This window comes from Blastococcus sp. CT_GayMR19 (assembly GCF_004570385.1).
In the GTDB taxonomy this organism is placed as follows: Bacteria; Actinomycetota; Actinomycetes; order Mycobacteriales; family Geodermatophilaceae; genus Blastococcus_B.
This window is the reverse complement of record NZ_SPQL01000014.1, coordinates 1-55,476: the sequence shown is the minus strand read 5'-3', so window position 1 is coordinate 55,476 and position 55,476 is coordinate 1. Positions and strand designations below refer to the sequence as shown.

Below are 55,476 nucleotides of genomic sequence, written 5' to 3'. Positions count from 1 at the left end.
GGAGTCCACCACGGCCGGGCGCATGCCGGCCGAGGATACGGACCGGACCCGGGCCGCCGGAAGCGGCCGGTCGGGCCCCGGTGGAACGCTCACTGCCTCCCGTCGGCCGGCGGCCAGGTCTTGGCGACCATCGTCAGGACGTCGTACGTCGCGACCGGGCTGCCTTCGGTGTTCACCACGACGGCGTCCCAGCGGACCTCGCCGTGCTCGGCGCCGCCCCGCGGGCTGATCTGCTTGCAGGTTAGCGTGACCGTCAGCTCCTCCCCCGGCTTGACCGGCGTCAGGAACCGCAGGTTGTCCACGCCGTAGTTCGCCAGCACCGGGCCCGGGTCCGGGTCGACGAACAGCCCGGCCGCCCACGAGACGATCAGGTAGCCGTGCGCCACCCGCCCGCCGAAGAGCGGGTTGGCCGCGGCGGCCGCCTCGTCCATGTGGGCGTAGAACGTGTCGCCGGTGAACTCGGCGAAGTGCTCGATGTCCTCGAGCGTCACGGCCCGCGGCCCCGCGGTCACCGAGTCGCCGATCCGCAGCACGGCCAGCGACTTGCGGAAGGGGTGCACGCCGTCGTCGTTGCGCCTCGCGCCGGTCACCCAGCGCCCGCCGATCGCGGTCAGCATGTCCGGCGACGCCTGGACGGCGGTGCGCTGCATGTGGTGCAGCACGCCGCGGATCCCGCCGAGCTCCTCTCCCCCACCGGCGCGACCGGGCCCGCCGTGCACGAGCACCGGCAGCGGCGACCCGTGGCCGGTGTTCTCCCTCGCGTCGTCCCGGTCGAGCACCAGGATGCGGCCGTGCTGATGCGCCGCACCGAGCACGAACTCGCGGGCCACGCCCTCGTCGTGGGTGACGATCGAGCCGACCAGGCTGCCCTGCCCGCGCGCGGCCAGCTCGACGGCGTGCGCGACGCCGTCGTACGGGAGAAGCGTGCTGACCGGGCCGAACGCCTCGACGTCGTGCGGCTCGGCGGCCGCGAGGTCGTCGCAGCGCAGCAGCATCGGCGGCAGGAAGGCACCGCGGTCCTTGTCGGCGCCGACCACCTCGAAGTCGTCCGGGTCGCCCGCGACGAGCTCCGCGACGCCGCGCAGCGCCTTGACCGCGCGCAGCACCTCCTGCCGCTGGTCGACGCTGGCCAGCGCGCCCATCGTCACGCCGTCCGCCCCCGGGGCGCCGATAACGACCTCGGCGAGCTTCGCCCGGGTGGCCTCGACCACGTCGTCCATCAGCTCGCGCGGCACGAGGGCACGGCGGATGGCCGTGCACTTCTGCCCGGCCTTGACGGTCATCTCGGTGACGAGTTGCTTCACGAACAGCTCGAACTCGGGGGTGTCCGGCGTGGCGTCGGGTCCGAGGACCGAGCAGTTGAGCGAGTCGGCCTCGGCGTTGAACCGCACCGAGTTGGCGACCACCGACGGGGTGCTCCGCAGCTTCCGGGCGGTGTGCGCCGAGCCGGTGAAGAACACCAGGTCCTGACCGGTCAGCTGATCGAGCACCCCGGCGGCGCTGCCGGACAGCAGCTGCACCGTGCCCTCGGGCAGCAGGCCGCTCTCGACGATCCTCCGGACGACCGCCTCGGTGAGGTAGGCCGTCTGGCTGGCCGGCTTGACGATCGTCGGGACGCCGGCCAGGAAGGCCGGGGCCAGCTTCTCGAGGAAGCCCCACACGGGGAAGTTGAAGGCGTTGATCTGCACGGCCACCCCGCGCATCGGCGTCCACAGGTGCTGGCCGGCGAACGTGCCGCGCTTGCCGAGCGGCTCGACCGCGCCGTCGAGGACGACGGTGTCGTCGGGCAGCTCGCGGCGCGCCTTGCTCGCGTAGGAGAGCACGGTGCCGAAGCCGCCGTCGATGTCCACCGCGCTGTCCCGGTCGGTGGCGCCGGTGCGGTGCGACAGCGTGTAGAGCTCGTCCTTGTCGGCCATCAGCCGGAGCCCGAGCTGCTTGAGCAGGCCGGCCCGCTGGTGGAAGGTCAGCTCCCGCAGCGCCGGCCCACCGACGGTTCGCGCGTGGTCGAGCATCGCCGGGACGTCGAGCCCCGTGCTGCTGACCCGGACCACGGTCTCGCCGGTCACGGCGTCGGCGATGCGCGCGCCGTCGTCCGTGGCGGCGAACCACCGGCCGGCGACGTAGCTCTCGAGCATGGGTGCGGTCATCGAAGGCTCCTTCCGCGCTTTCGGTACCGAAAGCGCGGGACTCGGGTCGAGCTTTCGGTACCGAAAGCTCGCGGGTGTCAGGCAGGGGTGGCGCGGAGGCCGGAGAAGGTGACGGTCACGAGGGCGTCGGCCAGGTCGTCGGCGCTCAGGCCGCGCTCGGGGCGGTACCACTCGGTCAGCGAGTTGACGGTGCCGAACAGCAGCCGGCTGGTGACCGCGGGATCGACGTCGGGGCGGACGTCCCCCTCGACCTCGGCGGCACGGACCAGCTCCGTCACGAGGCGGTCGAACGTCCGGCGCCGCTGCAGCGCGTCGCGCTCGACGTCGGAGTTGCCCCGCACCCGCAGCAGCAGGGTGACGAAGGGCAGCTCGTCGATGAGGACCCGCACCGACCCCCGCACCACGTGCTCGAGCCGGTCGATGGCCGGGCCGGTGGTGGCACCCGGCTCCTCCGTGACCGCGAACAGGGCGTCGAGCGCCCGGTCGAGCGCGAGCCGGAGCAGCTCGACCTTGCTGGAGACGTGGTGGTAGATGGCCGACTTGGTGATGCCGAGGCGGGCGGCCAGCTCGTCCATGCTGGTCGCCTCGTAGCCGCGCTCGATGAACGCCTCGACGGCGATGTCGAGCAGCGAGTCCAGCGAGTGGCCGGGCCGCCCGCGGCGCGGCGGCGCGGCCGGGGGCAAGGTCACGAGCGCTTCCGCAAGTCATGCAGGCGCTGCAGCTTGCCCACCGAGCGGGCAAGCGTCTCCGGGTCGACGACGACCACGTCGACACTGGTCCCGACCGTGTCCTTGACCGCCTTCTGCACCTCGCGCGCCGCGCCGTCCCGGCGGTCCGACGGACAGTCCGGCCGGGCCTCGATCTGGACGGTGAGGTGGTCCATCCGGCCGCGGGTGGTCAGCTCCAGCGCGAAGTGCGGCGAGAGTCCCGGCGTGCGGAGCACGATCTCCTCGATCTGCGTCGGGAAGACGTTCACCCCGCGCAGGATGATCATGTCGTCGGTGCGGCCGGTGACCTTCTCCATCCGTCGCATCCCGGGGCGCGCGGTGCCGGGGAGCAGCCGGGTCAGGTCGCGGGTCCGGTACCGGATGACCGGCATGGCCTCCTTGGTCAGCGACGTGAAGACCAGCTCGCCCTTCTCCCCCTCGGGCAGCACCTCGCCGCTGACCGGGTCGATGATCTCCGGGTAGAAGTGGTCCTCCCAGACGTGCAGGCCGTCCTTGGTCTCCACGCACTCCTGGGCGACGCCGGGACCCATCACCTCGGACAGCCCGTAGATGTCGATCGCCTCGATGTCGAGGCGCTCCTCCATCTCCTGGCGCATCTGCTCGGTCCACGGCTCGGCGCCGAAGATGCCGATCTCGAGCGAGGTGGAGCGCGGGTCGATGCCCTGCTTCTCCATCTCGTCGATCACGGTGAGCATGTAGCTCGGCGTGACCATGATGATCCGCGGCGCGAAGTCGGTGATCAGCTGGACCTGGCGCGGCGTCATGCCGCCGGAGATCGGGATGACGGTGCAGCCGAGCTTCTCCGCCCCGTAGTGGGCGCCGAGGCCGCCGGTGAACAGGCCGTACCCGTAGGCGTTGTGCAGCTTGTCGCCGGCCCGGCCGCCGGCCGCCCGGATGGAGCGGGCCATGACGCCGGCCCAGGTGTCGATGTCCCGCTCGGTGTAGCCGACGACGGTCGGCCGGCCGGTCGTGCCGGACGAGGCGTGGATGCGCCGGACCTGGTCCTGCGGGACCGCGAACATCCCGAACGGGTAGTTGTCCCGCAGGTCCAGCTTGCTCGTGGTCGGGAACTTGGCGAGGTCGGCCAGCTCGCGGCAGTCGTCGGGGTGCACCCCGGCGGCGTCGAAGGCGGCCCGGTAGTGCGGGACGTTGTCGTAGGCGTGCCGCAACGACCACTGCAGACGCTCGAGCTGCACGCCGCGCAGCTCGTCGGCGCCCATCCGCTCCGCCGGATCGAGCAGCGACGGGTCGGCGGCCGCCCCCAGTCGCCGGGTCGTCTCACTGGCAGCTGCAGTCATGGTCCATCGCCCTTCGGAGGTCCGCGCGTCGCCCGGGGCCGGCGTCGAGACCGCGAGGCGCCCAATAACCGACCGGATGGTCAGTAACCAACTCCCCGGCGCCGGATCTGTCAAGTGGCACCGCTCGGATCCGGGGTTGTGGAGCGGCCGGAACTGGTGCACACTCATTACCGACCGATCGGTCAGTTATTGACCGCCATGTGCCGCCGACCCGAGGGAACGACATGTCCTCGTCCACGCTCGACCGTCCGACCCCTCCCGACGAGGCGGCCCTGCAGGCCCTGTTCGACGCGACCATCGCCGCCGGACACCGGATCGAGCCGCGCGACTGGATGCCCGAGGGGTACCGGAAGACGCTGGTCCGGCAGATCGCCCAGCACGCGCACTCCGAGATCATCGGCATGCAGCCGGAGGGCGACTGGCTGCTCGCCGCCCCCAGCCTGCGCCGCAAGGCGATCCTGCTCGCCAAGGTCCAGGACGAGGCCGGCCACGGCATGTACCTGTACTCCGCGGCGGAGACCCTCGGTGCCGACCGGGCCGACCTCACCGACAAGCTGATCGAGGGCAAGCAGAAGTACAGCTCGATCTTCAACTACCCGACGCTCACCTACGCCGACGTCGGCGTCATCGGCTGGCTGGTGGACGGCGCCGCGATCTGCAACCAGGTGCCGCTGTGCCGCAGCTCCTACGGCCCGTACGCCCGGGCGATGATCCGGGTCTGCAAGGAGGAGTCCTTCCACCAGAGGCAGGGCTACGAGCTGCTGCTCACGATGATGAGCGGCACCCCCGAGCAGCGGGCGATGGTGCAGGACGCCGTCGACCGGTGGTGGTGGCCGTCGCTGATGATGTTCGGTCCGCCGGACGACGACAGCCCCAACAGCGCCCAGTCGATGGCGTGGGGCATCAAGCGGCACAGCAACGACGAGCTGCGCCAGCGCTACGTCGACATGTCGGTGCCGCAGGCCGAGGCCCTCGGCGTCACGTTCCCCGACCCGGAGCTCTCCTACGACGCCGAGACGGGCCACTACCGGTTCGGCGCCATCGACTGGGAGGAGTTCAAGCAGGTGATCAGCGGCCACGGCCCGGCCAACGCCGAGCGGATCGCCCGCCGCCGCGCCGCCCGCGATGACAACGCCTGGGTGCTCGAGGCGGCGACCGCCTACGCAGCGAAGCAGGAGGCGGCGGCATGAGCATGACTTCCGAGGGTGGGCACGGCGCCGTCCCCACCGGGCCGGAGGTGCCGGTCGAGCCGAAGGCGGCGACCGCGCGCCGGGACTGGCCGCTCTACGAGTGCTTCGTCCGCGGCAAGCGCGGCCTGAACCACGTGCACGTCGGGTCGCTGCACGCGCCGGACGACGAGATGGCCGTCCACGCCGCCCGCGATCTCTTCACCCGTCGCAACGAGGGCGTGAGCATCTGGGTGGTGAAGGCCGCCGACATCACCGCGTCCAGCCCCGACGAGAAGGACCCGATGTTCGCCCCCAGCGGCGACAAGGTCTACCGGCACCCCACGTTCTACGAGATCCCGGAGAACGTGCCGCACATGTGAGCGGCACCCCGAGACCACACCCCACCAGTGGAAGGCACGGCATGGCGCACGAGGAAACCGTCTACGAGGCGCTCGACCACGCCCACGGCGGCGAGGGCCACTGGGCCTTCGGCACCGGCTTCGACGAGCCGCTGGCCGGCGTGGACACCACCGTTCCCGACGGCGTCGACCCGGCGGAGCTCGGCGAGTACTGCCTCATGCTCGGCGACGACGCGCTCGTCCTCGCGCAGCGGCTGACCGAGTGGATCACCGCCTCACCGGAGCTGGAGGAGGAGGTGGCGGTCGCCAACGTCGCGCTCGACCTGCTCGGCCAGGCGCGGCTGCTGCTGGCCCGCGCCGGCTCGGTCGGCGTGCTGGGGCGGTCCCGGGAGCTGGCCACCGGGTCGATCCCCGACGAGGACGCCCTGGCCTACTTCCGCGACGCCGACGAGTTCCGCAACACCGCCCTGGTGGCGGCGCCCAACGGCGACTTCGCGCAGACGATCGTCCGCCTGCTGGTCGCCGCCACCGTCCGGCTGGCCGTCTTCGCGCGGCTGCGCGAGTCCCGCGACCCGGTGCTCGCCGCGATCGCCGCCAAGGGCGTGCACGAGCTGGCCTACCACCGCGACCACGCCGCCCGGTGGCTGCTCCGCCTCGGCGACGGCACCGCGGAGTCCCACCGGCGTGCACAGGACGGGGTCGACGCCGTGTGGCCGCTGCTGGCCGACGTCTTCTCCGCCACGGACCTCGAGCGGCGGCTGACCGCGGCCGGCGTCGCCGTCGACCCGTCGTCCACCCGCGAGGAGGTGCGGTCGGTGCTGACCGAGGTGCTCGAGCGGGCCACCCTGCGGTTGCCGGAGTGGCCGGCCGAGGCTCCCCCGCGCGGCCGCCTCGGCGAGCACGGCCCGGAGGTCGCCGAGCTGCTCGGCGCGCTGCAGGGCCTGGCCCGTCAGCACCCGGCGGCCACCTGGTGACCGCCATGACGCAGACCGCTCAGGGCCACGAGCACGCGGGTGGCCCCTCGGAGGCCTGGGAGGTGGCCGCCCGGGTCACCGACCCCGAGCTGCCGATGGTGACCCTCGCCGACCTCGGCGTGCTGCGGGCGGTGCGAATCGACGCCGACGGCACCGTGGTCGTCGAGATCACGCCGACCTACACCGGGTGCCCGGCCATGGGCGTCATGCGGGCGGACCTCGTGCACGCCCTGCACCGGGCCGGCTTCGGCGACGTCGAGGTCCGCACCGTGCTCTCGCCCGCCTGGAGCACCGACTGGATCAGCGACGAAGGCCGCCGCACGCTGGCAGCCGGCGGCATCGCGCCGCCCGGCAAGGCGCCGGTCCGCACCGACGGCCCGATCCCCCTGCAGCTCGGCCCCACCCGCCGGACGGCGTCCTGCCCGCTCTGCGGCTCGGCCGACACCGAGGAGCTCTCGGAGTTCGGCGCCACCGCCTGCAAGGCCCTGCGCCGCTGCCTCAGCTGCCGCGAGCCCTTCGAGCACGTCAAGGAGATCTGATGACGACGACGACCGACGCCCCCGTGAGCGCCCGCCGCCGCCCGCAGTTCCATCCCCTGACCGTCGCGAAGGTCGAGAAGCTGACCGACGACGCCGTCGCGGTCACCTTCGACATCCCCGCCGAGCTGGCCGAGGACTACCGGTTCAAGCCGGGCCAGGCGCTCACCCTCCGCCGGGTCGACGGCGACCGCGACGAGCGCCGGTCGTACTCGATCTGCGCGCCGATGGGCGCGCAGCCGCGGGTCGGCGTCCGAGAGGTGCCCGGCGGCTTCTTCTCCTCCTACCTGGTGCACCAGGTGCAGCCGGGCGACACGATCGAGGTGCTGCCGCCGTCGGGCACGTTCACCGCCGACCTGTCCGTGCCCGGTGACCACGTCTTCGTCGTCGCCGGGTCGGGCATCACGCCGGTGCTGTCGCTGGCCGGCTCGGTGCTGCGGGACGGGATCTCGACCGTCACGGTCTTCTACGGCAACCGGCGCACCAACACGGTGATGTTCGCCGACGAGCTGGCCGACCTGAAGGACCGCTACGGCACCCGGCTGCAGCTGGTGCACGTGCTCTCCCGGGAGCCGCGCGACGCCGAGCTGACCAGCGGCCGGCTCGACGAGGCCCGGCTGCGCGCGCTCGTCGAGAACCTGGTGGACGCCCCGAACGTCGACCACTGGTGGCTGTGCGGTCCGCACGGGATGGTCGACGACGCCCGCGCGCTGCTCGCCGAGCTCGGCGTCCCGCAGGAGAAGGTGCACCAGGAGCTCTTCTACGTCGACGAGATCCCCCCGGAGCCGGTGCGCGGGGACGAGGAGACGGTCACCGGGCCGAGCAGCCAGGTGACGGTCATCCTTGACGGGCGCACGACGACCCTGGCCCTCCCCCGCGACGAGTCCGTCCTCGACTCGGCCCAGAAGGTGCGCGGCGACCTGCCCTTCGCCTGCAAGGGCGGGGTGTGCGGCACCTGCCGGGCACGGGTCACCGACGGCGAGGTGGTCATGCGGCGCAACTACGCGCTGGAGGCCAAGGAGGTCGAGGCGGGCTACGTGCTGACCTGCCAGACGCTGCCGGTCACCGACGCGGTCACCGTCGACTTCGACGCCTGATGACGGCGCAGGGCAGGGCCTGACCGTGCGGCCCGTCCCGCTGGGCGAGTCGGCGGTGCTCGACGTCGTCGTGACGCCGGAGCTCACGGTGCACTTCGAGGAGCTCGGCCCGGTGCACCCGGTGTACGCGACCTACAACATGGCCAAGCACTTCGAGGAGGCCGGCCGCAAGCTCCTGCTCCGCCATCTCGGGCCGGACGAGGAGGGCCTGGGCCGGTCGGTGGCGGTGGAGCACCTGGCGCCGAGCTGGGTCGGTGACCGGCTGCGGATCGCAGCCCGCTGCGTCGCGGTGGACGGGAACCGCCTCACCTGCGAGTGCACGGCGACCGACGGCGACGGCCGCGAGGTCGGGCGGGGTTCCACGGTGCAGGTCGTCCTGGCCCGCGACGTCCTCGGCCGCGCCCTCGACCCCACCGCGCGCCGCCGGAAGGGCTGAGCCCCGAGAGCGGCACCGAGCGCCCGCGTCCGGCGCCGGGAGCGCGCGCCACCGGGAGCGCCGCCGAGCGGCCGCTTCCGGTACCGGAAGCGGCGCGGGAACGGCGCGCATCCGGTACCGGCAGCGTGTCCGTCAGAAGTTGCCGCGCTTCTCCTGCTCGCGCTCGATCGCTTCGAAGAGCGCCTTGAAGTTGCCGATGCCGAACCCGAGCGAGCCGTGCCGCTCGATCAGCTCGAAGAAGACGGTCGGCCGGTCGCCCAGCGGCTTGGTGAAGATCTGCAGCAGGTAGCCGTCCTCGTCGCGGTCGACCAGGATGCCGCGCTTCTGCAGCTCCTCGATCGGCGCCCGCACCTCGCCGATCCGCGCCCGCAGCTCCGGGTCCTCGTAGTAGGAGGCCGGCGTGGTGAGGAACTCGATGCCCTCGGCGCGCAGCGCGTCGACGGTGGTGAGGATGTCGTTGGTGGCCAGCGCGACGTGCTGGGCACCGGGGCCGCCGTAGAACTCGAGGTACTCGTCGATCTGCGACTTCTTCTTGCCGGCGGCCGGCTCGTTGAGCGGGAACTTCACCCGGTGGTTGCCGTTGGCGACGACCTTGCTCATCAGCGCCGAGTAGTCGGTGGCGATGTCCTCGCCGACGAACTCGGCCATGTTCGTGAAGCCCATGACCCGGTTGTAGAACTCGACCCACTGGTCCATGGCGCCGAGCTCGACGTTGCCGACGACGTGGTCGATCGCCTGGAAGAGGCGCTTCGGGGCGCCGTCGCGCTTGACGTAGGACGACGTCCGTGCGACGTACCCGGGCAGGTAGGGGCCGGTGTAGCGGGACCGGTCGACCAGCGTGTGCCGGGTCTCCCCGTAGGTGGCGATGGCGCCGATCCGGACGGTGCCGTACTCGTCGGTGATGTCGTGCGGCTGCTCCAGCACGGTCGCCCCCTGGGCGGCGGCGTGGGCGATGCACCGGTCGACGTCGGGCACCGAGAGAGCGATGTCGACGATGCCGTCGCCGTGGGCGCGGTGATGGTCGGCGAGCGGACTGGCCGGGTCGTAGGCGCCCGTGATGACGAAGCGTGCGGCACCCGACGTGAGGACGAACGCGTGGTGGTCCCGGTTGCCGGTCTCCGGACCCGAGTAGGCGACGAGCTCCATGCCGAACGCCGACTGGAAGAAGTGGGCCGTCTGCGTCGCGTTGCCCACGATCCAGACCAGGGAGTCCCAGCCGGACACCGGGAACGGGTCGGCGGTGGCGTCGTACTCCACGAGCCCGACGAGCTCCTTGAGCTGGTCGAGGTTCAGGTCGGCGAGGCGCTCCTCGTCGTTCAAGGTCTGCTCGAAGCTCATGCTCGTTCCCTCTTCCTACGGGGTGACGTCCGGCGCTTTTGGCACCACTGCACACCGCGGCCGGGCGACTGCGCAAGCAGCACCTGAGCTGCTCGCCTGTCTGCTCGATCGAGCTAGCTCGCTGGTGCGTTTGCTGTGCGGAGCGCATAGTTGCGCGACCCGGCTGTGCGCAGCAGCCGTCGGTGAGGGGAGGCAGATGATGACGAGCCGGCCGCGACTGGACGCCCTCGACGTGGCCCTCCTGACCGCCCTGCGCGAGCACCCGCGCGCCGGCGCGCTCGAGCTGTCGCGGATCACCGGCGTCGCACGGGCCACGGTGTCCGCCCGCCTGCAGCGTCTGGAGGACGGCGGCGTGGTCACCGGCTACGGGCCGGACATCGACGTGGCCGCGGCCGGCTTCGGCGTCCAGGCCTTCGTGACCCTGGAGATCGCGCAGGGCGCCATCGACGCCGTGCAGCGGGACCTGGAGACCATCCCCGGCCTGCTCGAGGCCCACGCGACCACCGGCAGCGGCGACGTGCTGTGCCGTGTCGCGGCCAGCTCGCACGAGGCGCTGCAGCAGGTCCTCGTCGAGCTCAACCGGTCCTCGGCGGTCGTCCGGTCCACCAGTGTCGTCGCCCTGTCGCAGCTCGTCCCGTGGCGCACCCTGCCGCTGCTGGAGTCGGAGGCCGCACCCGGCGCCGGGCGCTCGGCCATGGGCGCGCGCGGCGACTGATCCCTCCGGGACCACCGGCACCGAACGTCATTGACGGGGCCGGGCCGACCGGTCCACGGTGACCCCACCGCGGCGCTGAGGGTGGGGGACGCCATGGCTGTGGACTCGGACGATCCGGATGCCGGCCGGCCGGCGGGGTTCCGCCCGTGGGAGCCGCCGTCCGTACCGCCGGAACTGCTGGCCGATCCCACGCGGCTGAGCTACGTCGTCGTGGACGAGATCGTCGGCGACACGGTGACGCTCGCCGTCTCGCCGTGGCCGGCGTCGGATCCCCGCGGGCGGGTCCGCTTCGACCTCGGGGCCGGGGTCCGGCATCTGCTGGTGCACCGCCGGGAGCTGCACGAACGGCTCTACGAGGGGTGGCTGCGGCGCGGCCCCCGGGTGGGCGACGCGTTCGCCACCGTGCTCGGCGAGCCGGTCTCGGCCCGCCTGGCCGGGACCGGCGAGGTCGTCCTGGACGACGACCTGCGGCTGGTGGACGCCGTTCCGGGCCCGGTCGCCGACGTCTGCGCCGAGGCCCGCACCGTCGCGAAGATGGCCTACTTCGCGGCGATGGGCGGCGTCCAGGAGCACTCCCAGGCCGAGCGGCTCGGCCAGGTCCCGGATGACAAGGGAGTCCCGGCGCCGCAGGTCGGCACCGTCCGGCGGGAGCCCTGGAAGGGGCCCGTCCTGCCGGCGGCCGGCGGCGCTCCCCCGGCGGGCCGGCACCGCTGGTCCGTGCCGAAGGACCGCTGGCCCGCCCGTGCCGGCACCGATCTGCTCACCGCCATCGAGCAGGAACCCACCGCGCTCGTGTACTTCCTGCTCAACATCGGCGACGGCGACTCCCAGCTCCTCCTGCTCCCGAAGAGACACCCCGGCGAGGACCGTCGCCGGGCGCTCGTGGTCGACGCCGGCTCGACGAGGAAGCTGCGCCGCCTCATGGCGGGGCTGGGGAGCCGCGGCGTCCTCCCGCCGCCGGAGGGCCCCGGCCAGGTCTGCGCCCTGGTGGTCGCCACGCATCCGCACGACGACCACATCGAGGGCCTGGCGGAGATCATCCGGACCTACGGCGGCGCCGGGATCGGCGACTTCTGGGAGCCCGGCTACTACGCGACGACCCGCTCGTTCGCCGAGCTCATGGCCGCCGTCGAGGACGCCCGGATCCCGCACTGCGAGCCCACCGCCGGGATGGTCCGGTACGTGGGCGGCATCAAGATCACCGTCCTGGCGCCCAGCGTGCGACTCCGCACGGCGTACGACACCTACGGCGTGGACTGCAACGACGCGTCGATCGTGCTCAAGATCGACTTCCCGGCCGTCCGGATCTCCACCGCCATGGTGGACGGGCACAGGAAGCGCCGGGACCTCAAACTCGGCGACCCGTGGTCGATCATCCTCGGCGCCGACGCGCAGACCCGGTCCTGGTCGCACGTCACGTCGGACTTCATGCCCCTGCACCGGGGTCACGACGCCGAGGTGTACCGCGCCAACCGCCGGGCACACGGGCGCGACGACCTGGCCGCGCACATCCTCAAGGTCTCCCATCACGCGTCCAAGCACGGCATCAACATCGAGCTGATCGAGCGGGTGCACCCGACGGTCAGCCTGATCTCCTCGGTGGGCGGGGGCGGCCGGTACGGCTTTCCGCACGGGCTGGCGACGCAGGCGATCGCCGAGGCGCTGGCGCCGTCGACCCGCTCCGGGACGAGGCAGCCGGAGGACGCCGACCTCGGCATCCACTACACCGGCGGGCTCACCGACGACGGGCGTCCGCTCGGGTCGATCGCGCTCCTGGTGCCGGCGAAGGTGCGGAGCAAGCTGCGGATGTGGCGCTTCGGTGACGGTCCACGCGACGACGTCGACCTCGCGGCCGCCCGCCCCCTGGAACCGATCTACAGCCGCCCCCGGTCGAAGCGGGCGCCCGCGGGGGCCGGCACGTGACCACGCCGATGCCGGACCTGCTGGTCCGGGACGAGCCGGCGGAACGCCCACGCGACCGGGCGGGCGTCGCGCTGTGCCTGTCCGGCGGGGGCTACCGCGCCATGGTGTTCCACGCCGGTGTGCTGGCGCAGCTCAACGAGCTCTGCTACCTGCCACGGCTCGGCTTCGTGTCGTCGGTGTCCGGCGGGTCCCTCGCCGCGGGCGTGCTCGCGCTGGCCTGGCGGCGGCTGCGCTTCGATCCCACCGGCCGGGCGGAGAACTTCGACGAACTGGTCCTCCGGCCGCTCCGGGAGATGGCCGGTCGCGACGTCGACCGGACCTGTGTGATCACCGGTCTGCTGACCCCCCGGCAGACGATCGCCGACGCCGTGGTGGACGCCTACCGCGCGCACCTGTTCGGCGACGCCACCCTGCAGGACCTGCCCGACACCCCGCGCTTCGTCTTCTGCGCCACCAACCTGCAGACGACGTCGCTGGTGCGCTTCTCCAAGCGCCACGTCGCCGACTACCGGCTGGGGGTGGCCCGCAACGTCGCCGTTCCGCTGGCGGTCGCGGTCGGCGCGTCGTCGGCGTTCCCGCCCTTCCTGTCGCCCGCGAGACTGCGCGTCCCCGCCGAGGCCTGGGACCGGGAGGTGCCGCAGGCACTGGCCGAGGGCGTCCGCGACCCGCTGGTGCTCACCGACGGCGGGGTGTACGACAACCTCGGGCTCGAGCCGGTGATCAAGCGCAGTGCGCAGATCCTGGTGAGCAACGGTGGCGGCTACGTCGGCCACCCCGCGCGCATCCCGGGGGACTGGCTCCGCCACCTGCAGCGGGTCACCGGCGTCATCGACCACCAGGTGCGCAGCCTGCGCCAGCGCATGCTCGTCGAGGGCTACCGGCGCGGCGACTACACCGGCGCCTACTGGAGCATCCGGTCGGCGGTCGCGCACTACGAACTGCCCGATCCGCTGCCCTTCCCGGAGGCCCGGGCCCGGGAGCTCGCCGGGATCCCGACCCGGCTGGCCCGCATGGACGCCGCCGACCTCGACGACCTCGTCCGGTGGGGCAGCGTCATCTGCGACACGGCGATGCGGCGGTGGGTCCTGTCCGGGGCCGGTGCCTGACCTTCGGGACGGCCCGTCGGAGCCCCGCCGTAACGTTCGGGGTATGAGTCACGCCCACCCCGAACTGCGCACCCCTCCCCCGCTGGCCCCGGGCGGTCTGCGCGTGATCGCCCTGGGAGGGCTGGGCGAGATCGGTCGCAACATGACCGTGTTCGAGCACGCCGGCAAGCTGCTCGTCGTCGACTGCGGCGTGCTGTTCCCCGAGGAGCACCAGCCGGGGATCGACGTCATCCTCCCGGACTTCACCTCGATCCGGGACCGGCTCGACGACGTCGTCGCCATCGTGCTGACCCACGGCCACGAGGACCACATCGGCGGCGTGCCCTACCTGCTGCGCGAGCGCCGGGACATCCCGCTGGTGGGCTCGAAGCTCACGCTGGCCTTTCTCGACGCGAAGCTCAAGGAACACAAGATCAAGCCGGTGACCCGCGAGGTCAGCGAGGGTGACGAGCTCTCGTTCGGGCCGTTCGACTGCGAGTTCCTGGCGGTCAACCACTCCATCCCCGACGCGCTGGCCGTCGCCATCCGCACGGCCGCGGGCCTCGTGCTGCACACCGGCGACTTCAAGATGGACCAGTTCCCCCTTGACAACCGCATCACCGACCTGCGCGGCTTCGCCCGCCTCGGCGAGGAGGGCGTGGACCTCTTCCTCACCGACTCGACCAACGCGGAGGTGCCCGGGTTCACGCTGTCCGAGGGCGACCTGGTCCCGGCCATCGAGACGGCGTTCCGCAAGGCGCCCCGGCGGGTCATCGTCTCGAGCTTCGCCAGCCACGTGCACCGCATCCAACAGGTGCTCGACGCCGCGCACGCCCACGGCCGCAAGGTCGCCTTCGTCGGCCGCTCGATGGTTCGCAACATGGGCATCGCCCGCGACCTGGGCTACCTCAACGTGCCCAAGGGCCTCGTCGTGGACATGAAGGTGCTGGAGAAGCTGCCCGCCAACCAGGTGTGCCTGATCTGCACCGGCTCCCAGGGCGAGCCGATGGCGGCGCTGTCCCGCATGGCCAACCGCGACCACGTCATCCGCATCACCGAGGGCGACACCGTCCTGCTGGCCAGCTCGCTCATCCCCGGCAACGAGAACGCCATCTACCGGGTCATCAACGAGCTCACCCGCTGGGGCGCCAACGTCGTGCACAAGGGCAACGCCAAGGTGCACGTGTCGGGGCACGCCAGCGCCGGCGAGCTCGTCTACTGCTACAACATCGTCCGCCCGCGCAACGTGATGCCGGTGCACGGCGAGTGGCGTCACCTGCGGGCGAACGGCGACCTTGCGATCCGTACCGGCGTCCATCCGAAGGGTGTCGTGATCGCCGAGGACGGCGTCGCCGTCGACCTGGTCGACGGGCGGGTGTCGATCACCGGGAAGGTGCCGGCCGGCAACGTCTACGTCGACGGCATGACCGTCGGCGGCGCCACCGAGGCCTCGCTCAAGGACCGGCGGACGCTGGCCGAGGAGGGCGTGATCACCGTGGTGGCGATCGTCGACGCCGACACGGGCCGGCTGGTCGAGCCCCCGGACTTCCTCGCCCGCGGCTTCGTGCACGACGACGCCACCTTCAAGGACGTCGTCCCACTGATCGAGCAGGCCCTGGCGAGGGCAGCCGAGGAGGGCGTGGGCAGCGCCATCCAGCTGGAGCAGCTCATCTCCCGCGCCGTCGGGAACTGGGCGCACCGGGCCCACCGGCGCAGCCCGATGATCATCCCGGTGGTCGTCGACGCCTGACGAGGCCGTCCCCCGCGCCGCCTGGTGCCAGGTGGCGCGGGTAGGAAGGTGGTCATGGCCGACGACATCGACGTCCCGCTGACCCAGCTCGCCGCCGAGGAGGAGGAGCTGCAGTTCGCCTCCTTCACCAACGACGACGCCTGGGGCCTGGGGTGCGCCCTGGTGGCCGCGGCCCGCCGCGACCGGGCCCCCGTGGCCATCGACATCTCCCGCAACGGCCATCAGCTGTTCCATGCGGCGCTGCCGGGGGCCGCACCGGACAACGACTCGTGGATCGAACGCAAGGCCCGGGTGGTGCACCGGTTCGGGCACAGCTCGCTCTACATGCGTCAGCTGTGCGCCGCCGAGGGCACGACCCTGGCGGAGAAGTTCGAGCTCGACCCGCAGCGGTACGCCGCGCACGGCGGCGCGGTGCCCGTCGTCGTCCGCTCGGTCGGGCCCGTCGGCGTCGTCGTCGTCTCCGGACTGCCGCAGCTCGACGACCACCGCATGGTGGTCGCCGCCCTGCGCGCCCTGCTCGGCGCCCAGCGCGAGGGGGCCGCCGGCGGGAGCTGACGAGCTACCGGTCTTCGGCCGGGGCCTCGAGCGCGCAGGCGAACAGGAAGGCCGGGGGCACGTTCCAGATCGAGATCCGCCGCTGGACCGAGCCGAACAGGCGCCTCAGCTCCGGCTGGATCAGCGGGGAGTACTGGATCACCAGGGCGACGCCGCGCGGTGCCAGGACCCGCGGGAGCTCCTCGAGGATGCGGCGGCGCAGCCCCGGCTCGAGCGAGGTGAACGGCAGCGCGCACACGAGGACGTCGACCTTCTGCCCGCCGAGGTGGTCGTGCAGGTTCTCGGCCGAGTCGCACACCACCTGCAGGCGCGGGTCGTCGAAGCGCTCCTGGAGCAGCTTCGCCAGGTTGCGATCGATCTCGAGCGCGACCAGCCGGGCGTCGGGCTTCATCCGGGCCAGGACCTCGGCGGTCTGGCTGCCCGTTCCTGCGCCGAGCTCGACGACGAGGCCGGCACCCGGGACGTCCCCGAGATCCAGCATGTCCCGCACCGCGAACCGCGAGGTCGGCAGGACCGCGCCGACCTGCCTCGGGTTGGCGACGAAGGCGCGCAGGAAGCGCAGCCGATCTGCGACGTGCTGGTTCATGCGAGCCTTCCGGGCCGGACCGAGGGGGCCGGCGGATCGACCCCGGTCCGGAACGATGTCACGGCCCGGTTTCCGCTGCGAACGGAGGGGCGTCGACCGGCCCGCTCAGGCGCGCTCGGCCGGCTCGCCCTTCGCCGCGGCCGGCTTTTCCGGGGAGGCCTTGTCCGGGGAGGCCTTGTCCGGCGCGTCCTTGAGGAACAGGTACCAGTAGGACGTCGCGACGAAGACCACGGCGCCGACGAGGTTGCCCGAGCCGGCCAGGAGCCAGTTCACGACGGCATCGCCCCAGCTGACGTCCGGGACGCCGGCGAAGATGGCGGCGGGGACGAAGAACATGTTGGCGACGACGTGGTCGAAGCCCATCGCCACGAAGGCCATGACCGGGAAGAAGACCGCCAGGATCTTCCCGGAGACCGAGGTCGCGCCCAGCGACATCCACACCGCGAGGCAGACCAGCCAGTTGCAGCCGACACCCCGCAGGAAGGTCTCCCACGCGCTGTGGTGGATCTTCCCGTCGGCGATCGAGGCCAGCCGCTCATAGGTGAGCAGGGCACTGCCCTCGGACCCCGCGCCGCCGATCACGTCGGTCTGGACGGCGAGGAAGAAGGCGACGAACAACGCGCCGATCAGGTTCCCGAGCAGCACCAGGGTGAGGTTCTTGACGACGTCGCCCAGGTCGATCTTGCCGCGCATCGCGCTGAGCGGGACCAGCATCATGTTGCCGGTCGCGAGGTCGGAGCCGGCGATGAGGACGAGCACCAGGCCGAGGGTGAACGCCGTCCCCATCAGCAGCGTGGGCATCGTGCCCCAGATATCCGGGTCGAGCCCCGAGGACACCGTGATCGCGACGAGGGCCCCGAAGGAGATGTAGGCGCCGGCCAGGAAGGCGCTGACCAGCACGCGGTCCCAGCTCCGATGGGTCTTCTTCGCCCCCGTCTCGGCGGCGATCTGGGCCATCTCCTGCGGTTCGCGTGCGGTCATCAACGCCTCCAGGGACAGCGCCGCGGCACCGGCGGCGAGGCGGCCCGTCCGGGCCAGGCAGGTCCGGCCGCATCATCGCACCGGCGGGCGAACCCCTCATCTCGGTGCCGCGGGCGGCCCGGCGGCGGTGTGCACACTGGGCGCCGTCCCCCTCGACCGAGACCGGAGCCGCCGCGTGTCCAGCACCGTCCAGACGTCCGCCCCCCGCCCGCCGGCCGCGGACCGGTTCTGGGCCGACGCCGAGGTGGTCCTCGCCCCGGACGATCCGCGCCCGGGCGCCTGGGCCGGCGGGCCGTCGGCACAACTGGTCGACGGGACCTGGTGGCTGGCCTACCGGCTGCGCCGCCCGGTCGGCGAGGGGCGGGGGTTCGCCAACGTGGTCGCGCGGTCCGCCGACGGGGTCCGGTTCCACCCGGTGCTGGAGCTTGCCAAGGACATGTTCGGCGCCGAGTCCCTGGAGCGGCCCGCCCTGGTGCACACCCCCGACGGACGCTGGCGGCTCTACGTCAGCTGCGCCACGCCGGGCACCAAGCACTGGCGGGTCGACCTCGTGGAGGCCGGCAGCGTGGCCGGTCTCGCGGCGGCGACCCCGCGCACCGTGCTCCCGGGCGGTGCGACCACCGCGGTGAAGGACCCGGTGATCCGGCACGACGGCGATCAGTGGCACCTGTGGGCCTCGGTGCACCCGCTGGACGACCCGGACGCCACCGACCGGATGACGACCGAGCACGCCACCAGCCCCGACGGGATCGACTGGACGTGGCGCGGCACCGCGCTCGCGGGGACCGCGGGCAGCTGGGATGCCCGGGGGGTCCGCTTCGCCACCGTCGTCCTGGACGGCTCCCGCACCTGGGCGCTCTACGACGGCCGGGCGACCGCGGCGGAGAACTGGGAGGAGCGCACCGGCCTCGCCGTGGCGGAGGAGTGCCGGTTCACCGCGGTCGGCGACGCACCGCTGCTGCAGAGCCCCCACCCGCCGTCCGGCCTGCGCTACTGCGACGTCGTCGCGCTGCCCGGTGGCGGCACGCGCTGGTTCTACGAGGGAACCCGCGAGGACGGCGCGCACGAGCTGCGCACCGTCCTGCTGCCCGGCTGACCGACGGGCTGCCGTTTCCCCGACGACAGGAAAAGTGCACTAACCCGATCGACTTGACAGACATATCGGTTCATTGATCCCATGGCCGTGTGGCCGACGCAGACGAGCTCTTCGGTCGGCCCGCAGTGGATCTCCTGCGGGTCGCCAGCGCGCTCTGTCCGGAGTCCTGACACTCCCTTCCCGCCAGCGCTTCCGCGCGTCCGTCCCGGCACCGACCGGTCGATGCCGCGCGCTCCCCGTCAGGAATCCCCGTGTCCTCCAGCACGCTGCTCTCCCGCCTGCCCCGCCGTCCCGACGGCGGACGACCCCCCACCGACGACCCGACCGACAGGCGCACCGGTGCGGCCGGCCTCGCTGCTGCCCTCGCCGCCGTCTCGGACCGCTGGCTGCCCCTCGTGGACTACCGCTCGACCAGCCGCTGGACCCACCTGCTGCCCACGGGTGACGCCGCGTCGCTGCTCGATCCCGACCTGCACGACGACCTCGCCGGGGCCCAGGTGTGGCTCCTGTCCTGGCTCCCCTCCCAGGGGACGCCGCTGCACGACCACGCCGCATCCGCCGGCGCCTTCGCCGTCGTCCGCGGCACGCTCACGGAGCGCGTGGTCGCCGCGGGCAGCGGCGGCATCCGGGAGTCGGCGAACGGACTCACCGGAGGTCGGGTCCGGCACTTCGGCCCGCACTACGTCCACCAGGTGACCAACCTGGGCGCCGACCCGGCGGTCAGCGTGCACGTCTACACGCCCGGCCTCCGGGCGATGAACACCTACCGGATCGAGGCGGGCGCCCTCGTGCGCACCGGCACCGAGCGGGCCGGGGTGGACTGGTGAGCGCGCCGGCCCTCGAGTCCTCCCGGGCGGTCCGGCCACGGGGGGCACGCTCGATCGACGACCTGCTGTCGGCCGCCCGGGCCCGCATCGTGCGGGTCGGGCCGCACGAGGCGGCCGCCCGGATCGCGGCCGGGGCCGTGCTGGTCGACATCCGGCCGGCGGCACAACGAGCCGCCGAGGGCGAGGTGCCCGGCGCCCTCGCGGTCGAGCGGAACGTCCTGGAGTGGCGCTTCGACCCGGCGAGTGACGCGCGCCTGGCCGTGGCGACCGGCTTCGACGTGGACGTGATCGTGCTCTGCTCCGAGGGCTACACGTCCAGCCTGGCGGCCGACGCGCTGCGATCGCTCGGCCTGCACCGGGCCACGGACGTCGTCGGCGGGTTCTCCGCGTGGGCGGCCGCCGGACTCCCCACTCTCGGAGGCCCGGGCACGTGAGGTGCGTCCACGGCCGCGCCTGACCGGCGAGCCGCGGGCACACAGGAAAGGCACAGCCGGCTCCCGGCCGCCCACAGGGTTCGGGGTCGACGGTGGGCGGATGGACGACGACCTCCGGAACCGCCTCTTCGACCCGCGGGCCGCCGACGGGCTCGTGCTCTCCCGGCGCCCGCCGTCCCGCTCCGCCGTCGCCGACGTCGTCTCCGATGTCGTGTGGCACGAGGTCGTCGTCCTCCTGCGGTGGGCGGCCGCGGGCACGCGGAGGACGCCGGACCTGGACGCGGGACGCTGGTGGCGGCTCGCTGCCGGCTGCGCGGACCTGCTGCGCCGGCTGCCCGGGCTGAGCGACGAGCTCGAGGAGCCGTGGCGGGCGCTGGATCCCCTCGAGATCCCGGCGGGCACGGGCGAGCACTGGGTCGAGCAGGTCTGCCGGCGGCTGGAGCTCCTGCTCCGGGCCCGCACTCCTCCGCCGCTCGCCGTCCTCGCGGCCGAGGTCGATGCCCTGGGGGCAGCAGCGGTCGGCGCGCTGGCCGATGCCTCGCCCTGGCCCGCGGCGGGCGCCCGGTGACCCCGCCGCCACGCCGGTTCGACGCGGCGCTGGTCGCCGCGGCGGTGCTCGTCGCCGTGCTCACGCTGCTGCCGCAGGGCGGGGGCAGTGCCTGGGGTGCCCCGCTCGACGAGCTGCGGTGGTACGCCACCGGTCTCTCGTCGGAGGCGACGCTGCTGCAGCTGACCGGGAATCTGGCCCTGCTGGGCCCGCTCGCGGTCCTCGCCGTGCTCCGGTGGCCCGCGCTGGCCGCGCCGCGACGGCTCGCCGGTGCGGCGGTCGCGGTGGCGGTGGGCATCGAGGCGCTCCAGTGGGCCCTGCCGTTGGGTCGCGTGGTCTCGCCGGTCGACGCCGTCCTGAACACCGCGGGCGCGCTGCTGGCCGGCGGCATGGCGGCGCTGCTCTCGCGGTCGGGCCGGGTTCCCGCGTCCTGACGCCGGAGCCGGGGGCTGTTCGGCCCCACCGGGGCAGGGTGTGCCACCGTGTCCTCCGTGGTCAGCGTCCTGTCGATCCAGTCCCACGTCGCCTACGGACACGTCGGCAACTCCTCGGCGGTGTTCCCCCTCCAGCGCCTCGGCATCGAGGTCTGGCCGGTGCACACCGTGCAGTTCTCCAACCACACGGGCTACGGCGAGTGGACCGGGCGGGTCTTCGACGGCCCGGCCATCGAGGAGGTCGTCCAGGGCATCGCCGCGCGCGGCGTGCTCGGCAGCTGCGACGCCGTGCTGTCGGGCTATCTGGGGTCGGCCGACATCGGCCACGCCGTCGTCGCCACCGTGGAACAGGTGCGCGCGGCGAACGCCGACGCGGTCTACTGCTGCGACCCGGTGATCGGCGACGTGGGCCGCGGGGTCTTCGTGCGGCCGGGCATCGAGGCGTTTCTGCGCGAGGTGGCGGTTCCGGCCGCCGACGTCGTCACGCCGAACCACTTCGAGCTCGACCTGCTGTCCGGGACGACGACCGGGTCCCTGCCGGCGGTGCAGGACGCGGTGGCGGCCGTCCACGACCTCGGCCCCCGGGTGGTCCTCACGACGTCCCTGGTCACCGACGACACCCCGGACGACGCCGTGGACCTGCTGGCCTCCGAGGGCGGGCGGCACTTCCGCGTCCGCACCCCACGGCTCGGGGTGTCGGTGAACGGCGCCGGCGACGCGATCGCGGCGCTGTTCCTGGCCCACTGGCTCGACACCCGCTCGGCCGGCGAGGCGCTCGGCCGCGCGGCGGCGTCGGTGTTCGGGCTGCTCCAGCGGACCGAGGACGCCGGCTCGCGGGAGATCCTCCTCGTCGCGGCCCAGGAGGAGTTCGTCGCGCCCACCCGCACCTTCGAGGTCGTCGAGGTCTGAGCCGGCCCGCGACTACTGTCGGGACGTGCTCCCCTTCTCTCCCGCCCGGTTCCGTGCTGCCCGGACGGCGCGACGGTGAGCGCCCTCGACGAGCAGACGATCCCCGGCGACGCCCCCCAGGACGTGCTCCGGCAGGCGGCGCGGCGCCGGACGTTCGCCGTCATCAGCCACCCCGACGCGGGCAAGTCCACGCTCACCGAGGCACTGGCCCTGCACGCCCGCGTGATCGGCCAGGCCGGCGCGGTGCACGGCAAGGCCGGCCGCCGGGGCACGGTGTCGGACTGGATGGACATGGAGAAGGCGCGCGGCATCTCCATCACGTCGGCGGCGCTGCAGTTCGAGTACGGGGACGCGGTCATCAACCTGCTCGACACCCCCGGCCACGCCGACTTCTCCGAGGACACCTACCGGGTGCTCACCGCCGTCGACGCGGCCGTGATGCTCGTCGACGCCGCCAAGGGCCTCGAGGCCCAGACGATGAAGCTGTTCGCGGTGTGCCGGCACCGCGGCATCCCGGTGCTCACCGTGGTGAACAAGTGGGACCGCCCGGGCAAGGACGCCCTCGAGCTGCTGGACGAGATCGCCGAGCGGACCGGCCTGACGCCCACGCCGCTGACCTGGCCCGTGGGGATCGCGGGCGACTTCCGGGGCGTGCTCGACCGCTCCGACGGCACCTACCGCCGGTTCACCCGCACCGCCGGCGGGGCCACGATCGCCCCCGAGGAGACGCTCTCGGCGGATGCCGCGCTGGCCCGCGAGGGCGACGCGTGGCAGCAGGCCGTCGAGGAGGTCGAGCTGCTGGAGGCGACCGGAGCCGACCACGAGCAGTCCCTGTTCCTGGACGGCGTCACGACGCCGGTGCTGTTCGCCTCCGCCGTGTCCAACTTCGGGGTGGGCGCGCTGCTGGACACCCTGGTCGGGCTCGCTCCTCCCCCGTCGGACCAGCGGGACGCCGACGGCGGCACGCGGGCGATCACCGACCCGTTCAGCGCCTTCGTGTTCAAGGTGCAGGCGGGCATGGACACCGCGCACCGCGACCGCCTGGCCTTCATCCGGATCTGCTCGGGCGTCTTCGAGCGCGGCATGGTGGTCACGCACGCCCGCACCGGCCGCCCCTTCGCGACGAAGTACGCCCAGCACGTCTTCGGCCGTGAGCGGGAGAGCATCGACGTCGCCTATCCCGGCGACGTCGTCGGCCTGGTGAACGCCGCGGCCCTCGGCGTGGGCGACACCCTGTACGCCGACCGGGCGGTCACCTATCCGCCGCTCACCACCTTCGCTCCCGAGCACTTCGCGGTCTGCCGCGGCCGGGACACCGGCAAGCACAAGCAGTTCCGCCGCGGGATCGAGCAGCTCGACTCCGAGGGCGTCGTCCAGGTGCTGCGCTCGGACCGCCGGGGGGACCAGGCGCCGGTGCTCGCCGTCGTCGGACCGATGCAGTTCGAAGTGGCCACCCACCGCATGGAGCACGAGTTCGGCGCCCCGGTGGAGCTCGACCGGCTCCCCTACACCCTCGCCCTGCGCACCGACGAGGCCTCGGCCCCCGTGGTCTCGACGGCGCGCAACGCCGAGGTGCTGCAGCGCACCAACGGCGAGTACGTCGCCGTGTTCGGCGACAAGTGGGGTCTGCGGGTGTTCAAGGAGAAGCACCCGGACCTGCTCCTGGAGACCCTCGTCGCGGCCCAGCTCTGAGGCGGCGGGGGCGGAACAGTCCCCTACCGCGGGCTGGGGACGGTCTCCCGCTTCCTGGTGGCGGTCATCAGCAGGTACTCCAGTCCAGGACCGTCGCGCCGTCCCCGCAGTCGGAGCGCCGGGCCAGCTCCAGCAGGTCGGCGTCGAGCGCGGCGGCCCGCTCCGCCGGAGAGCTGGTACCAGCGCGGTCAGGTTGTCGCCGGTCGCAGCCGGCCGACAGGGCCGAAGGGACTGTCACCCGATGCCGGCCGCCCGGACGATCGCGACGACCTCGTCGGCGGTTGCCGGCTGGACCGGCAGGTGCGGCAGCACGGCGACGACCTCGTCGGGCTCCAGCCCGTGCGCGAGCAGCTCCCCCACCAGCAGCTCAGCGGCCTCGGGGGCGACGGGCAGCGGTACGCCGGCGGCGGTGACGGCGGCACGGGCGAGGAACAGCGACCCGGCGAGGTCGTCCCCCGGCGGGCCCGCTCCCGTGGTCGGGACCGTTCCCGCGGTCGGGACCGTTCCCGCGGTCGGGTCCGGGCCGGCCGGTGGGCCCGCGGCCCGGAGGACCGCCTCGGCGGCCCGTACCAGCGACAGCGGCACCCCCTCGGCCTCGACGTCGAGGAGCGGGACGTCGGCCAGCGCGCCCAGGACCAGGACCTCCGCCTCCATGCGCAGGGGCACCTCCCACTCCCCTGCCTGCAGGACGGCAGGTAGATCGGCCGGGTCCTCGCCCACGTCGTCGGCCAGCTCCGCCCACGCTCCCGGCCGGGTGGCCCGGGCACGCTCGGCGGCCAGCAGGCAGGTCTCGTGCGCGAAGGGGTGCAGCACCTCCTCGTCGAACCGGTCGGCGTAGAGCCGCCCCTCCCCGTCGAGGGCGTTCAGGGCGTCCCGGAAGCTGCCCGCGCGGGCGTCGCCCAGGTCGAGCCGGCCGTCCTCCTCACTGCCGAGGAGCTGGTCGGTGGCCGCCCGGACGCCGAGCGTCAGGCCGGAGGGCACGACCCCGGCGGAGCCGTGCCGGTAGTGCGGCCGGTCGGACATGCCCACGGCCCAGGCGCAGGCCTCGGCGATCAGGGCGGCGGCGCGTTCCCGCAGCACCTCCCGGCCGAGCAGCCCCATCCAGTCGACGTCGAACACGGCCCCGCCTCAGCCGCGGCTCACTCCGCGTGGGAACCGGCCGAGTGGGCGGCCCGCTGCTCGCTGCCGGGGGCACCGATCCACACCGTCTTCGCGTTCATGAACTCGTACATGCCGACGTCGGTCAGCTCGCGGCCGTAGCCGCTCTGCTTCACCCCGCCGAACGGCAGCTCGGGGAAGCTCGCCACCATGCCGTTGACGAAGGCCATGCCGGAGGCGACGTCCCGGATGAACCGCTCGCGCTCTGCCTCGTCCTCGCTCCACAGGTTGGCGCCGAGCCCGTAGGGGTGGCTGTTCGCGATCTCGATCGCCTCGTCGATCCCCGACACCGTGTACAGAGCGGCGACCGGACCGAACACCTCGCCGGTGTGCATCTCCATCTCCGGCGTGATCCCGGTGACCAGCGTCGGCGGGTAGTACCAGCCGGGGCCATCGGGACGCTGCCCGCCGACCACCACGGTGGCGCCCTTGTCGACGGCGTCCTGCACGTACCGCTCGACGTCCTCCCGGCCCGCCTCGGTCGCCAGCGGGCCGATCTGGGTGTCCTCGGCCATCGGGTCGCCCACGGTGAGCGCGGCGAGCTTCTCGGCGAAGATCCGGGTGAACTCCTCGGCGACATCCGCATGCACGAGGAAGCGCTTGGCCGAGATGCAGCTCTGCCCGTTGTTCTGGCAGCGCGAGGTGACGGCGACGTCCGCGGCCGTCTCCAGATGGGCCGACGGCATGACGATGAACGGGTCGCTGCCGCCCAGCTCCAGGACAGTCGGCTTCAGCACGTCTCCGGCGATCGAGGCCACGGACTGGCCGGCCGGCGCGCTCCCGGTGAGCGTCGCCGCGGCCACCCGGTCGTCGCGGAGCACCCGCTCGACCTCCTTCGAGCCGATCAGCAGCGTCTGGAAGACGTCGGCCGGGAAGCCCGCCCGGACGAAGACCTCCTCCAGGTACAGCGCGGTCTGCGGAACGTTGCTCGCGTGCTTGAGCAGGCCGACGTTGCCGGCCATGAGCGCCGGGGCGGCGAAGCGCATGGCCTGCCACAGGGGGAAGTTCCACGGCATGACCGCCAGGATCACGCCGATGGGCTGGTGCACGACGTAGGCCTCCCGCGCCCCGACGGCGCCGGCGTCGGCGGGCTGCGGTCGCAGCATCGCCGGGCCGTGTTCCGCGTAGTACCGCAGCGCCTTGGCGCACTTGGCCGCCTCGGCCTTCGCCGAGGCCAGCGTCTTGCCCATCTCGAGGGTCATCAGCTCGCCGACCCTGTCGAGGTCGCCGTCCAGGACGTCGGCGGCGGCCCGGAGCCAGCCGGCCCGCTGCTCCGGCGTCGTCAGCCGGTAGCCGGCCCAGGCAGCAGCGGAGCGGGCGATGCGCTCCTCCAGCGCCGCCTCGGAGAGGGGCTCGAAGGTCGTGAGGGTCTCGCCGGTGGCGGGGTTGATCGTGGCGATGGCCATGAGGAGTCTCCTGTCGTCCGCTGCATCGACTGCCCTGCCCGCCCGGCGCTCCGGGAAACCGCAGGACAGCGACGAGTGTGGCCGGTCGTGCCGGGGGCCGGTGCCCCGCCCTGCCCCGGCCCGGCGCACCGACCCCGGCCGCTGCCCTACCGTGGGGGCGAACCCTCGGACACGGGGGCACGGCGACGACGACTCGGGGGCTGGGCGGTGACGGAGCGCGGGGTGCGGGAGGCGAGCACTCCCGGGCGCGGCGGCTACCGGCACGACGCGCTGCTCTTCGACACCGACGACCGGCTCACCGATGCCGCCGTGCCGTTCCTGCTGGAGGGACTGGACGCCGGCGAGGCGGCGGTCGTCGCCACCTCCCCCCGCACGGCGGACGTCCTCCGCGACGCCCTCGACGGTCATCCGCTGGTGCACGTGGTGGCCCGCGGCGACGTCTACCGGGCCCGCACGCCCACCGCCATCACCACCTTCCGCCGGCTCGCCGAGGAGCGGTCGGCCGGGGGCACGACGCGGGTCCGTGTGGTCGGCGAGGTCGACTTCGGCCGCACCGAGCGGGACTGGCTGGAGTGGCAGCGCTACGAGGCGGTCATCAACCACGCCCTCGCGTCCTGGCCGCTGTGGGGCCTGTGCGTCTTCGACACCCAGCGGCTGCCCGATCCCGTCCTCGAGTCGGCGATGCGGACGCACTCCGGGGTAGTGACCACCGACGGGTGGGCACCCAACGCGCAGTTCAGGGCCCCCGCCGAGTACGTCAGGACCCTCCCCGTGCCGCCCGAGCCGCTGGAGCACACCCCGCCTCGGCTCGCCGCGCTCGACGTCACCGACTTCATCGCCCTCCGGCACGCCGTCGCCGCCGAGCTCGCCACCGTGGACGCCCCGCGGGACCCGGTCGAGGACTACCTGCTGGCGGTCGACGAGATGAGCTCCAACGCCGCGCGGCACGGCAGGCCGCCCATCAGCCTGCGGCTGTGGATCTCGACCGACCGGCTCGTCTGCACCATCGCCGACCGCGGCCCCGGCTGGGACGACCCCTTCGCCGGCTACGGCCCGGCGCACGGGGAGGATCTGTCCCGCGGCGGCATGGGCCTCTGGCTGGCGCGCCAGCTCTGCGACCACGTCGACATCACGACCGACGGCGACGGCACCCGCGTCCGGCTCACCCTCCGCCTCCGCTGAGCCGCTGAGCCGCTGAGCCGCTGAGCCGGGGCGCCGGCGCCGGACGCGAGATCAGCCGAACAGGTCGCCCAGGAAGGACTCCTTCTTGCGTGGGCGGGAACTCGAGTGCTGCTGGCCGTAGCCGCCGCGCTGGTCGTAGCCGCCGTGCTTCTGGCCGCCCACCTGCTTGAGCACCTCCCCGACGACGGCGCCGAGCCCGCCGGACGTGGACTGCGACCCGTGCTCCGAGCGGTACTCGGAGCCGTGCTCCGACGCGGAGCGGGATTCGTGCCTGCGGTCGTCGTCGTCGTGCTTCCCGGCTTGGCGCGTACCGCCGTGCCAGGCGTTCTCCGCATCGATCAGCCGGTCCAGCTCCCCGCGGTCGAGGAAGATCCCGCGGCACTCCGCGCACTGGTCGACGTGGACGCCGTTGCGCTCGTAGGTACGCATGGTCCCGTGGCACTTCGGACAGGTCAGCTCCATGCCCGCGCAAACGACGCCGGACGGCGGGTGGTTCCCCGCGCCTTCCGTCCAGGAGCCCCCGCACATGGCTGCGGGTGGAGGTGGCAGTGATACTGGGCACCCCGCAACCGACCTCAGGGAGCACCCGAGCATGGACAAGGTCGTCGCCTCCGCGCGCGAGGCCGTCGCCGACATCCCGGACGGCGCCACGCTCGCCGTGGGCGGGTTCGGGCTGTGCGGCGTCCCCATCGCACTGATCCGCGCCCTGCTCGAGCAGGGCGCGAGCGGGCTCACCACCATCTCGAACAACTGCGGCGTCGACGACCAGGCGCTGGGCGTCCTGCTCTACGCCGGCCGGATCAGCAAGACCATCAGCTCGTTCGTCGGCGGCAACAAGGAACTCGCGCGGCTGTACCTCTCCGGCCAGATGGAGGTGGAGCTCACCCCGCAGGGCACCCTGGCCGAGAAGCTGCGCGCCGGCGGCGCCGGCATCCCCGCCTTCTACACCCCCACGGGCGTGGGCACCATGGTCGCCGAGGGCGGCATCCCGGTGCGGTACGACGCCGACGGCAACGTGGTGAAGACCAGCGAGCCCAAGGAGGTCCGGGTCTTCGACGGCCACCAGTACGTGCTGGAGACCTCCCTCACCGCCGACTTCGCGCTCGTGCGGGCGGCGGTCGGCGACCGGCACGGCAACCTGGTCTTCCACGAGTCGGCGCAGAACTTCAACCCGCTCGCCGGCATGGCCGGGCGGATCACCATCGCCGAGGTGGAGGAGCTCGTCGAGCCGGGCGAGATCCAGCCCGAGCACGTCCACCTGCCCGGGGTGTTCGTCGACCGCGTGGTCGCCGTCGGCACCGAGGGCAAGGGGATCGAGTACCGCACCACCCGGCCCCGCAGCGAGAAGGACGCCGCGCCCGCAGCGGCCGGCGACGAGGCAACGGAGGCTTCCGCCTGATGGCACTCACCCGTGACCAGCTCGCCGCCCGGGTCGCGCTCGAGCTCGAGGACGGCCAGTACGTCAACCTCGGCATCGGCATGCCGACGCTGGTGCCGAACTACGTGCCCGACGACGTCCACGTCGTCCTGCACAGCGAGAACGGCGTCCTCGGCGTGGGCCCCTACCCCTTCGAGGGCGAGGAGGATCCCGACCTGATCAACGCGGGCAAGGAGACCGTGACGATCCTGCCGGGGGCGAGCTTCTTCGACTCGGCGCAGTCGTTCGGGATGATCCGCGGCAAGCACCTCGACGTCGCCATCCTCGGCGCCATGCAGGTCAACCCCCGCGGCGACCTCGCCAACTGGCTGATCCCCGGGAAGATGGTCAACGGCATGGGCGGCGCGATGGACCTCGTCCACGGCGCCCGCCGCGTGATCATCATGATGGAGCACGTCGCGCGCGACGGGTCCCCGAAGATCGTCGAGGAGTGCAGCCTGCCGCTCACCGGCAAGGGCTGCGTCGACCGGATCATCACCGACCTCGCCGTCATCGACGTCACCGCCGACGGGCTCGTGCTGCTGGAGACGGCGCCGGGCGTGACGGTCGACGAGGTCGTCGCCGCGACGGGCGCCCCCCTCACGGTCGCCGACGACGTCCGCACCACTCCCCTGCCCGCCGAGGTCTGACCCCGGGACTTTCCGCGCGGAGAGTCCGGCGCCCGCCCGAGCCCTCCGCGCGGAAAGTGCCGCGAACTCCGGGAGCCGCCGCATGGCCATCGACCTGGACGCGATCACCGCGATCGACGTGCACGTGCACGTCGAGCAGGACCTGCACGGATCGCTGTCGATGGACGACGAGTTGCTCGACGCGGCGGCGAAGTACTTCAAGGGCGAGCCGCACCACCCCACCGTGCCGGAGATCGCCGAGCACTACCGGGCGCTGAACATGGCCGCGGTGGTGTTCACCGTCGACTCGGAGCTGGCGACGGGGCATCCGACGCTGTCGAACGAGGAGATCGCGGGAGCCGCCGCCGAGCACGCCGACGTGCTCATCCCGTTCGGCTCGATCGATCCAGCCCGCGGCGCGGCGGGCATCCGGGAGGCACGGCGGCTCGTCACCGAGCACGGCGTCCGCGGGTTCAAGTTCCACCCGTCGATCCAGGCGTTCGAGCCGAACGACCGGCAGCACTACCCGTTCTGGGCGGAGCTCGAGGGTCTCGGTGTCCCGGCGCTCTTCCACACCGGGCAGACGGGCATCGGCTCAGGGCTGCCCGGCGGACGCGGGATCAAGCTGCGCTACTCCGATCCGATGCTGCTCGACGATGTCGCCGCCGATTTCCCGGGCCTGACGATCGTCATGGCACACCCGTCGGTGCCGTGGCAGGACGCCGCGATCTCCGTCGCCCAGCACAAGGCGAACGTCTACATCGACCTGTCGGGCTGGTCGCCGAAGTACTTCCCGCCGCAGCTCGTCCGGGCTGCGAACACGCAGCTCAGACAGAAGGTCCTCTTCGGGTCGGACTACCCGCTGCTCACACCGGAGCGGTGGCTGCGGGACTTCGCGGCCCTGGAGATCAAGGACGACGTCCGGCCGCTGATCATGAAGGACAACGCCGCCCGCGTCCTCGGTCTGACCTGACCGGGGACCTCCGGCGCGGAGAGTCCCCCGGGGTGACGTCGGAACTGTCGCGCAGAACGTCCGTCAGGCGGGGGTGCCGCGCAGTTCCTCGAGGATCGGGGCGGCCACCTTGAACGCATGGTTCGCGGCCGGGACGCCGGCATAGACGGCGGCGTGCTGGATGACCTCGGCGATCTCCTCGTCGGTCAGCCCGTTGTTCTTCGCCGCCCGCACGTGCAGCGCGAACTCCTCCCAGTGCCGCAGCGCGATGGTGATCGACAGCGTCATCAGGCTGCGGTCGCGGCGGGCGAGCCCCGGCCGCTGCCACAGGTCCCCCCAGGCCGTCCGGGTGATGAAGTCCTGGAAGTCGGCGGTGAACGGCGTCGTGCCGGCCACTGCTCGGTCCACCCAGGCGTCGCCGAGCACCTCCCGGCGGGTGGCCATCCCCGCCGCGCGACGCTCGTCGTCGGTCGTCGGCTCGCTCATCGGGTCCCTCCTGCCGCGTCGAAGTGGCCGAGCAGCGCACCGGTCACCTGCAGCGGCTGCTCGAGGTTGGCCAGGTGGGCGCCGGGGCTCACCGAGACGAGCTCCGCGCCCGGGATGGCGTCGGCGATCAGCTTCTGGTGCTCCGGCGGGAGGGCCGGGTCCTCCCACCCGCTGACCACCAGGGTCGGCGCGGTGATGCCTCGGATGTCCTCCCGCAGACCCAGGTCCGCGACCACCTCGCAGCAGGCCGCGTAGCCCTCGTCGTCGGCCGCCGCGATCATCCCCTCCAGCCGCGCGACCAGATCCGGATGCTCGGCGGCGTACTGCGGGGTCAGCCAGCGGCTGACCACGACCGGGGCCAGGGGGGCCGTGCCACCGGAGCGGGCCGCGGCGGCCCGGTCGAGGAACCCCTGCGGATCCGCCTTCGCCGACGTGCACAGCAGGGCGAGCCGGTCGACGCGCGCGGGCTCGCGGACGGCCAGCCGCATCGCGGTCATCCCGCCCAGCGAGAGCCCGGCGACGTGCGCCCGCTCCGCACCGACCTCGTCGAGGAGGGCGACCAGGTCGTCGACCAGATCGTCGAGCGTGTACGGCCCGGCCGGCGCCGGGGACTCCCCGTGCCCACGCGTGTCGTAGGTGACCACGCGGTACCGCTCGGCCAGGGCCGGTACCTGCGGATCCCACATGCCGCGGGTCGCCCCGAGGGAGTTGGAGAGGACGAGGACGGGGGCGTCGGCGGCCCCGTCCACGGTGTACGAGACGGCGACGGCAGTCATGGGGTTCCCTCGGTCAGGTAACGGTGTTCGGTCAGGACGGCGTCGACCTGCGCGCCCGCCTCGCCGACGTCCGGCGCGGAGGAGAGGGCGGAGAGGTCCAGGTCCGGCCGGCCGGCCAGCACCTCGGTCAGTGGCCGGCCGGTCTCCCGGGCCTGCTGCACGGCGTCGGCGGCGGCGTCGTGCGCCACGCCCTTGCCCAGGCTCGGTTCGAGCGCCGCCGCCAGGGCCCCGGCCAGCGCCCCTTCGCCCGACGCGGCCACGGTCGCCGCCATGCGGGCGGTGTCCACGCGCAGCGAGGCGAGGCTCTCGGCCAGCCAGGAGGACGCCGAGCCGACGGCCACGAGCAGATCGGTGAGGGTGGGCCACTCGCTGTGCCAGGCACCGGCCGCGCGCTCGTGCTCCTGCTCCATGGCACCGAGCAACGTGGCCACCAGGCCGGGCGCTCGGCGGGCACAGGCGCGGGCGGAGATCGCCGCGACCGGGTTGTTCTTGTGCGGCATGGCCGAGGAGCCTCCGCGGCCGTCGCTGACCTCGGCCAGCTCGCCGACCTCGGTCTGCGCCATCAGGACCACGTCCACCGCCACGGTGGCGACCACCCCGGCGGCGGCCCCCAGCGCGCCGGCCAGGTCCGCGATCGGCAGCCGCACCGTGTGCCACGGGCAGGCCGTGTCGGCCAGGCCGAGCTCGGCGGCCAGTGCTGACCGCAGGGCGACGCCGGAGCCCGAGCCCCCCGCGAGGGTGCCCACGGCTCCCCCGTACTGCACCGGCAGTGACGCGACCACCTCGGCCAGCCGCAGCCGGGCGCCGTCCAGGCCGCTGAGCCACCCGGCCGCCTTCAGCCCGAAGGTGGTGGGCAGTGCCTGCTGCATCAGCGAGCGGCCCATGACCACGTCGTCCCGGTGCCGCTCGGCGAGCCGGGCCGCCGCCTCGGCGGCGGAGACGAGGTCGGCGTCGATCTCGGCGATCGCGTTCCTCGCCAGGAGCACCAGGGCGGTGTCCAGGACGTCCTGGCTGGTGGCGTCCACGTGCACGGCGACGGCGTCCCGCGCGCCCACCGCGTCCTGCAGCACCCGCACGAGCGGCGGCACCGGATTGCCGGCGTCCGCCGCCCTCGCGACCACCGACGCCAGGTCGAGCCGCGCCGGGTCCGCGCAGGCGGCGGTCACCGCGTCGGCCGCCGTCGTCGGCACGAGGCCGAGCCCGGCCGCGGCGCGGGCGAGCCCGGCCTCCACCTCGAGCAGGGCACGGAACCATGCGTCGTCGGAGACGGCCGCGGCCGCTCCGCCACGCGCGAAGGTGCCGTCGAAGAGCCCGCTCACGCAGCTGTCCCGGTCACAGGGCTGTTCATACCCGAGCACCGTCCGGGCGGTGCGCTCATACCGCGAAGAACACGGTCTCGCGGTCCCCCTGGAGATGGATGTCGAGGCGGTAGCCGTCGTCGGTCGGCCGTGCGATCAGCGTCCGCCGCGCCGCATCGTCCGGCAGCGACCGCAGGACGACGTCCTCGGCGTTGGCCTCGGCCTCGTCGGCGAAGTAGATGCGCGTGACGACGCGGTCGAGGATGCCGCGGGCGAAGACCGAGACGTCGACGTGCGGCGCCTGCAGCCCGCCCTCGCCGTCGGGCACCCGCCCCGGCTTGAGCGTGCAGATCGCGTACTGCCCGCCGTCGACGGTGTAGGCGCGACCGAAACCACGGAAGCCTGGGAAGGCCGCGGCACCGCGGGGGTCGTCGGGATGGTCGAAACCGCCGTCCGGGTCGGCCTGCCAGGTCTCGACCATCGCGTCCGGGACGACGTCGCCGTTGCCGTCGAAGACGGTGCCGCGCAGCCAGATCGCGTCGGGGGCGTCGGGGGCGACGACGTACGGGCCGTCGTCCCAGGTGAGACCGATGGCCAGGAACGGGCCGATGGTCGCGCTCGGGGTGGTGCGCAGCTGCGCCATCACGCGACACCTCCGCGCGCGATTCCGGTCTCGATCCGGTCCTCGCTCCATGTCCACGGCCGCCTCCGCGGTCGCTCCGCTCCTCGCTCGTTCCTCGCTGCGATGCTCACTCCCTGTCGGCGGCCGCCTCGCTGCGATGCTCCCTCGACCGTCATCACGCGATGTCCCCGTCGTCCTCGGTCTCGAACGGCGTCTGGTCCTTGCCGCGCAGGACGATGTCCCACTCGAAGGCCAGCGCCCAGTTGGGAACCGTGCGCTCGTAGTCGAAGCGGCTGATCGCCAGCGGCCGGGCTGCCTCCGGGATGGCGTTGAAGATCGGGTCCTGGAAGAACAGCGGGTCGTCCGGGAAGTACATCTGGGTGACGAGTCGCTGCGTGAACGCCGTCCCGAACAGCGAGAAGTGGATGTGCGCCGGGCGCCAGGCGTTGTCGTGGTTGCCCCACGGGTAGGCGCCGGGCCTGATCGTCGTGAACTCGTAGCGGCCCTCGCCGTCGGTGAGGGTGCGCCCGAGGCCGGTGAAGTTCGGGTCGAGCGGTGAGGGCCAGTTGTCGACCACGTGCCGGTAGCGACCGCCGGCGTTGGCCTGCCACACCTCCACGAGCGTGTGCGGCACGGGCTTGCCGCCGCTGTCGAGGACACGGCCGTGGACGATGATCCGCTGCCCCTGGGGCTCGCCGTCGTGCTGCCGGGTCAGGTCGGCATCCGCCGCGGTGACGCGCCCCTCGCCCAGCAGCGGGCCGGTGACCTCGGTCAGCCGGTGGGGCAGGTCCACCGGGGCGCGCAGCGGGGCCCGCAGCCCCGTGCTCCGGTACCCCTCGAACGCGACGGGCGTGCGGTGCGCGTCGTCCTCACGCAGGTAGCGCGGCAGGTGGAGTTCGCTACGGATTGTGGTCCCGGTCATAGCCCGAAGGTACGGCCGACAGCTATGGTCCCCAAGCTGGAACTTCCGCTCGACGGAAGGGGATCCGCCATGGCCGGCCGCAGTGCGGCGCCGGGACGCTCGGTCACCTCCCGCGTCCTCAGCCTCCTCGACGTCTTCGACAGCACCTCGCCCCGGCTGTCCCTGTCCGAGATCTCCGAGCGTTCCGGCACGCCCCTCACCACCACCCACCGGCTGCTGGCCGAGCTCGCCGACTGGGGCGCCCTGGTCCGCCGTGCCGACGGCCGTTACGAGATCGGCCGCAAGCTCTGGGACCTCGGCCTGCTGGCTCCGGTGCAGATGGAGCTGCGCCAGATCGCGGCTCCGTTCATGCTCGACCTGCACACGACGATCCGGGACACCGTCCACCTGGCCGTGCGCGAGGAGCTCTCCGCTCTCTACGTGGAGCGCATCTCCGGGCGGGAGTCGGTGCCGATCGTCAGCCAGGTCGGCAGCCGGCTGCCGTTGCACGCGACCGGGGTGGGCAAGGTCCTGCTGGCCGCGGCCCCCGCGGACGTCGTCGACCGGGCGCTGCACTCACTGACCCGGCAGACGCCGCGCACGGTGGTGGAGCCGGGCCGCCTCCAGCGCGAGCTGGCCGACGTCCGCCGGCGGGGGTACGCCCGCACCTCCGAGGAGATGTCGCCGGGGGCCGCGTCCGTCGCCGTCCCCGTGCAGGTCGAGCGGGGCGGCGGAACGGTCGTCGTCGCCGCGCTCGGCGTCGTCGTCCCGCCCCACCGGCGCGACCTCGCCCGGCTGGCGCCGGTCCTGGAGGTGACGGCGCGCGGGATCGGGCGGGAACTGGCGCGCACCCGCGAGTTCCGCTGATCGGAGGGTGCGGGTTCCCCCGGCGACGTCGTCCCGGTCACACTCCCCCTGTGCGCACCCAGGTGGGAATCATCGGCGCAGGTCCGGCCGGTCTGCTGCTGTCGCGACTGCTGACGCTCCAGGGGATCGACTCCGTCGTCCTGGAGAACCGCAGCCGGTCCTACGTCGAGGCCCGGATCCGCGCCGGCATCCTCGAGCAGCACTCCGTCGACACCCTGACCGCCGCCGGGCTCGGGGACCGGCTGCACCGGGAGGGCCTGGAGCACCGCGGCATCTACCTGCAGTACACGGGCACCCGGCACAAGCTGGACTTCCCCGAGCTCTGCGGCCGCACCGTGTGGGTCTACGGCCAGACCGAGGTGGTCAAGGACCTGATCGCCGCCCAGCTCGACGGCGGCCCGCCGCTGCTGTTCGAGGTGTCCGACGTGACCCCCGAGGACGTCGACACCGACTCGCCCCGCATCCGGTTCACCGATGCCGACGGCGTGCCGCAGGTGCTCGGGTGCGACGTGATCGCCGGCACCGACGGCTTCCACGGCGTCTCGCGTCCGGTGGTCACCGAGCGCACCGAGGGCCGGCTGTGGGAGCGCACGTACCCCTACGCCTGGCTCGGCGTGCTGGCCGACGTCGCGCCGTCCACCGACGAGCTGATCTACGCGTGGCACCCCGACGGCTTCGCGCTGCACTCGATGCGCTCCCCGTCGGTCTCGCGGCTCTACCTGCAGGTCGATCCCGCCGAGAAGATCGAGGAGTGGTCCGACGACCGGATCTGGACGGCGCTGGCCACCCGCTTCTCCCTCGACGGCTGGGAACTGGAGACCGGGCCGATCACCGAGAAGTCGGTGCTCCCGATGCGCTCGTTCGTCAGCGCGCCGATGCGGCACAGGCGACTCTTCCTCGCCGGGGACGCCGCGCACATCGTCCCGCCCACCGGCGCCAAGGGGCTCAACCTTGCTTTGGCCGACGTCACGCTGCTCGCCACGGCGCTCGTCCGGCTGCTCAGGGAGCGGCAGACCGACCTCGTCGACGACTACTCCGACCGCGCGCTGGCCCGGGTCTGGCGCTGCACCCACTTCTCCTGGTGGATGACGTCGATGCTGCACCGCTCCGGCGACGACTTCGACGCCGAGCTGCAGCTCTCCCAGCTGCGCCGGGTCTGCAGCTCCGAGGCGGCCGCCCGCGAGCTGGCCGAGAACTACACCGGCCTCCCGATCGACGACTGACGCCGACCTTCCCGGAGCGGCGCGACGGCCGCACCAGGCGATCTGAAGGCGGGCCCGATCTCGCCGAAGGTCTGCCACCCTGACTCCCATGGCGGCCCCCCTCGGGCACACGGTGCTCGCGTCCACCGACGGAGCTGTGTTCGCGTCGCTGCGGCACGAGGCGATGTCGCGTGCGGAGCGGTACGCGATCGGGAGGCGACTCCGGCGCCAGGTGCCGCGTTCGGCGCTGGCGACCTGGAACGAGGACGACCGGGAGGCCGACCCCGTGCAGCAGGTGATCGCGGGGAACGAGGGCCGGGTGGACCGCCTCGTCCCCGTACGCATCGGGCGGATGGTCGCCAATCCGTTCGCCTTCCTCCGCGGTGCCGCCGCGATCATGGCCGCAGACTTCTCCCGGCTGCCCGCCACCGGCATCACACCGGTCATCTGCGGTGACGCGCACCTGGGGAACTTCGGCTTCTACGCCTCGCCGGAGCGCGACCTCGTCTTCGACCTCAACGATTTCGACGAGGCCCATCCCGGCGCCTGGGAGTGGGACCTGCGCCGGTTGGTTGCGAGCGTCCATGTCGCGGGCCGGCAGAACGGGTCGTCCGAGGACGAATGCGGCGCAGCGGTCCGTCGGTGCGTGACCTCCTACCGGGAGCACCTGTCACACCTCGCCGCACAGCCGCTGCTCGCCCGCGCCTACGACCGGCTGAACCTCGACCAACTGCACCGCACGGCCGTGGGCGCCGCCGCCCGGCGCGAGATCGCCGGCGCCGCCGCACGTGCCCGGAGGCGCACCAGTGACCGCGCGCTCCCCCGGTTCACCGAACAGCACGACGGCGGGCTGCGTCTGGTGGAGCAGCCGCCGCTCATCACCCGGCCGGACCCGGCGCAGTACGAACGCATCGCGGTCGCACTGGACGAGTACCTGCAGACCCTGCGGACGCAGTGGGCAGTCGTCCTCGGCGGATACCGGCTCGTCGACGCCGCCCACAAGGTCGTCGGGGTCGGATCGGTCGGGCTCCGCGCCTACATCGCCCTCTGCGAGGGGTCCGGTCCGAACGACGTGCTCTTCCTGCAGCTCAAGCAGGCACGGCGGTCCGTCGTCGCCCAGTACGTGCACGGCGACTCGGCGTGGCACGCCCACCAGGGGCAGCGCGTCGTGCAGTACCAGCAGGCGCTGCAGACGGTCAGCGACCCGCTGCTCGGCTGGACCACCGTCGGCGAGCGCCAGTACTACGTGCGCCAGTTCCGTGACATGAAGGGGGCCGTCGTCGTCGACGGGATCGACGCCGCCGCACTGGCCGACTACGCCGGCATCTGCGGGTTGCTGCTCGCCAAGGGGCACGCCCGGACGAGCGGCGCGTCGATGATCACCGGGTACCTCGGCGGGAGCGGTAAAGCCGACCGCGCGCTCTGCCTATTCGCGCGGCGATATGCAGACCAGACCGAACGCGACCACGCCGCTCTCCTCGCCGCCGTCGACCGCGGCCTGCTCCCGTGTGATCGCGGCGTCTGACCCGACGCCGTCTCGACGTCACCACGGAACCGGACGGCTCGACCGGTGCCGACCGAAGGATGCCCCGGCCCGTGCACCACGGCGGGCCGTCGCCACCGATGCCAGCAGGCCGCCCGTGTTCGCCGCCAGATGGAGCAACGCCGGAGCCAGGAGGCTGCCGCTGCGCACCCGGAGCCGGCCGAACAGGGCTCCGGCCGCCGCAGTGCCCGTGCAGCCGAGCAGCAGGGCGACGCGTCGGCCGGCCGCCGTCCGATCGGGTGCGTTGACCCGGATCGCGGCCGTGGTGGGCTGCACGTGCCAGAGGCCGAAGAGCGCCGCCCCCGCCGCCGCGGCGGCCCGGGGCGGCAGCTCGCGGCGCAGGGCCGCGTGCAGGACACCGCGGAAGGCGACCTCCTCCCACAGGACGGTGCCGACGGGGATGCGCAGGAGCGCCCGGTAGGCCACCGCGCCGTTCCCGAGACCGGCGACCCGGGCGTCGCGCAGGAGCGGGCGCAGGGAGGGAATCGCCGGACCGGCGGCCAGGCCGGACACGACCACCGCCGCGGCTGCGCCGCCCCATGCCGCCCCGGCCCGTAGCCGGTCGCCCGAGAGCCCGAGCTCGGCGCGGGAGAACCCGGCCGCCCGGGCGACCACGAGCAGGACGCCGGTGGCCGCGCCGTTGACCCCCTCGTACACCCCCGGCCGGTCCGGCAGCCGCGGGACCAGCACGTTGTTCCAGGCGGCGAGCACGAGCACCAGCGGTCCGGTGATCGACCGGGTCCCGCGGCGCGCGCGTGGACGACCATGCATCGGTGCGATCCTTCCGCCGCGTCGACCGGCTCGCCGCCGGGGTGTCCGGGACCGCTTGCGTGTGCGCCGTCGCCGTGTTCGGCGAGCTGTCGGCCGGTGCCCTCGTGGCCGTGGCGGCCACGGGGCTCCTCGTGGCCGGCGCGGGGCTCCTCCGGCGAGCGGGGGAAGCGGCCGCGCCGGTCGGCCGCAGCGCCCTGCCGTGGCTGGCGTGGCTCACCGCGCTCGCGGCATGGGAGGCCCTCGCCCTCGCCACCGACCGTGTCCCGGCACTCAGCGATCTGCTCGACCCGGTGCTCGCCCAGCCACTCGTCCGGGCCGCGGCCACGGCCGGCTGGCTGGCGGTCGGTGCCTGGCTGATCGGGCGTCCGCGTCACCGACGGCGGCCGGGGTGACGGGGATGCTTCCCGCCCTCGGCTACGGCCTGCTGCTGCTCGGCGCATTCGCGCTGGACGTGGCCGCCCGCACGCGGGGGCGCGGAGTGACGGCGGCCGATGCGGTGGCCGCCGCGATGCGGAGGACGCCGGGCCGCACCGTCGTCCTGCTCACCTGGCTGTGGGTCGGCGTCCACTTCCTCGCCCGGTGACGACGGCCCCTGCCGCGGCGATCGCGGGCCCGGCACGCCGACCCCGGCCCGGACCTACCGGCCGGTACGGAATGTGGGATCGTCCGAGTACACGTCGAGACGGCGCCCGCTCCCGTGGAGCCGCCGTCAGGAATGAGGACCGATGCGGTTGCAGCTGTCCCCGGAGCTCGAGGCCTTCCGGGAGGAGATGCGGACCTTCTTCACCACCCAGGTGCCGCAGGAGATCCGCGACCACGTCGCGGCCCACCGCGAGCTGGACAAGGAGGACTACGTCCGCGCCCAGCAGGTGCTCAACGCCGCGGGGCTCGCCGTGCCGCACTGGCCGGTGGAGTGGGGCGGCCGGGACTGGACGCCGCTGCAGCGCCACATCTGGCGCGAGGAGATGCAGCTGGCCTGCGTGCCCGAGCCGCTGGCGTTCAACGCCAGCATGATCGGCCCGGTGCTCGCGGCCTTCGGCAGCCAGGAGCAGAAGGAGCGCTTCCTGCCGAAGACGGCGAACCTCGACATCTGGTGGTGCCAGGGCTTCTCCGAGCCCGACGCGGGCTCCGACCTCGCCTCGCTGCGCACCACCGCCGTGCGCGACGGCGACGACTGGGTGGTCAACGGCCAGAAGACCTGGACCACCCTGGGCCAGCACGCCGACTGGATCTTCTGCCTGGTCCGCACCGACCCGACCGCGGAGAAGAAGCAGCGGGGCATCTCGATGCTGGTCTTCCCGATGGACTCCCCCGGCGTCACCCTGCGCCCGATCGAGCTGATCGACGGCGGCTTCGAGGTCAACGAGGTCTTCTTCGAAGACGTCCGGGTGCCCGCGGAGAACCTCGTCGGCGAGGAGAACCGCGGCTGGGACTACGCCAAGTTCCTGCTCGGCAACGAGCGCGTCGGCATTGCGCGCATCGGCGCCACCAAGCGGCTGCTGGTCCAGGCCAAGGAGCACGCGCGGGCGATCACCGTCGACGGCCGATCCCTGCTCGACGACCCGTTCATGGCCGCCCGGATCGCCGAGCTGGAGAACGAGCTGGTCGCCCTGGAGCTCACCGCGCTGCGGGTGGTCGCGGACTCCGCCGGCGGCAAGCAGAACCCGGCGTCGTCGGTGCTCAAGCTGCGTGGCTCCGAGCTGCAGCAGGCGGCCACCGAGCTGGTCGTGGACATCGCCGGCCCGCTGTCGCTCGCCTCGTTCGCCGACGAGGGCTCCGACGTGCCGGACTGGGCCCGCGCCGCGACACCGCACTACCTGAACTACCGGAAGGTCTCCATCTACGGAGGCTCCAACGAGGTGCAGCGCACCATCATCGCCGGCTCGATCCTGGGGTTGTGAGCAGAGAAGTGAACTTCGACTACGACAGCGAGCAGAACGACCTGCGCGAGGCGGTGCGCGGCCTGCTGGCCAGGGCGTACGCAGACAGCGAGCAGCGCCGCGCCGTCGTCGGGGCCGACCCCGGCTACGACGAGAAGACCTGGGCGCGGCTGGCCGAGATGGGCCTGCTCGGCCTGCCCTTCGCCGAGGAGGACGGCGGCATGGGCGCCGGCCCGATCGAGGTGGCGATCGTCGCCGAGGAGATCGGACGGGTGCTCGCGCCCGAGCCCTTCATCGAGACCGTGGTGCTGGCCGGGGGCCTGGTGGCCGCCGTCGGCACCGCGGAGCAGAAGGGCGAGATCCTCGCGGGCATCTCCGAGGGGACGACGCTCGCCGTGTTCGCGCACGCCGAGCCGCGCGCCCGTTGGACCCCGTCAGCCGAGGCCGTCACCGCCACGCAGCGCGGCGACGGCTGGACGCTGACCGGCGTCAAGGAGCCGGTGCCCAGCGGTGCCCGGGCCGACGTCCTGGTGGTCAGCGCGGTGTTGGCCGAGGATGGCGCCCCCGCCCGCACCGGGCTGTTCCTCGTCCAGGGGGACGCGACGGGCCTGACCCGTACCGGCTACCGGACCCACGACGGCACCCGGGCGGCCAACGTCCGCTTCGACGGGACGCCGGCCCAGCAGCTGGGTGGCAATGGCTCTCCCACCCACCCGGACCGGACCGCGGCCGTCGAGCGGGCCCTGGCCGAGGCGCGGATCGCCTACGGCCACGAGGCGATCGGCGCCATGGACACCGCCCTGCGGACCACGGCGGAGTACCTGAAGACCCGCAAGCAGTTCGGCGTCACCCTGAACAAGTTCCAGGCGCTCACCTTCCGGGCGGCCGACATGTACGTGTCCCTGGAGCTGGCCCGCAGCACCGCGCTGTGGGCGTCGATGGTGACCGACGCCGGCGGCGACGTCGTCTCGGCGGCGGAGCGCGCCCGGCTGCAGGTCAGCCGCGCGGGCCGGCACATCGGCAAGGAGGCCATCCAGCTGCACGGCGGCATCGGCGTGACCGCGGAGTACTCCGTCGGGCACTACACCAGCCGGCTCACCGCGATCGACCACGTCCTGGGCGACGGAGACTGGGCACTCGGCCGGCTCGCCGCCAAGGTCGACAGCTACGAGACGGTCGACCCGCTGGGCGCCCCGTACGCCTGAGCACCGTCCGCCCGGGGCCCCTGTCCGGCTTTCGGTACCGAAAGCTGCGCAGGGGCCCCGCGCTTTCGGTACCGAAAGCGTGGGGGGTCAGACGATCCAGTCCTCCGGGTCGGCCTCCGGGTCGTCCGGGGTCTCCCCGAGCATCGCCCGGCGGAGCTCGTCGGCGTCGGCGCGCACCTGGTCGAGGATCGGCACGAGGTCGTCCTCGCGCAGCTGCCCGCAGGTGAGCCGGACGATCGGCACGGGCTCGTAGTCCTCGGTGGTGAGCCGGGACGCGACCTCGAAGGCGCCGCGCAGCAGCCCGCCCTCCATCGACGTGTAGTCGTCCACCGACTTGAGCGGCAGGGTCATCGAGTGCGGGAAGCCCCACTGCTCGAGTGCCACCGAGGTGAGGCGGAGGCTGCTCAGGCCGTAGCGGCGGACCTCGGCCGCCCGGCGGCCGGTGAAGGTGGGCTCCGCCGCGACGATCTCCGCGTAGCCCTCCGGGTCGTTGTGGTGGAGCAGGGCGGCACCCATCTGGGCCAGCAGGCCGAGGCAGAGCGCGTCCTGGGGACGCTCGCCGAACCGGGGCGCCAGCGTCGAGGCGGCCAGCGCCAGGCTGGTCGTGCTCTCCCAGAAGTCCTCCGGCAGGCGCGACTCGTCGTCGAGGTTGGCCAGCGCGACGGTCGCCATGGTGCGGACCGTCGTGAACCCGACGACCGTGACGGCGAACTGCAGCGACGCCACCCGGCCGCGCATCCCGAAGTAGGCCGAGTTGGCCAGCTTCATGACCCGGCTGGCCAGGGCGACGTCGCCGGCGAGGATCAGGGCCAGCGCCTTGGCGCTGGTGTCGTCGGAGTTGGCCACCGAGACGATCTGGGCGGCGACCGGCCGCTGGGCCGCCATGGTGTCGATGCTCGCGAGGATCTGCTCGACGTCGAAGGCCGGCGTCGTCGGCGGCAGGTCCGATCCCGGCACGGGCAGGTAGGTGACAGTCATCGGGAAGTCTCTCCTCGGGCGGCGTACCAGGCCGCGATATGGCCGCCGGTCATCGGCTTGGCGAGCATGAAGCCCTGCAGGAAGTTGGCGCCGAGGCGGGAGAGCTCCTCGGCCTGTTCGGCCGTCTCCACGCCCTCGGCGACGGTGCTGAGGTTGAGGTTGCGGGCCAGCGCGATGACGGCCGAGGCGATCTCGGCGTGTCCGTCGGCCAGTTCCGCGACGAAGGACCGGTCCACCTTCAGGCAGTCGACCGGCAGGTGCCGCAGGTAGGCCAGCGACGAGTACCCGGTGCCGAAGTCGTCGATCGCCAGCTGGACGCCGAGGTCGCGCAGCTGCTGCAGGACCTGGCGCGCCGACTCCGGGTCCTTCATCAGGGCGGACTCGGTGATCTCGATCGAGATCCGGGACGCGTCCAGCCCGTGGCGGGCGAGCGCGGCCGCCACGTGACCGTGCAGGTTGTCGTCCAGCTGCAGGGCCGACACGTTGACGTTGGCCCGCCCCACCGTGACGTCGCCCAGGAGGTGGTCCCACTCGGCCAGCTGGCGGCAGGTCTCCTCGAGCACCAGCAGGCCGAGCGCCGCGATCAGGCCGCTCTCCTCGGCCAGCGGGATGAACGTGGCCGGGCTGATCGGGCCGCGCTCGGGGTGGTTCCACCGCGCGAGCGACTCGACGGCGACCGGCTCGTGGTCGTCGATGCCGAAGATCGGCTGGTAGTACAGCGTGATCTCGCGCCGCTCGATGGCGTCCCGCAGGTCGGCGACCAGCCGCAGCTTGTCGCGGGCCTCGGCGCGGGCCTGCTGGTCGAGCACGGTGACCCGGCCCTTGCCGCCGGCCTTCGCCTGGTACATCGCGATGTCGCAGTCGCGGATCAGCTCGTCGGCGGCCTCGTGCTCCGCCGTCTGCACCGTGACGCCCACGCTCGCGTAGGGCCGGATGTCGACACCGCCCAGGCGCATCGGCCTGGCCAGCGCGATCGAGACCCGGCCGGCCAGCGCGACGGCGTCCTCCTCGTCGACGTGCTCGCACACGACGACGAACTCGTCACCACCGAACCGGGCGACGAGGTCACCCGGGCGGACCGTGGCCCGCAGCCGGTCGGCCACCTCGACGAGCAGCTCGTCGCCGGCGGTGTGACCGAGGGAGTCGTTGACGACCTTGAAGTTGTCGAGGTCGAGGAAGAGGCAGGCCAGGCCGCTGGTGCCGGGGTGGAACCGCTCCGCGACGTACTGCGCCAGGAGCGTGCGGTTGGGCAGGCCGGTCAGCGGGTCGTGGTTGGCCTGATGCGCGAGCTTGGTCTCGAACGCGAGCCGGTCGGTGATGTCCTCGATCGTCCCGACGAATCCGGCGCCGACGCCGGGGGTGAACAGGTGGGCGAACCGGATGACGGTCGTCCGGACGGTGCCGTCGTCGCGCACCAGGCGGGCCTGGGTCTCGACCTCGTCACCGTCGAGAGCGGCGGCGACCTGCTCGATCACGCCGTCGAGGTCGTCCTCGTGGATGGTGTTGATCCAGCCGGTGCCCAGGAGCTGCTCGGCGCGGAGCCCCACCAGGCTGCAGAACGCGTCGTTGACGTGCGCCAGGCGCATGCCCTGCTCCGAGAGCAGGGTGGGGACCGGCGACCGCTCGGTGAGGGCGGAGAAGCGCCGCTCGTGCGCGTCGGCGGTGGCACGCAGGGCGCGCTCCTGCTCGTTGGCCGTCGAGATGATGCGCAGCGTCCACATCCGGCCGCTGGGTGCCGGCGTGGTCATGACCTCGGTCTCCAGGACCGCACCGCTGGCGGTCCGGACCGGCAGGGTCATCCGCGCGGCCCGCTCGCGGCGCAGCAGCAGCTTCAGCTCGCCGCCCCCGAGGGTGGGGAAGAGCTGCTCCACCGGGAGGGAGCGCAGGTCGTCGAGGCCGTAGCCGAGGAGCTGGACGGCGCCCTCGTTGCCCCAGGTGAGGCGCTGGGTGCCCCCGACCGTCTCGGCGACGACGAGGGCCAGGCTGTCGCTGACCGTGGCGCTGTAGAAGACCGTGGAAACGATCTCCGACGGGACGTAGTCGCCGTCGGGAACGCTGATGCTGGCGGACACGGTCCTCCCCTCGGTTTTCACCTCGACGCCACCGGTCGGCGGTGTCCCGACCTCCTTCGGCCGGTCGGGGGCCCGACTTTCACCCGAACGTGCTCGCACCCCCCCTTCGGGGGAGACGACGCGGGAATCCCGTGACCGCGCGTGACGATCGGGCGGGAGCCCGTGCCCCGTTCGGCGCGTCAGTGGCGAGACGCGGTCGCGCCGGAACTAGCCTCCGGCGTCAGGAGGTACCGAACCGTGACGACGAGTGCCCGCCGGACCGCGGCGGCCGCGACAGCCCTGGCGCTGCTGACCAGCCTCGCCGCGTGCGCTCCGCCGAACTCCGGGGAACCGGCGGGCCCGGGCCCGACGGTGCAGCAGGTGGTCGCCGACCCCGCGCTGGCCGCCTGCCTGGCTGCGGCCCTCGGCCTCCCCGACGCCACCGCGGTGGTCCCGTACGACGCCCTGGGCGCGGTCACGGAGCTCACCTGTGACGGGCAGACCTCGGCGCACGGCCCGATCCGATCGCTGGCCGGGCTCGAGCAGCTGCCGGAGCTGAACGAGCTCGACGCGCCCCGCAACGAGATCAGCGACCTCACGCCACTGGCCTCGCTGCCGCGCCTGGGCACGCTCACCCTGACCAGCAACGCGGTGAGCGACCTGGCCCCGCTGGCCGGACTCCGGCTGTTCGACCTCGGGCTCTCGCAGAACCCGGTCGGCGACCTCACCCCCCTCACCGGGACGACGACGCTCAACGCCCTGGGCGTGGCCGGGGCGCAGGTCACCGACATCGGTGCGCTCGCCGGGCACGACGCCCTCCGGACGCTGGATCTGAGCGGGAACGCGATCACCGACGTCGCCCCGCTGGCGGGCCTGCCCACCCTGGACACCCTCGACCTGGCGCTGAACCGGATCGCCGACCCCACGCCCCTGGGGACGATCCCGACGCTGCTGATCCTCGACGTCTTCGGCAACCAGATCACCGACCTCCGGGGACTGGCCGACGCCCCGCTCCTCCAGCAGCTCCAGCTCGGGGCGAACCCGATGACCGACCTCACGCCCCTGCTGCGGGTGCGCTCCCTGGGAAATCTCGGGCTGGACGAGACGGATGCGACCCTGCTGACCGGCATCGACGAGCTGCGCGCCGCCGGGGTCCACGTCAACGGCCTCGCCTGATCTGATCTCACATCACGGTCACATCTGCGGACCCACGCGGGATCGCGCGGCCCCACCAGGCATGATCCGGTCACGCACCGAGAAACCCAGCACCGCGCACGGCCCAACGACCCGCCGGTGGCGGGTGGGCGTCGACGCCCATCCGCCGAGGATTGGAGCGCCCACGTTGCACATCGGAGTGCCTCGCGAGAACAAGGCCCGGGAGACGCGGGTGGCCGCCACCCCGGAGACGGTCACCAAGCTGGTCGGGCTCGGGTACGACGTCGTCGTCGAGACGGGGGCGGGCGCGGCCAGCAGCTTCCCGGACGAGGCCTATGCCGGGGCGGGCGCTGCCGTCGGCACGGCGGCCGAGGCGTGGGAGGCCGACGTCGTCCTCCGGGTCAACGCCCCGGCGGCCGACGAGATCGGCCGGCTGCGGGACGGCGCCGTTCTCATCAGCCTGCTCAGCCCGGCGCTGAACCCCGACCTCGTCGACGCGCTCGCCCAGCGGCCGATCACGGCGCTGGCGATGGACGCCGTCCCCCGCATCTCCCGCGCCCAGTCGCTGGACGTGCTCAGCTCGATGGCCAACATCGCCGGTTACCGCGCGGTGATCGAGGCGGCCCACGTCTTCGGCCGCTTCTTCACCGGGCAGGTCACCGCGGCCGGCAAGGTGCCGCCGGCGAAGGTGCTCGTCGTCGGTGCCGGCGTCGCCGGCCTGGCCGCCATCGGTGCGGCCAGCAGCCTCGGGGCCATCGTGCGCGCCACGGACGTCCGGCCGGAGGTCGCCGAGCAGGTGCGCTCCCTGGGCGGCGAGTACGTGGCCGTGCCCGCCGGCGAGCAGGAGGTCAGTTCCGACGGCTACGCGCGGGAGATGGGCGAGGACTTCAACCGCCGCGCCGCCGAGATGTACGCCGAGCAGGTCCCCGACGCCGACATCGTCATCACCACCGCCCTGATCCCGGGGCGCCTGGCGCCGCTGCTGATCACCGAGGAGATGGTCGCGTCGATGAAGTCCGGCAGCGTGATCGTCGACATGGCCGCCGCGCAGGGCGGCAACGTCGCGGGCTCGGTGGCCGACGAGATCGTGGTGACCCCCGATGGGGTGTCGATCATCGGCTACACGGACCTGCCCGGCCGGCTGCCCGCCCAGGCATCGCAGCTCTACGGCACCAACCTGGTCAACCTGATGAAGCTGCTGACCCCGGAGAAGGACGGCCGGCTCGTCCTCGATCTCGACGACGTCGTGCAGCGGTCGATGACCGTCGTGCACGAGGGAAGGAAGACCTGGCCACCACCACCGGTCCAGGTGTCCGCCGCGCCCGTCCAGGCCCCCACCGTGGCCGTGGAGAACGTCCGTCCCAAGGCGCCACCACCGCCGTCCCGGAAGTTCATGGTGGTCGGGGTGGCGGCCGCACTGCTGTTCGCGATCACCGCGTTCTCCCCGAACGAGCTGATCCAGCACTTCACGGTCTTCGCTCTCGCGGTCGTCGTCGGCTACTACGTGATCGGGCACGTGCACCACGCCCTGCACACCCCGCTGATGTCGGTCACCAACGCGATCTCCGGGATCATCGTCGTCGGCGCCCTGCTCCAGATCGGCCACGACGACCCCGTGGTCACCACCCTGGCCTTCATCGCGATCCTGCTGGCCAGCATCAACGTCTTCGGCGGCTTCGCCGTGACCCGCCGCATGCTCGGCATGTTCACGAGGGGCTGAGCCACATGACCGCTACGACCGCCGCCTTCGCGGCCTACATCGTCGCCGGACTGCTGTTCATCCTGAGCCTGGCCGGGCTGTCGAGGCACGAGAGCGCGAAGGCGGGCAACACGTTCGGCATGGCCGGCATGGCGATCGCCCTCGTGGCGACCATCGGGCTCGCGTCGCGCAGTGTCTCGGCGCTCGGGATCGGACTGCTGGCCGTCGCCGTCGTGATCGGGGCCGCCATCGGCCTCTGGCGCGCCCGGCAGGTCGAGATGACGGGCATGCCCGAGCTGATCGCGATCCTGCACAGTTTCGTCGGTCTCGCCGCTGTCCTGGTCGGCTGGAACGGCTACCTCTCGGTCGAGGCGAACCTGGCGGAGCAGACGGAGGTCACCGGCAGCCTGCTGGGCATCCACTCCGCCGAGGTCTCCATCGGCGTCTTCATCGGCGCGGTCACCTTCACCGGCTCGATCGTCGCCTTCCTCAAGCTCTCCGGGCGGATCAAGTCCAACCCGCTGATGCTGCCGGCCCACAACCTGCTCAACCTCGGTGCCCTGGTCGCCTTCGTCGTCCTCACCGTGGTCTTCGTCCTCGAGCCCAGCCTGCTGATCCTGTCGCTCCTCACGCTGATCGCGCTCGCCCTCGGCTGGCACCTGGTCGCGTCGATCGGCGGTGGTGACATGCCGGTCGTCGTCTCGATGCTCAACAGCTACTCCGGCTGGGCGGCGGCCGCCTCGGGTTTCCTCCTGGGCAACGACCTGCTGATCATCACCGGTGCACTGGTCGGGTCCTCGGGTGCCTACCTCTCCTACATCATGTGCCGGGCCATGAACCGGTCGTTCATCTCGGTCATCGCGGGCGGGTTCGGCAACGAGGGCGCCGCCAGCACCGACGACCGCGACTACGGCGAGCACACCGAGATCGACGCCGAGTCGGTCGCCGAGCTCTTGAAGGACGCGTCGTCGGTCGTCATCACCCCGGGCTACGGCATGGCCGTCGCCCAGGCCCAGAGCGCGGTCGCGGAGCTGACCCGCCACCTGCGCGACAAGGGCGTCGACGTCCGCTTCGGCATCCATCCGGTCGCCGGCCGTCTCCCGGGGCACATGAACGTCCTGCTGGCCGAGGCGAAGGTGCCCTACGACATCGTCCTGGAGATGGACGAGATCAACGACGACCTGGCGGACACCGACGTCGTCCTCGTCATCGGCGCCAACGACACGGTCAACCCCGCGGCCACCGAGGACCCGTCGAGCCCGATCGCCGGCATGCCCGTGCTGAAGGTGTGGGAGGCCGAGCGCGTCGTCGTCTTCAAGCGCTCGATGAACACCGGCTACGCCGGCGTGCAGAACCCGCTGTTCTTCCGGGAGAACAGCCGGATGCTCTTCGGCGACGCGCGCGAGCGCGTGGAGGACATCCTCCGGGCGCTGTGAGACTCCCCTCCGGGGGGACACTCCAGGCGGCCCTGTCCCCGCCCACCGAAGCGGCCTACCGTGGGGTTCGTGCGCACCCATGGCCGAGTCGTCGAGGTCCCGGAGCCGGGTCCCGCCGACCATGTCTGCTGGGTCTACGACGACCCGCGCGACCTGGCCACGGCCGCCGCCCGGTTCCTCGCCGGCGGGCTGGCGCGCGGCGAGCGCCTGATGGTCGTCGGCGACGGGATGATCGAGAGCCTGGACCGGGACACCCTCCCGTTCGGCGGCACGGACACGCTCCTGGCCACGGGCGCGCTCCAGGTCCTCGACCACGCCACGGTCTACGACGGCACCGGCCGGTTCACGCCGGCGCAGCAGCTCGCCTTCTACGACGCGGCCGCCCGGAAGGCGCTCGACGACGGGTTCACCGGTCTGCGGGTGGCCGCCGAGGTCAGCGCCCTGGCCGCCGACCCGGTGAGCCGGCCCGCTCTCGTCCGCTGGGAGCACCTGGCGGACGACCTGATGGCCAGCGGCTCCGGGTTCACCGCGCTGTGCGCCTACCGGGCGGACCTGGGCCGTGAGGCGCTGACCGAGGTCGCCTCCGTCCATCCCGTCGTGCGCGCGCCCGAGGGTGTCCCGCCGTTCCACGTCTTCCACGACCGGGACCGCGTGGTCCTGACCGGGAGCGTCGACGCCTTCACCGCGACCCGCCTGAGCCGGGTGCTCGCCGAGTCCCCGGCCGCCCGCCCGTCCATGGTCCTGGACCTCGGCCGGCTGGAGTTCGTGGACGTGGCCGGCTGCCGCGTGCTGGCCCGTTGGGCCCAGGGGCTGGGCGGACCCCTGCGGGTGACCGGGGCCTCCGGGCTGGTCCAGCGGATGTGGCGGCTGCTGGGGCTCGACGCCGTGGCCCCCGTGACGTTCGAGGGGCTCCGCGCATGACCGCGCTGCTGGGCGAGGTGGTCCCTGCCGGTGGGTTCGAGCACGAGGTGCTGTTCTACCGGGACGACGAGAGCTTCCTGGCCGGCCTCGTGCCGTTCATCCGCGAGGGACTCGAGCGCGACGAGGCGGTGATCGTCGCCGAGCCCCGTCCCCGGATGGAGCTGCTGCGCGACGCGCTCGGCGACGACGCCGTCGCCGTCTCCTTCCTCGACATGGCCGAGATCGGCGCGAACCCGGCGCGGATCATCGGGGTGTGGGCGGCGGCGCTCGAGAAGCACACGGAGGCCGGTCAGCGGCTGCGCGGGATCGGTGAGCCGGCCTTCCACGGCCGCCGCGAGCTCGAGTTCGTCGAGTGCCAGCTGCACGAGCAGCTGCTCAACGTCGCCTTCGACGGCGGCCCCGCCTGGCGGCTGCTCTGCCCCTACGACGAGGTGCGGCTCCCCCGCGCGGTGGTCCGGGCGGCCCTGCACACCCATCCGATCCGCACCACCGTCGCCGACCGCTTGCCCAGCGACTCCTACGCCCGCGACGGGCACCTCGACGCGTTCGCGGCGCCGCTGCCGAAACCGACCGACGCCGTCCTGCGCGGCGGCTTCGGCCCGGACGACGTGCCGGCCACCCGCCGCACCGTCGCGCAGTACGTCCGGCGCGTGGGCCTCCCCGAGGAGCAGGTCCAGATCCTGGAGCTGGCCGCCTCGGAGCTGGCCACCAACAGCATCCGCCACGGCGGGGGTGCCGGGACGGTGGCCATGTGGCTGGAGCCCGGTGCCGTCGTCATCGAGTTCAGCGACTCGGGCCACCTCGCCGACCCCCTGACCGGCCGGCTCACGCCGCCGCTGGACTCCGTGGGCGGTCGCGGCCTCTACCTGGTGCACCAGCTGTGCGACCTGGTGCAGGTCCGGTCCTCCCCAGCCGGGACGACGGTGCGCGTTCTCACCTGGCTCTGATCGGCTGCCGGCGGCGCGCTACCGGTTGCGGTCCGGCGCCGGGCCGCGAAACGTAGCGGGTACACACCCGACCCCGTGGCACGCCTCCCGTCCTCCGCCGTCGCCCCGTGCGCCTCGAAGGGCGGCCCGCGCTCCCGGCCGCACCACGAGGAGCCGTCATGGCAGCAGGAACCGAGTCGACGGAAGCAGCGCCCGCCAAGCGAGCCGACCGGACCCACTGGCTCTACATCGCGGTGATCGTGGCGGTCCTGCTCGGCATCGCCGTCGGGTTCGCCTTCCCGGAGTTCGCGGTGGGCCTCAAGTGGCTCGGCACCGCCTTCGTCGGGCTGATCCGGATGCTCATCGCCCCGGTCATCTTCTGCACGATCGTCCTGGGCATCGGGGCGATCCGGCAGGCGGCGAAGGTCGGCCGGATCGGCGGCCTGGCCCTGGGCTACTTCATCCTGATGTCCACGGTGGCGCTGGCCATCGGGCTGGTGGTCGGCAACATCGTCAGCCCCGGCGACGGTCTCGAGCTCTCCGACGAGCTGCGCGGTCAGGGGTCGGCCCTGGCCGAGACCGCCGAGGAGGGCGGGAGCACCGTCGACTTCCTGCTCGGGCTGATCCCGACGACGCTGTTCTCGGCGCTGACCGACGGCTCGGTGCTCCAGGCCCTGCTCGTCGCACTCCTCGTCGGCTTCGCGATCCAGGCGATGGGCCGGGCCGGCGAGCCCGTGCTGCGGGGCATCGGCCACCTGCAGCGGCTCGTCTTCCGCGTCCTGGCGATGATCATGTGGGTGGCGCCGATCGGTGCCTTCGGGGCGATCGCCGCCGTCGTCGGCGAGACCGGCGTCGACGCACTCAAGAGCCTCGCGGTGATCATGCTGGCCTTCTACGTCACCTGCGCGATCTTCGTGCTCGTCTTCCTCGGACTGATCCTGAAGGTGGTCACGGGGATCAACGTCTTCACGCTGCTCAAGTACCTCGCCCGCGAGTTCCTGCTCATCGTGTCGACGTCGTCGTCCGAGACGGCGCTGCCGCGGCTCATCGCGAAGATGGAGCACGCCGGCGTGAGCCAGCCGGTCGCCGGCATCGTCGTCCCGACCGGGTACTCGTTCAACCTGGACGGCACGGCCATCTACCTGACCATGGCCTCGCTCTTCATCGCCGAGGCACTGGGCGACCCGCTCTCGATCGGCGAGCAGATCGCGCTGCTCGCCTTCATGATCATCGCCTCGAAGGGCGCGGCCGGGGTCACCGGCGCCGGGCTGGCCACGCTCGCGGGCGGCCTGTCGGCGCACAAGCCCGAGCTGCTCGACGGCGTCGGGCTGATCGTCGGCATCGACCGGTTCATGTCCGAGGCGCGGGCCGTCACCAACTTCGCGGGCAACGCGATCGCCTGCCTGCTGGTCGCCACCTGGACCAAGGAGATCGACCGCGAGCAGCTCGACGCCGTGCTGGCCGGGGACCGGCCCTTCGACGAGGCCACCATGCTCGACGACGACGGCCACGGCGGCGGCTCCAGCGACGACACCCTGGCGGACCTGGAGGACCACCCACGACTCGAGCAGGCCGACGCGGCGAAGTCCGCACGGCCCTGACCCCGTCGCGGCCGGGGGGCTTGCCCTCCGGCCGACCGTCTTCCACAGTCCCGGGTCATGGCCGACCAGCCGGGCGCCGCCGGGACAGCGGTGCACGACTGCACGCCGGACCGCTGGCCCGACGTCGAGGCGGTCTTCGCAGGCCCCGGTGACCCCGGCCGGTGCTGGTGCCAGTGGTTCTACCGCGGGGCCCGGATCGAGCGCGCCTTCGCCGACCGGAACCGCGAGGCGCTGCGGGACCAGGTCGCCGAGCGGACGCCCGGCGTCCTCGCCTACGTCGCGGTCGAGCCGAGCGGCTGGTGTTCCGTCGCGCCGCGGCCCACCTACACCCGGCTGCTCCGCTCGCGCGCGCTCGCCGGCACGCCGCCGCAGGAGCTCGCGGACCCGTCGGTCTGGTCGGTCACCTGCTTCGTCGTCCGGCGTCCCGCCCGCCGGCGCGGGCTGAGCGGACTCCTGCTCGCCGCGGCGGTGGACCTGGCCCGCCGTTCCGGAGCCGCAGTCGTGGAGGGCTACCCGGTGGACGCCGCCCCGCCCGTCCCCGCCGCCGGCCTCTACCCCGGGCCGCTCCCGGTCTTCCTGCGGGCCGGCTTCACCGAGGTGCGCCGGACGCCGCGGGGCCGGCCGGTGGTGCGGCTCACCCTCTAGGGTGCACCGGTTGCGGCGGGGGCCCCGGTCACGGACGGTGGGGGCGTGGACCCTTTCCGGGGGCTCGGGATGCCCCGCATCCCCGGGCTCAGCGAGCTCCTGAGCATCCTGCAGACCCAGACCGAGGCGCTGTCCCAGCTACCGCGCACGTTGAGCGACCTCACCGGGACCGTCCGCGAGCTCACCGAGGCGACGACGATCGCGAGGGAGACCATCGCGTCCGCGCAGCGGATCGCCGAGCGCCTGGAGGTCCTCGTCGACGAGCTGGAGGAGCCGGTCCGGGCGCTGCGGCCCGGGATCGAGCGCGTCGGGAAGGTGCTGGACGACCCGGCGGTCGACACCGTCCCGGACACTTTGCGGCGGATCAACGAGGACCTGCTGCCGCTGATCCACGGCCTGCGGCAGGCCCAGGCGCGGGTCGGCTCGGTGACCGGGCTGCTCCGCCGACGTCCGCGGGACGAGGAGGTCTGGCCCGACGAGCCCTAGGCCGGATCGGCCCGGTCGCCCCCGTCACGGCGGACGAAGTCACCCACGGCCTCCTCGAGGCGGGCCCACGTCGAGCTCCATTCCACGAGCGGGTCGAGGATCCGCTCGAACACGGCCATCTGCTGATCGAAGGCCTCCAGCTGGCCCTGCATCGCCGCGATCGACTGCCGCTGGGCCCGCACCGCCTGCGCGATCGCCTTCAGCTGCGCCGCGGACATGGCGCCGGGCGGGCTGGGCAGCGCGGGCAGGTGCAGCCTGGAGGGGACGGCGCCCGCGAGGGAGCGGGCGCGGTCACTGAAGCCGCGGAGTTGATTCACGAACTCGTCGATCGACCGGCCGACCAGACCGGTCGGACCGGCCTCGGGGCCTGCGCCTTCCTGCTCACCTGCCATGCGATCGACCGTAGGGCGCGGAGCCCCCGGCGGCGAACCCGGGACCGGCACCCCCGCGGCGGTCAGGCGCCCACGAGCTCCCGGAGCCGGAGGGCGTTCCGGACGGCGTGGCCGTGGCCGTCGTTGTTGAAGTACACGAACACGTCCCGGCCCGAGCCGGCCCACTCCCCCACCCGGTCGGCCCACCAGCGGAGGTCGGCCTCCCCGTAGGACCCGGCATAGAGGGAACCGGTGTCGGGGCCGTGCATCCGGACGTAGACGAACGACGCGGTCGCCCGCAGGACGCAGGGCAGGTGCGCCCCGCTCATCACGCAGTAGGCCGCCCCGTGCCGCTCCAGCAGCGCGTAGACCGCCTCGTCGTGCCAGCTCCCGTGCCGGAACTCGACGGCGACCCGCATCCACGGCGGCAGCCGGGAGAGCACGTACTCCAGGCGGACGTCGTCGCGCGGGTGCCCCGGGTGCAGCTGGAGCAGCAGGACCGCCCGGCGGTCGCCCAGTTCGTGCCACGCCGACGTGAGCCGTGGGAGCCACGGCTCCGGCGCGTACAGCTTCCTGGCGTGCGTCAGCCCGCGCGGCGCCTTGACCGACAGCGAGAACCCGGGGGGCAGCCGGCGTCGCCAGCTCGCGAAGCTCGCGTCCCGGGGCCACCGGTAGAAGCTGGCGTTGAGCTCGACCGTCCCGAACCGCCGCACGTAGTGCGCCAGCCGGTCCCGCGGCGGGGTGCCGGGCGGGTAGAGGACGCCGTCCCAGTGGTCGTAGCTCCACCCCGACGTCCCGATGTGCACGCTCACGAGGCAGCGCTACCCGGCTCTGGGGGCGTTGTTCATGCTTCCGGCGTCCGGCAGAACCCCCACGTCAGGGACGACGCCCCCAGAGCGAACAGGTCCGGCCGCTCAGTACCAGCCCTTCGCCTGCGAGTGGGCCCACGCACCGCAGGGCGAGCCGAAGCGGTTCTGGATGTAGATGAGACCGGCGTCGATCTGCCGGTAGCCGTCGGAGGTCTTGGCGATGCCTGTCCCGGCCCACGTGGAGTTCAGGAACTGCGCGATCCCGTAGGCGGTGCTCGACGGGTTCTGCGCGTTGGGGTTCCAGCCGCTCTCCTTGCCCCACAGGTTCTCCAGGCAGGTGAACTCGCTGCCGCTGCCGCCGAGCTTGCCCATGGCGTACTCCTGGTAGGAGCCGGCCGGCGCGACGGGCGCGGACGTGCCCCGTCCCGGGCCCGCCGCGGCCGCTGCGGCCTCACCGGCGCGAGCGGCCTCGGCCCGGGCGGCCTCC

Annotated in this window: 58 protein-coding genes (1 of these 58 only partly in view); 37 read left to right on the top strand and 21 right to left on the bottom strand. The window is 73.0% G+C overall.

All coding sequences use genetic code 11. The annotated features are described in order from the left end of the window. The 4 genes from E4P39_RS17705 to paaK all read right to left on the bottom strand — a co-directional run. A protein-coding gene (locus E4P39_RS17705; protein ID WP_135137902.1) for an MFS transporter crosses the window boundary here: on the bottom strand, positions 1-24 show its beginning. The gene continues 1,143 nt to the left of window position 1, outside the view; the window shows 24 of its 1,167 coding nt (coding positions 1-24); its start codon is at positions 22-24; the stop codon falls past the left edge of the window. A gap of 65 nt (positions 25-89) precedes the next feature. Continuing rightward, positions 90-2,147 (bottom strand): phenylacetic acid degradation bifunctional protein PaaZ, encoded by a 2,058-nt coding sequence (gene paaZ, locus E4P39_RS17700; RefSeq protein ID WP_135137901.1) that lies wholly within the window; start codon positions 2,145-2,147, stop codon positions 90-92. A gap of 77 nt (positions 2,148-2,224) precedes the next feature. After that, the gene (locus E4P39_RS17695; RefSeq protein ID WP_135137900.1) at positions 2,225-2,836 is read right to left on the bottom strand and encodes a TetR/AcrR family transcriptional regulator; all 612 of its coding nucleotides are present in this window, start codon (positions 2,834-2,836) and stop codon (positions 2,225-2,227) included. After that, on the bottom strand, positions 2,833-4,173 hold the full coding sequence (gene paaK / locus E4P39_RS17690; RefSeq protein ID WP_135137899.1) for a phenylacetate--CoA ligase PaaK: 1,341 nt from the start codon (positions 4,171-4,173) through the stop codon (positions 2,833-2,835). Before paaK ends, E4P39_RS17695 begins: the two co-directional genes overlap by 4 nt. Before the next feature lie 224 nt (positions 4,174-4,397). On the opposite strand from paaK, the gene paaA reads away from it, so the two are divergent. The 6 genes from paaA to E4P39_RS17660 are packed head-to-tail and all read left to right on the top strand — an operon-like array spanning position 4,398 to position 8,744. After that, positions 4,398-5,363 carry a 1,2-phenylacetyl-CoA epoxidase subunit PaaA gene (paaA, locus tag E4P39_RS17685; RefSeq protein ID WP_135137898.1) on the top strand — a complete coding sequence of 322 codons (966 nt, stop codon included), beginning with the start codon at positions 4,398-4,400 and terminating at the stop codon, positions 5,361-5,363. Continuing rightward, a complete protein-coding gene (paaB, locus tag E4P39_RS17680; RefSeq protein WP_135137897.1) occupies positions 5,360-5,722 on the top strand; it encodes a 1,2-phenylacetyl-CoA epoxidase subunit PaaB in 363 nt (120 codons plus the stop codon). Before paaA ends, paaB begins: the two co-directional genes overlap by 4 nt. A gap of 41 nt (positions 5,723-5,763) precedes the next feature. Further along, a complete protein-coding gene (gene paaC / locus E4P39_RS17675; protein WP_135137896.1) occupies positions 5,764-6,675 on the top strand; it encodes a 1,2-phenylacetyl-CoA epoxidase subunit PaaC in 912 nt (303 codons plus the stop codon). A 5-nt stretch (positions 6,676-6,680) separates the two neighbouring features. Beyond that, the gene (paaD, locus tag E4P39_RS17670; RefSeq protein ID WP_135137895.1) at positions 6,681-7,214 is read left to right on the top strand and encodes a 1,2-phenylacetyl-CoA epoxidase subunit PaaD; all 534 of its coding nucleotides are present in this window, start codon (positions 6,681-6,683) and stop codon (positions 7,212-7,214) included. Further along, on the top strand, positions 7,214-8,308 hold the full coding sequence (paaE, locus tag E4P39_RS17665; RefSeq protein ID WP_135137894.1) for a 1,2-phenylacetyl-CoA epoxidase subunit PaaE: 1,095 nt from the start codon (positions 7,214-7,216) through the stop codon (positions 8,306-8,308). Before paaD ends, paaE begins: the two co-directional genes overlap by 1 nt. Positions 8,309-8,333: 25 nt before the next feature. Further along, positions 8,334-8,744 (top strand): hotdog domain-containing protein, encoded by a 411-nt coding sequence (locus E4P39_RS17660; protein ID WP_135137893.1) that lies wholly within the window; start codon positions 8,334-8,336, stop codon positions 8,742-8,744. 132 nt (positions 8,745-8,876) lie between these two features. Here the strand turns inward: E4P39_RS17660 and hppD are convergent, their stop codons facing one another. Beyond that, positions 8,877-10,082, bottom strand: a complete 1,206-nt coding sequence (gene hppD / locus E4P39_RS17655; RefSeq protein ID WP_135137892.1) for a 4-hydroxyphenylpyruvate dioxygenase — start codon at positions 10,080-10,082, stop codon at positions 8,877-8,879. A 199-nt stretch (positions 10,083-10,281) separates the two neighbouring features. Between hppD and E4P39_RS17650 the strand changes: the two genes are divergently transcribed. From E4P39_RS17650 to E4P39_RS17630, 5 genes are all read left to right on the top strand, one after another. Beyond that, positions 10,282-10,797, top strand: a complete 516-nt coding sequence (locus E4P39_RS17650; RefSeq protein WP_135137891.1) for an Lrp/AsnC family transcriptional regulator — start codon at positions 10,282-10,284, stop codon at positions 10,795-10,797. Positions 10,798-10,890: 93 nt separating this feature from the next. Then, positions 10,891-12,720, top strand: coding sequence for a hypothetical protein (locus tag E4P39_RS17645; protein WP_135137890.1), 1,830 nt, complete (start codon positions 10,891-10,893; stop codon positions 12,718-12,720). Next, positions 12,717-13,826 (top strand): patatin-like phospholipase family protein, encoded by a 1,110-nt coding sequence (locus E4P39_RS17640; protein ID WP_209306592.1) that lies wholly within the window; start codon positions 12,717-12,719, stop codon positions 13,824-13,826. Before E4P39_RS17645 ends, E4P39_RS17640 begins: the two co-directional genes overlap by 4 nt. A gap of 43 nt (positions 13,827-13,869) precedes the next feature. After that, positions 13,870-15,555: a ribonuclease J gene (locus E4P39_RS17635; RefSeq protein WP_135137889.1), complete on the top strand. Its 1,686-nt coding sequence runs from the start codon at positions 13,870-13,872 to the stop codon at positions 15,553-15,555. A 54-nt stretch (positions 15,556-15,609) separates the two neighbouring features. Beyond that, on the top strand, positions 15,610-16,110 hold the full coding sequence (locus E4P39_RS17630; RefSeq protein ID WP_135137888.1) for a heme-degrading domain-containing protein: 501 nt from the start codon (positions 15,610-15,612) through the stop codon (positions 16,108-16,110). Positions 16,111-16,114: 4 nt separating this feature from the next. Here E4P39_RS17630 and E4P39_RS17625 read toward each other — a convergent pair whose 3' ends face one another. Continuing rightward, a complete protein-coding gene (locus tag E4P39_RS17625; protein ID WP_135137887.1) occupies positions 16,115-16,696 on the bottom strand; it encodes a methyltransferase domain-containing protein in 582 nt (193 codons plus the stop codon). A gap of 105 nt (positions 16,697-16,801) precedes the next feature. Further along, positions 16,802-17,677: a formate/nitrite transporter family protein gene (locus tag E4P39_RS17620; RefSeq protein WP_135137886.1), complete on the bottom strand. Its 876-nt coding sequence runs from the start codon at positions 17,675-17,677 to the stop codon at positions 16,802-16,804. Between the two features lie 175 nt (positions 17,678-17,852). Between E4P39_RS17620 and E4P39_RS17615 the strand changes: the two genes are divergently transcribed. From E4P39_RS17615 to E4P39_RS17585, 7 genes are all read left to right on the top strand, one after another. Next, positions 17,853-18,773, top strand: coding sequence for a hypothetical protein (locus E4P39_RS17615; RefSeq protein WP_135137885.1), 921 nt, complete (start codon positions 17,853-17,855; stop codon positions 18,771-18,773). Between the two features lie 251 nt (positions 18,774-19,024). After that, on the top strand, positions 19,025-19,600 hold the full coding sequence (locus tag E4P39_RS17610) for a cysteine dioxygenase family protein (protein WP_167761928.1): 576 nt from the start codon (positions 19,025-19,027) through the stop codon (positions 19,598-19,600). Further along, a complete protein-coding gene (locus E4P39_RS17605; RefSeq protein ID WP_209306591.1) occupies positions 19,597-20,034 on the top strand; it encodes a rhodanese-like domain-containing protein in 438 nt (145 codons plus the stop codon). Before E4P39_RS17610 ends, E4P39_RS17605 begins: the two co-directional genes overlap by 4 nt. A 100-nt stretch (positions 20,035-20,134) precedes the next feature. Beyond that, entirely contained in the window at positions 20,135-20,602 is a 468-nt protein-coding gene (locus E4P39_RS17600; protein WP_135137883.1) for a hypothetical protein, read from the top strand. Continuing rightward, complete coding sequence (locus E4P39_RS17595) at positions 20,599-21,015, top strand: VanZ family protein (RefSeq protein WP_135137882.1); 417 nt, start codon at positions 20,599-20,601, stop codon at positions 21,013-21,015. Before E4P39_RS17600 ends, E4P39_RS17595 begins: the two co-directional genes overlap by 4 nt. A 57-nt stretch (positions 21,016-21,072) precedes the next feature. Next, positions 21,073-21,924 (top strand): pyridoxal kinase PdxY, encoded by an 852-nt coding sequence (pdxY, locus tag E4P39_RS17590; RefSeq protein WP_135137881.1) that lies wholly within the window; start codon positions 21,073-21,075, stop codon positions 21,922-21,924. A gap of 75 nt (positions 21,925-21,999) precedes the next feature. Further along, entirely contained in the window at positions 22,000-23,616 is a 1,617-nt protein-coding gene (locus E4P39_RS17585; RefSeq protein WP_135137880.1) for a peptide chain release factor 3, read from the top strand. A gap of 234 nt (positions 23,617-23,850) precedes the next feature. On the opposite strand, the gene E4P39_RS17580 is transcribed toward E4P39_RS17585, so the two are convergent. Both E4P39_RS17580 and E4P39_RS17575 read right to left on the bottom strand, forming a co-directional pair. Beyond that, positions 23,851-24,735 (bottom strand): hypothetical protein, encoded by an 885-nt coding sequence (locus E4P39_RS17580; RefSeq protein ID WP_135137879.1) that lies wholly within the window; start codon positions 24,733-24,735, stop codon positions 23,851-23,853. 20 nt (positions 24,736-24,755) lie between these two features. Beyond that, positions 24,756-26,180: an NADP-dependent succinic semialdehyde dehydrogenase gene (locus E4P39_RS17575; RefSeq protein WP_135137878.1), complete on the bottom strand. Its 1,425-nt coding sequence runs from the start codon at positions 26,178-26,180 to the stop codon at positions 24,756-24,758. A gap of 222 nt (positions 26,181-26,402) precedes the next feature. On the opposite strand from E4P39_RS17575, the gene E4P39_RS17570 reads away from it, so the two are divergent. Continuing rightward, positions 26,403-27,362, top strand: coding sequence for a sensor histidine kinase (locus E4P39_RS17570; protein WP_245159923.1), 960 nt, complete (start codon positions 26,403-26,405; stop codon positions 27,360-27,362). Positions 27,363-27,413: 51 nt separating this feature from the next. Here the strand turns inward: E4P39_RS17570 and E4P39_RS17565 are convergent, their stop codons facing one another. Further along, on the bottom strand, positions 27,414-27,824 hold the full coding sequence (locus E4P39_RS17565) for a zf-TFIIB domain-containing protein (protein ID WP_135137876.1): 411 nt from the start codon (positions 27,822-27,824) through the stop codon (positions 27,414-27,416). A gap of 130 nt (positions 27,825-27,954) precedes the next feature. On the opposite strand from E4P39_RS17565, the gene E4P39_RS17560 reads away from it, so the two are divergent. The 3 genes from E4P39_RS17560 (at position 27,955) to E4P39_RS17550 (ending at position 30,381) form a co-directional block, all read left to right on the top strand. After that, complete coding sequence (locus E4P39_RS17560; protein WP_135137875.1) at positions 27,955-28,761, top strand: CoA transferase subunit A; 807 nt, start codon at positions 27,955-27,957, stop codon at positions 28,759-28,761. Further along, positions 28,761-29,429 carry a CoA transferase subunit B gene (locus E4P39_RS17555; protein WP_135137874.1) on the top strand — a complete coding sequence of 223 codons (669 nt, stop codon included), beginning with the start codon at positions 28,761-28,763 and terminating at the stop codon, positions 29,427-29,429. The genes E4P39_RS17560 and E4P39_RS17555 overlap by 1 nt, the downstream gene beginning before the upstream one ends. An 88-nt stretch (positions 29,430-29,517) precedes the next feature. Next, on the top strand, positions 29,518-30,381 hold the full coding sequence (locus tag E4P39_RS17550; protein ID WP_135137946.1) for an amidohydrolase family protein: 864 nt from the start codon (positions 29,518-29,520) through the stop codon (positions 30,379-30,381). 63 nt (positions 30,382-30,444) lie between these two features. Here the strand turns inward: E4P39_RS17550 and pcaC are convergent, their stop codons facing one another. From pcaC to pcaH, 5 genes are all read right to left on the bottom strand, one after another. Continuing rightward, entirely contained in the window at positions 30,445-30,846 is a 402-nt protein-coding gene (pcaC, locus tag E4P39_RS17545; RefSeq protein ID WP_135137873.1) for a 4-carboxymuconolactone decarboxylase, read from the bottom strand. Next, positions 30,843-31,622: a 3-oxoadipate enol-lactonase gene (gene pcaD / locus E4P39_RS17540; RefSeq protein ID WP_135137872.1), complete on the bottom strand. Its 780-nt coding sequence runs from the start codon at positions 31,620-31,622 to the stop codon at positions 30,843-30,845. The genes pcaC and pcaD overlap by 4 nt, the downstream gene beginning before the upstream one ends. Beyond that, positions 31,619-32,941: a 3-carboxy-cis,cis-muconate cycloisomerase gene (pcaB, locus tag E4P39_RS17535; RefSeq protein ID WP_135137871.1), complete on the bottom strand. Its 1,323-nt coding sequence runs from the start codon at positions 32,939-32,941 to the stop codon at positions 31,619-31,621. The genes pcaD and pcaB overlap by 4 nt, the downstream gene beginning before the upstream one ends. Before the next feature lie 55 nt (positions 32,942-32,996). After that, positions 32,997-33,563, bottom strand: a complete 567-nt coding sequence (gene pcaG, locus E4P39_RS17530) for a protocatechuate 3,4-dioxygenase subunit alpha (RefSeq protein WP_135137870.1) — start codon at positions 33,561-33,563, stop codon at positions 32,997-32,999. A gap of 154 nt (positions 33,564-33,717) precedes the next feature. Next, the gene (gene pcaH / locus E4P39_RS17525) at positions 33,718-34,464 is read right to left on the bottom strand and encodes a protocatechuate 3,4-dioxygenase subunit beta (RefSeq protein ID WP_135137869.1); all 747 of its coding nucleotides are present in this window, start codon (positions 34,462-34,464) and stop codon (positions 33,718-33,720) included. 69 nt (positions 34,465-34,533) lie between these two features. Between pcaH and E4P39_RS17520 the strand changes: the two genes are divergently transcribed. The 3 genes from E4P39_RS17520 to E4P39_RS17510 all read left to right on the top strand — a co-directional run bounded on the left by E4P39_RS17520 (position 34,534) and on the right by E4P39_RS17510 (position 38,037). Further along, the gene (locus E4P39_RS17520) at positions 34,534-35,310 is read left to right on the top strand and encodes an IclR family transcriptional regulator (protein WP_135137868.1); all 777 of its coding nucleotides are present in this window, start codon (positions 34,534-34,536) and stop codon (positions 35,308-35,310) included. A 50-nt stretch (positions 35,311-35,360) separates the two neighbouring features. Next, a complete protein-coding gene (locus E4P39_RS17515; protein ID WP_135137867.1) occupies positions 35,361-36,533 on the top strand; it encodes a 4-hydroxybenzoate 3-monooxygenase in 1,173 nt (390 codons plus the stop codon). Between the two features lie 88 nt (positions 36,534-36,621). Continuing rightward, entirely contained in the window at positions 36,622-38,037 is a 1,416-nt protein-coding gene (locus tag E4P39_RS17510) for a DUF2252 domain-containing protein (RefSeq protein ID WP_135137866.1), read from the top strand. Between the two features lie 18 nt (positions 38,038-38,055). On the opposite strand, the gene E4P39_RS17505 is transcribed toward E4P39_RS17510, so the two are convergent. Next, positions 38,056-38,826, bottom strand: coding sequence for a CPBP family intramembrane glutamic endopeptidase (locus E4P39_RS17505; RefSeq protein ID WP_135137865.1), 771 nt, complete (start codon positions 38,824-38,826; stop codon positions 38,056-38,058). A 2-nt stretch (positions 38,827-38,828) separates the two neighbouring features. On the opposite strand from E4P39_RS17505, the gene E4P39_RS17500 reads away from it, so the two are divergent. From E4P39_RS17500 to E4P39_RS17485, 4 genes are all read left to right on the top strand, one after another. Next, the gene (locus E4P39_RS17500; protein WP_245159921.1) at positions 38,829-39,218 is read left to right on the top strand and encodes a hypothetical protein; all 390 of its coding nucleotides are present in this window, start codon (positions 38,829-38,831) and stop codon (positions 39,216-39,218) included. A gap of 5 nt (positions 39,219-39,223) precedes the next feature. Next, positions 39,224-39,409 carry a DUF6186 family protein gene (locus E4P39_RS17495; protein WP_135137864.1) on the top strand — a complete coding sequence of 62 codons (186 nt, stop codon included), beginning with the start codon at positions 39,224-39,226 and terminating at the stop codon, positions 39,407-39,409. Between the two features lie 142 nt (positions 39,410-39,551). Continuing rightward, positions 39,552-40,727, top strand: a complete 1,176-nt coding sequence (locus tag E4P39_RS17490; RefSeq protein WP_135137863.1) for an acyl-CoA dehydrogenase family protein — start codon at positions 39,552-39,554, stop codon at positions 40,725-40,727. Then, positions 40,724-41,911: an acyl-CoA dehydrogenase family protein gene (locus E4P39_RS17485; RefSeq protein WP_245159920.1), complete on the top strand. Its 1,188-nt coding sequence runs from the start codon at positions 40,724-40,726 to the stop codon at positions 41,909-41,911. The genes E4P39_RS17490 and E4P39_RS17485 overlap by 4 nt, the downstream gene beginning before the upstream one ends. An 87-nt stretch (positions 41,912-41,998) precedes the next feature. On the opposite strand, the gene E4P39_RS17480 is transcribed toward E4P39_RS17485, so the two are convergent. Beyond that, positions 41,999-42,889, bottom strand: a complete 891-nt coding sequence (locus E4P39_RS17480; RefSeq protein WP_135137862.1) for an HDOD domain-containing protein — start codon at positions 42,887-42,889, stop codon at positions 41,999-42,001. Continuing rightward, complete coding sequence (locus E4P39_RS17475) at positions 42,886-44,961, bottom strand: EAL domain-containing protein (protein WP_245159919.1); 2,076 nt, start codon at positions 44,959-44,961, stop codon at positions 42,886-42,888. The genes E4P39_RS17480 and E4P39_RS17475 overlap by 4 nt, the downstream gene beginning before the upstream one ends. Positions 44,962-45,198: 237 nt before the next feature. Between E4P39_RS17475 and E4P39_RS17470 the strand changes: the two genes are divergently transcribed. From E4P39_RS17470 to E4P39_RS17435, 8 genes are all read left to right on the top strand, one after another. Beyond that, the gene (locus E4P39_RS17470) at positions 45,199-46,116 is read left to right on the top strand and encodes a leucine-rich repeat domain-containing protein (RefSeq protein ID WP_135137861.1); all 918 of its coding nucleotides are present in this window, start codon (positions 45,199-45,201) and stop codon (positions 46,114-46,116) included. Between the two features lie 61 nt (positions 46,117-46,177). Beyond that, a complete protein-coding gene (locus E4P39_RS17465) occupies positions 46,178-47,815 on the top strand; it encodes a Re/Si-specific NAD(P)(+) transhydrogenase subunit alpha (protein WP_348633824.1) in 1,638 nt (545 codons plus the stop codon). 5 nt (positions 47,816-47,820) lie between these two features. Further along, complete coding sequence (gene pntB, locus E4P39_RS17460) at positions 47,821-49,230, top strand: Re/Si-specific NAD(P)(+) transhydrogenase subunit beta (RefSeq protein ID WP_135137859.1); 1,410 nt, start codon at positions 47,821-47,823, stop codon at positions 49,228-49,230. Positions 49,231-49,299: 69 nt separating this feature from the next. Further along, positions 49,300-50,151 carry an MEDS domain-containing protein gene (locus E4P39_RS17455; protein WP_167761926.1) on the top strand — a complete coding sequence of 284 codons (852 nt, stop codon included), beginning with the start codon at positions 49,300-49,302 and terminating at the stop codon, positions 50,149-50,151. Beyond that, a complete protein-coding gene (locus E4P39_RS17450; protein WP_135137857.1) occupies positions 50,148-51,098 on the top strand; it encodes a sensor histidine kinase in 951 nt (316 codons plus the stop codon). Before E4P39_RS17455 ends, E4P39_RS17450 begins: the two co-directional genes overlap by 4 nt. Before the next feature lie 158 nt (positions 51,099-51,256). Then, positions 51,257-52,678, top strand: a complete 1,422-nt coding sequence (locus E4P39_RS17445; RefSeq protein ID WP_135137856.1) for a cation:dicarboxylase symporter family transporter — start codon at positions 51,257-51,259, stop codon at positions 52,676-52,678. A 57-nt stretch (positions 52,679-52,735) separates the two neighbouring features. After that, entirely contained in the window at positions 52,736-53,323 is a 588-nt protein-coding gene (locus tag E4P39_RS17440; RefSeq protein ID WP_135137855.1) for a GNAT family N-acetyltransferase, read from the top strand. 45 nt (positions 53,324-53,368) lie between these two features. Further along, the gene (locus E4P39_RS17435; RefSeq protein WP_135137854.1) at positions 53,369-53,809 is read left to right on the top strand and encodes a hypothetical protein; all 441 of its coding nucleotides are present in this window, start codon (positions 53,369-53,371) and stop codon (positions 53,807-53,809) included. Here the strand turns inward: E4P39_RS17435 and E4P39_RS17430 are convergent. From E4P39_RS17430 to E4P39_RS17420, 3 genes are all read right to left on the bottom strand, one after another. Further along, on the bottom strand, positions 53,806-54,201 hold the full coding sequence (locus E4P39_RS17430; protein ID WP_135137853.1) for a hypothetical protein: 396 nt from the start codon (positions 54,199-54,201) through the stop codon (positions 53,806-53,808). The genes E4P39_RS17435 and E4P39_RS17430 overlap by 4 nt on opposite strands. A 62-nt stretch (positions 54,202-54,263) precedes the next feature. Next, a complete protein-coding gene (locus E4P39_RS17425; RefSeq protein ID WP_135137852.1) occupies positions 54,264-54,992 on the bottom strand; it encodes a DUF72 domain-containing protein in 729 nt (242 codons plus the stop codon). A 102-nt stretch (positions 54,993-55,094) separates the two neighbouring features. Continuing rightward, a partial coding sequence (locus tag E4P39_RS17420) for a transglycosylase SLT domain-containing protein (protein ID WP_135137851.1) occupies positions 55,095-55,476 on the bottom strand: 382 nt, incomplete at its 5' end.

What these genes read in the sequence shown, in the direction of transcription:
- paaZ (WP_135137901.1), bottom strand. Translation starts at nt 2,147, where the DNA reads ATGACCGCACCCATGCTCGAGAGCTACGTCGCCGGCCGGTGGTTCGCC.
- paaK (WP_135137899.1), bottom strand. Translation starts at nt 4,173, where the DNA reads ATGACTGCAGCTGCCAGTGAGACGACCCGGCGACTGGGGGCGGCCGCC.
- paaA (WP_135137898.1), top strand. Translation starts at nt 4,398, where the DNA reads ATGTCCTCGTCCACGCTCGACCGTCCGACCCCTCCCGACGAGGCGGCC.
- paaB (WP_135137897.1), top strand. Translation starts at nt 5,360, where the DNA reads ATGAGCATGACTTCCGAGGGTGGGCACGGCGCCGTCCCCACCGGGCCG.
- paaC (WP_135137896.1), top strand. Translation starts at nt 5,764, where the DNA reads ATGGCGCACGAGGAAACCGTCTACGAGGCGCTCGACCACGCCCACGGC.
- paaD (WP_135137895.1), top strand. Translation starts at nt 6,681, where the DNA reads ATGACGCAGACCGCTCAGGGCCACGAGCACGCGGGTGGCCCCTCGGAG.
- paaE (WP_135137894.1), top strand. Translation starts at nt 7,214, where the DNA reads ATGACGACGACGACCGACGCCCCCGTGAGCGCCCGCCGCCGCCCGCAG.
- hppD (WP_135137892.1), bottom strand. Translation starts at nt 10,082, where the DNA reads ATGAGCTTCGAGCAGACCTTGAACGACGAGGAGCGCCTCGCCGACCTG.
- E4P39_RS17650 (WP_135137891.1), top strand. Translation starts at nt 10,282, where the DNA reads ATGACGAGCCGGCCGCGACTGGACGCCCTCGACGTGGCCCTCCTGACC.
- E4P39_RS17645 (WP_135137890.1), top strand. Translation starts at nt 10,891, where the DNA reads ATGGCTGTGGACTCGGACGATCCGGATGCCGGCCGGCCGGCGGGGTTC.
- E4P39_RS17635 (WP_135137889.1), top strand. Translation starts at nt 13,870, where the DNA reads ATGAGTCACGCCCACCCCGAACTGCGCACCCCTCCCCCGCTGGCCCCG.
- E4P39_RS17630 (WP_135137888.1), top strand. Translation starts at nt 15,610, where the DNA reads ATGGCCGACGACATCGACGTCCCGCTGACCCAGCTCGCCGCCGAGGAG.
- E4P39_RS17625 (WP_135137887.1), bottom strand. Translation starts at nt 16,696, where the DNA reads ATGAACCAGCACGTCGCAGATCGGCTGCGCTTCCTGCGCGCCTTCGTC.
- E4P39_RS17620 (WP_135137886.1), bottom strand. Translation starts at nt 17,677, where the DNA reads ATGACCGCACGCGAACCGCAGGAGATGGCCCAGATCGCCGCCGAGACG.
- E4P39_RS17600 (WP_135137883.1), top strand. Translation starts at nt 20,135, where the DNA reads ATGGACGACGACCTCCGGAACCGCCTCTTCGACCCGCGGGCCGCCGAC.
- E4P39_RS17575 (WP_135137878.1), bottom strand. Translation starts at nt 26,180, where the DNA reads ATGGCCATCGCCACGATCAACCCCGCCACCGGCGAGACCCTCACGACC.
- E4P39_RS17565 (WP_135137876.1), bottom strand. Translation starts at nt 27,824, where the DNA reads ATGGAGCTGACCTGTCCGAAGTGCCACGGGACCATGCGTACCTACGAG.
- E4P39_RS17560 (WP_135137875.1), top strand. Translation starts at nt 27,955, where the DNA reads ATGGACAAGGTCGTCGCCTCCGCGCGCGAGGCCGTCGCCGACATCCCG.
- E4P39_RS17555 (WP_135137874.1), top strand. Translation starts at nt 28,761, where the DNA reads ATGGCACTCACCCGTGACCAGCTCGCCGCCCGGGTCGCGCTCGAGCTC.
- pcaC (WP_135137873.1), bottom strand. Translation starts at nt 30,846, where the DNA reads ATGAGCGAGCCGACGACCGACGACGAGCGTCGCGCGGCGGGGATGGCC.
- pcaD (WP_135137872.1), bottom strand. Translation starts at nt 31,622, where the DNA reads ATGACTGCCGTCGCCGTCTCGTACACCGTGGACGGGGCCGCCGACGCC.
- pcaG (WP_135137870.1), bottom strand. Translation starts at nt 33,563, where the DNA reads ATGGCGCAGCTGCGCACCACCCCGAGCGCGACCATCGGCCCGTTCCTG.
- pcaH (WP_135137869.1), bottom strand. Translation starts at nt 34,464, where the DNA reads ATGACCGGGACCACAATCCGTAGCGAACTCCACCTGCCGCGCTACCTG.
- E4P39_RS17520 (WP_135137868.1), top strand. Translation starts at nt 34,534, where the DNA reads ATGGCCGGCCGCAGTGCGGCGCCGGGACGCTCGGTCACCTCCCGCGTC.
- E4P39_RS17510 (WP_135137866.1), top strand. Translation starts at nt 36,622, where the DNA reads ATGGCGGCCCCCCTCGGGCACACGGTGCTCGCGTCCACCGACGGAGCT.
- E4P39_RS17505 (WP_135137865.1), bottom strand. Translation starts at nt 38,826, where the DNA reads ATGCATGGTCGTCCACGCGCGCGCCGCGGGACCCGGTCGATCACCGGA.
- E4P39_RS17495 (WP_135137864.1), top strand. Translation starts at nt 39,224, where the DNA reads ATGCTTCCCGCCCTCGGCTACGGCCTGCTGCTGCTCGGCGCATTCGCG.
- E4P39_RS17490 (WP_135137863.1), top strand. Translation starts at nt 39,552, where the DNA reads ATGCGGTTGCAGCTGTCCCCGGAGCTCGAGGCCTTCCGGGAGGAGATG.
- E4P39_RS17480 (WP_135137862.1), bottom strand. Translation starts at nt 42,889, where the DNA reads ATGACTGTCACCTACCTGCCCGTGCCGGGATCGGACCTGCCGCCGACG.
- E4P39_RS17465 (WP_348633824.1), top strand. Translation starts at nt 46,178, where the DNA reads ATGATCCGGTCACGCACCGAGAAACCCAGCACCGCGCACGGCCCAACG.
- pntB (WP_135137859.1), top strand. Translation starts at nt 47,821, where the DNA reads ATGACCGCTACGACCGCCGCCTTCGCGGCCTACATCGTCGCCGGACTG.
- E4P39_RS17450 (WP_135137857.1), top strand. Translation starts at nt 50,148, where the DNA reads ATGACCGCGCTGCTGGGCGAGGTGGTCCCTGCCGGTGGGTTCGAGCAC.
- E4P39_RS17445 (WP_135137856.1), top strand. Translation starts at nt 51,257, where the DNA reads ATGGCAGCAGGAACCGAGTCGACGGAAGCAGCGCCCGCCAAGCGAGCC.
- E4P39_RS17440 (WP_135137855.1), top strand. Translation starts at nt 52,736, where the DNA reads ATGGCCGACCAGCCGGGCGCCGCCGGGACAGCGGTGCACGACTGCACG.
- E4P39_RS17430 (WP_135137853.1), bottom strand. Translation starts at nt 54,201, where the DNA reads ATGGCAGGTGAGCAGGAAGGCGCAGGCCCCGAGGCCGGTCCGACCGGT.